Origin of the sequence: Thermoanaerobacter uzonensis DSM 18761 (assembly GCF_900129115.1) — a bacterium.
GTDB lineage: Bacteria > Bacillota > Thermoanaerobacteria > Thermoanaerobacterales > Thermoanaerobacteraceae > Thermoanaerobacter > Thermoanaerobacter uzonensis.
The window spans coordinates 1-57,671 of sequence record NZ_FQUR01000010.1 but is presented as its reverse complement, the minus strand read 5'-3'; the positions used below and the strand labels follow the sequence as shown (position 1 = coordinate 57,671).

55 protein-coding genes, 2 tRNA genes, 1 other RNA gene, 1 pseudogene and 1 riboswitch (1 of these 60 running past the window's edge) are annotated in these 57,671 nt (G+C 33.7%); of the genes and pseudogenes, 14 read left to right on the top strand and 45 right to left on the bottom strand.

All coding sequences use genetic code 11. The features are described from left to right. From BUB32_RS06020 to BUB32_RS05950, 15 genes are all read right to left on the bottom strand, one after another. Positions 1-28 (bottom strand) — tRNA-Ile (locus BUB32_RS06020); it reaches 48 nt to the left of the window's first position. A 6-nt stretch (positions 29-34) separates the two neighbouring features. Continuing rightward, positions 35-109, bottom strand: a tRNA-Asn gene (locus BUB32_RS06015). A gap of 48 nt (positions 110-157) precedes the next feature. Then, positions 158-1,231, bottom strand: coding sequence for an RNA polymerase sigma factor RpoD (gene rpoD / locus BUB32_RS06010; RefSeq protein ID WP_084726991.1), 1,074 nt, complete (start codon positions 1,229-1,231; stop codon positions 158-160). A gap of 31 nt (positions 1,232-1,262) precedes the next feature. Continuing rightward, positions 1,263-3,050 carry a DNA primase gene (gene dnaG / locus BUB32_RS06005; protein ID WP_072968330.1) on the bottom strand — a complete coding sequence of 596 codons (1,788 nt, stop codon included), beginning with the start codon at positions 3,048-3,050 and terminating at the stop codon, positions 1,263-1,265. A 146-nt stretch (positions 3,051-3,196) separates the two neighbouring features. Further along, a complete protein-coding gene (locus tag BUB32_RS06000; protein WP_072968328.1) occupies positions 3,197-4,198 on the bottom strand; it encodes a deoxyguanosinetriphosphate triphosphohydrolase in 1,002 nt (333 codons plus the stop codon). A gap of 87 nt (positions 4,199-4,285) precedes the next feature. Continuing rightward, positions 4,286-4,525 (bottom strand): preprotein translocase subunit SecG, encoded by a 240-nt coding sequence (gene secG, locus BUB32_RS05995; protein WP_072968326.1) that lies wholly within the window; start codon positions 4,523-4,525, stop codon positions 4,286-4,288. Between the two features lie 117 nt (positions 4,526-4,642). Then, entirely contained in the window at positions 4,643-5,932 is a 1,290-nt protein-coding gene (gene eno, locus BUB32_RS05990) for a phosphopyruvate hydratase (RefSeq protein ID WP_072968324.1), read from the bottom strand. 36 nt (positions 5,933-5,968) lie between these two features. Next, on the bottom strand, positions 5,969-7,513 hold the full coding sequence (gene gpmI / locus BUB32_RS05985) for a 2,3-bisphosphoglycerate-independent phosphoglycerate mutase (RefSeq protein ID WP_072968322.1): 1,545 nt from the start codon (positions 7,511-7,513) through the stop codon (positions 5,969-5,971). Positions 7,514-7,525: 12 nt separating this feature from the next. Next, positions 7,526-8,272, bottom strand: coding sequence for a triose-phosphate isomerase (gene tpiA / locus BUB32_RS05980; protein WP_072968320.1), 747 nt, complete (start codon positions 8,270-8,272; stop codon positions 7,526-7,528). 13 nt (positions 8,273-8,285) lie between these two features. Next, the gene (locus tag BUB32_RS05975; RefSeq protein ID WP_072968318.1) at positions 8,286-9,467 is read right to left on the bottom strand and encodes a phosphoglycerate kinase; all 1,182 of its coding nucleotides are present in this window, start codon (positions 9,465-9,467) and stop codon (positions 8,286-8,288) included. A 67-nt stretch (positions 9,468-9,534) separates the two neighbouring features. After that, positions 9,535-10,542, bottom strand: a complete 1,008-nt coding sequence (gene gap / locus BUB32_RS05970; RefSeq protein WP_072968316.1) for a type I glyceraldehyde-3-phosphate dehydrogenase — start codon at positions 10,540-10,542, stop codon at positions 9,535-9,537. A gap of 48 nt (positions 10,543-10,590) precedes the next feature. Continuing rightward, positions 10,591-11,613 (bottom strand): sugar-binding transcriptional regulator, encoded by a 1,023-nt coding sequence (locus tag BUB32_RS05965; protein ID WP_072968314.1) that lies wholly within the window; start codon positions 11,611-11,613, stop codon positions 10,591-10,593. Between the two features lie 137 nt (positions 11,614-11,750). Further along, positions 11,751-13,115, bottom strand: a complete 1,365-nt coding sequence (gene rpoN, locus BUB32_RS05960; RefSeq protein ID WP_072968312.1) for an RNA polymerase factor sigma-54 — start codon at positions 13,113-13,115, stop codon at positions 11,751-11,753. Positions 13,116-13,226: 111 nt separating this feature from the next. Further along, positions 13,227-13,499: an acylphosphatase gene (locus tag BUB32_RS05955; protein WP_072968310.1), complete on the bottom strand. Its 273-nt coding sequence runs from the start codon at positions 13,497-13,499 to the stop codon at positions 13,227-13,229. 15 nt (positions 13,500-13,514) lie between these two features. Further along, on the bottom strand, positions 13,515-14,339 hold the full coding sequence (locus BUB32_RS05950) for a Cof-type HAD-IIB family hydrolase (RefSeq protein ID WP_072968308.1): 825 nt from the start codon (positions 14,337-14,339) through the stop codon (positions 13,515-13,517). A gap of 172 nt (positions 14,340-14,511) precedes the next feature. Between BUB32_RS05950 and BUB32_RS05945 the strand changes: the two genes are divergently transcribed. Further along, positions 14,512-14,934: a transcriptional regulator PerR gene (locus BUB32_RS05945; protein WP_072968305.1), complete on the top strand. Its 423-nt coding sequence runs from the start codon at positions 14,512-14,514 to the stop codon at positions 14,932-14,934. A gap of 50 nt (positions 14,935-14,984) precedes the next feature. Here the strand turns inward: BUB32_RS05945 and BUB32_RS05940 are convergent, their stop codons facing one another. The 10 genes from BUB32_RS05940 to ssrS all read right to left on the bottom strand — a co-directional run bounded on the left by BUB32_RS05940 (position 14,985) and on the right by ssrS (position 25,831). Next, positions 14,985-16,457, bottom strand: coding sequence for a VanW family protein (locus tag BUB32_RS05940; protein ID WP_072968303.1), 1,473 nt, complete (start codon positions 16,455-16,457; stop codon positions 14,985-14,987). Between the two features lie 99 nt (positions 16,458-16,556). Then, positions 16,557-17,198 carry an endonuclease III gene (nth, locus tag BUB32_RS05935; protein ID WP_072968300.1) on the bottom strand — a complete coding sequence of 214 codons (642 nt, stop codon included), beginning with the start codon at positions 17,196-17,198 and terminating at the stop codon, positions 16,557-16,559. A 5-nt stretch (positions 17,199-17,203) separates the two neighbouring features. Beyond that, on the bottom strand, positions 17,204-18,328 hold the full coding sequence (queG, locus tag BUB32_RS05930; protein ID WP_072968298.1) for a tRNA epoxyqueuosine(34) reductase QueG: 1,125 nt from the start codon (positions 18,326-18,328) through the stop codon (positions 17,204-17,206). Further along, entirely contained in the window at positions 18,328-20,688 is a 2,361-nt protein-coding gene (locus BUB32_RS05925) for a Lon protease family protein (protein WP_072968296.1), read from the bottom strand. Before BUB32_RS05925 ends, queG begins: the two co-directional genes overlap by 1 nt. A 106-nt stretch (positions 20,689-20,794) precedes the next feature. Then, on the bottom strand, positions 20,795-21,022 hold the full coding sequence (locus BUB32_RS05920) for an alpha/beta-type small acid-soluble spore protein (protein WP_072968293.1): 228 nt from the start codon (positions 21,020-21,022) through the stop codon (positions 20,795-20,797). Positions 21,023-21,105: 83 nt separating this feature from the next. After that, the gene (locus tag BUB32_RS05915; protein ID WP_009052854.1) at positions 21,106-21,294 is read right to left on the bottom strand and encodes a ferredoxin; all 189 of its coding nucleotides are present in this window, start codon (positions 21,292-21,294) and stop codon (positions 21,106-21,108) included. A 122-nt stretch (positions 21,295-21,416) separates the two neighbouring features. Continuing rightward, on the bottom strand, positions 21,417-22,073 hold the full coding sequence (locus tag BUB32_RS05910) for a helix-turn-helix domain-containing protein (RefSeq protein ID WP_072968291.1): 657 nt from the start codon (positions 22,071-22,073) through the stop codon (positions 21,417-21,419). A gap of 70 nt (positions 22,074-22,143) precedes the next feature. Next, positions 22,144-23,484: a radical SAM/SPASM domain-containing protein gene (locus BUB32_RS05905; protein WP_072968289.1), complete on the bottom strand. Its 1,341-nt coding sequence runs from the start codon at positions 23,482-23,484 to the stop codon at positions 22,144-22,146. A gap of 450 nt (positions 23,485-23,934) precedes the next feature. Beyond that, a complete protein-coding gene (locus BUB32_RS05900; RefSeq protein WP_072968287.1) occupies positions 23,935-25,578 on the bottom strand; it encodes a nucleoside kinase in 1,644 nt (547 codons plus the stop codon). A 75-nt stretch (positions 25,579-25,653) separates the two neighbouring features. Continuing rightward, a non-coding RNA gene (ssrS, locus tag BUB32_RS05895) (6S RNA) lies at positions 25,654-25,831 on the bottom strand. Between the two features lie 125 nt (positions 25,832-25,956). Here ssrS and BUB32_RS05890 point away from each other — a divergent pair. Next, on the top strand, positions 25,957-26,850 hold the full coding sequence (locus tag BUB32_RS05890) for a radical SAM protein (protein ID WP_072968285.1): 894 nt from the start codon (positions 25,957-25,959) through the stop codon (positions 26,848-26,850). On the opposite strand, the gene BUB32_RS05885 is transcribed toward BUB32_RS05890, so the two are convergent. Continuing rightward, entirely contained in the window at positions 26,845-27,702 is an 858-nt protein-coding gene (locus BUB32_RS05885) for an RluA family pseudouridine synthase (protein WP_072968283.1), read from the bottom strand. The genes BUB32_RS05890 and BUB32_RS05885 overlap by 6 nt on opposite strands. Before the next feature lie 87 nt (positions 27,703-27,789). Here BUB32_RS05885 and BUB32_RS05880 point away from each other — a divergent pair, with 87 nt between their 5' ends. Beyond that, positions 27,790-28,254, top strand: coding sequence for an NUDIX hydrolase (locus tag BUB32_RS05880; protein WP_072968281.1), 465 nt, complete (start codon positions 27,790-27,792; stop codon positions 28,252-28,254). On the opposite strand, the gene BUB32_RS05875 is transcribed toward BUB32_RS05880, so the two are convergent. Continuing rightward, positions 28,243-28,440 (bottom strand): YgiT-type zinc finger protein, encoded by a 198-nt coding sequence (locus BUB32_RS05875; protein WP_072968279.1) that lies wholly within the window; start codon positions 28,438-28,440, stop codon positions 28,243-28,245. The two genes, BUB32_RS05880 and BUB32_RS05875, sit on opposite strands and share 12 nt — an antisense overlap. Positions 28,441-28,679: 239 nt before the next feature. Here BUB32_RS05875 and pckA point away from each other — a divergent pair, with 239 nt between their 5' ends. Continuing rightward, positions 28,680-30,245: a phosphoenolpyruvate carboxykinase (ATP) gene (gene pckA / locus BUB32_RS05870; protein WP_072968278.1), complete on the top strand. Its 1,566-nt coding sequence runs from the start codon at positions 28,680-28,682 to the stop codon at positions 30,243-30,245. A gap of 273 nt (positions 30,246-30,518) precedes the next feature. Here pckA and BUB32_RS05865 read toward each other — a convergent pair whose 3' ends face one another. From BUB32_RS05865 to rlmD, 9 genes are all read right to left on the bottom strand, one after another. Then, positions 30,519-31,850 (bottom strand): replication-associated recombination protein A, encoded by a 1,332-nt coding sequence (locus BUB32_RS05865; protein WP_072968276.1) that lies wholly within the window; start codon positions 31,848-31,850, stop codon positions 30,519-30,521. A gap of 13 nt (positions 31,851-31,863) precedes the next feature. Further along, positions 31,864-32,229, bottom strand: coding sequence for an HIRAN domain-containing protein (locus BUB32_RS05860; protein WP_072968273.1), 366 nt, complete (start codon positions 32,227-32,229; stop codon positions 31,864-31,866). A gap of 49 nt (positions 32,230-32,278) precedes the next feature. Next, positions 32,279-32,887: a glycerol-3-phosphate acyltransferase gene (locus BUB32_RS05855; RefSeq protein WP_072968271.1), complete on the bottom strand. Its 609-nt coding sequence runs from the start codon at positions 32,885-32,887 to the stop codon at positions 32,279-32,281. Beyond that, positions 32,884-33,984: a glycosyltransferase family 2 protein gene (locus BUB32_RS05850; RefSeq protein WP_072968269.1), complete on the bottom strand. Its 1,101-nt coding sequence runs from the start codon at positions 33,982-33,984 to the stop codon at positions 32,884-32,886. The genes BUB32_RS05855 and BUB32_RS05850 overlap by 4 nt, the downstream gene beginning before the upstream one ends. Positions 33,985-34,245: 261 nt before the next feature. Continuing rightward, the gene (locus BUB32_RS05845) at positions 34,246-35,466 is read right to left on the bottom strand and encodes a patatin-like phospholipase family protein (protein WP_072968267.1); all 1,221 of its coding nucleotides are present in this window, start codon (positions 35,464-35,466) and stop codon (positions 34,246-34,248) included. 23 nt (positions 35,467-35,489) lie between these two features. Beyond that, positions 35,490-36,077 carry a carboxymuconolactone decarboxylase family protein gene (locus BUB32_RS05840; RefSeq protein ID WP_072968264.1) on the bottom strand — a complete coding sequence of 196 codons (588 nt, stop codon included), beginning with the start codon at positions 36,075-36,077 and terminating at the stop codon, positions 35,490-35,492. Positions 36,078-36,173: 96 nt separating this feature from the next. Beyond that, positions 36,174-36,959, bottom strand: coding sequence for an alpha/beta hydrolase (locus tag BUB32_RS05835; RefSeq protein WP_072968262.1), 786 nt, complete (start codon positions 36,957-36,959; stop codon positions 36,174-36,176). Between the two features lie 217 nt (positions 36,960-37,176). Then, entirely contained in the window at positions 37,177-37,422 is a 246-nt protein-coding gene (locus BUB32_RS05830) for a hypothetical protein (protein ID WP_234949234.1), read from the bottom strand. 10 nt (positions 37,423-37,432) lie between these two features. Continuing rightward, positions 37,433-38,791, bottom strand: a complete 1,359-nt coding sequence (gene rlmD, locus BUB32_RS05825) for a 23S rRNA (uracil(1939)-C(5))-methyltransferase RlmD (RefSeq protein ID WP_407702963.1) — start codon at positions 38,789-38,791, stop codon at positions 37,433-37,435. A 158-nt stretch (positions 38,792-38,949) separates the two neighbouring features. On the opposite strand from rlmD, the gene BUB32_RS05820 reads away from it, so the two are divergent. From BUB32_RS05820 to BUB32_RS05800, 6 genes are all read left to right on the top strand, one after another. Next, positions 38,950-39,366, top strand: coding sequence for a HutP family protein (locus BUB32_RS05820; protein ID WP_072968258.1), 417 nt, complete (start codon positions 38,950-38,952; stop codon positions 39,364-39,366). A gap of 71 nt (positions 39,367-39,437) precedes the next feature. Beyond that, a complete protein-coding gene (locus BUB32_RS12955) occupies positions 39,438-39,584 on the top strand; it encodes a hypothetical protein (RefSeq protein WP_200773858.1) in 147 nt (48 codons plus the stop codon). A gap of 12 nt (positions 39,585-39,596) precedes the next feature. Beyond that, entirely contained in the window at positions 39,597-40,724 is a 1,128-nt protein-coding gene (locus BUB32_RS05815; protein WP_072968256.1) for a sodium ion-translocating decarboxylase subunit beta, read from the top strand. 371 nt (positions 40,725-41,095) lie between these two features. Next, positions 41,096-41,269, top strand: coding sequence for a spore coat associated protein CotJA (locus BUB32_RS05810; RefSeq protein WP_072968254.1), 174 nt, complete (start codon positions 41,096-41,098; stop codon positions 41,267-41,269). Positions 41,270-41,273: 4 nt separating this feature from the next. After that, complete coding sequence (locus BUB32_RS05805; protein WP_072968252.1) at positions 41,274-41,531, top strand: spore coat protein CotJB; 258 nt, start codon at positions 41,274-41,276, stop codon at positions 41,529-41,531. 13 nt (positions 41,532-41,544) lie between these two features. Next, positions 41,545-42,117 (top strand): manganese catalase family protein, encoded by a 573-nt coding sequence (locus BUB32_RS05800; protein WP_003868341.1) that lies wholly within the window; start codon positions 41,545-41,547, stop codon positions 42,115-42,117. A 16-nt stretch (positions 42,118-42,133) separates the two neighbouring features. On the opposite strand, the pseudogene BUB32_RS13275 reads toward BUB32_RS05800, so the two are convergent. The 3 genes and pseudogenes from BUB32_RS13275 to BUB32_RS05790 all read right to left on the bottom strand — a co-directional run. Beyond that, positions 42,134-42,211 (bottom strand): annotated as a pseudogene (locus tag BUB32_RS13275) (YbaK/EbsC family protein); the annotation flags it as partial. Between the two features lie 24 nt (positions 42,212-42,235). Continuing rightward, a complete protein-coding gene (locus BUB32_RS05795; protein ID WP_072968250.1) occupies positions 42,236-44,659 on the bottom strand; it encodes a homocysteine S-methyltransferase family protein in 2,424 nt (807 codons plus the stop codon). Positions 44,660-44,672: 13 nt separating this feature from the next. Beyond that, positions 44,673-45,584, bottom strand: a complete 912-nt coding sequence (locus BUB32_RS05790) for a methylenetetrahydrofolate reductase (protein WP_072968248.1) — start codon at positions 45,582-45,584, stop codon at positions 44,673-44,675. A 63-nt stretch (positions 45,585-45,647) separates the two neighbouring features. Then, positions 45,648-45,752: riboswitch (SAM riboswitch) on the bottom strand. A 499-nt stretch (positions 45,753-46,251) separates the two neighbouring features. On the opposite strand from BUB32_RS05790, the gene glgP reads away from it, so the two are divergent. After that, on the top strand, positions 46,252-47,877 hold the full coding sequence (glgP, locus tag BUB32_RS05780; RefSeq protein WP_072968246.1) for an alpha-glucan family phosphorylase: 1,626 nt from the start codon (positions 46,252-46,254) through the stop codon (positions 47,875-47,877). 45 nt (positions 47,878-47,922) lie between these two features. On the opposite strand, the gene BUB32_RS05775 is transcribed toward glgP, so the two are convergent. After that, entirely contained in the window at positions 47,923-49,278 is a 1,356-nt protein-coding gene (locus BUB32_RS05775; RefSeq protein WP_072968244.1) for a glucose-6-phosphate isomerase, read from the bottom strand. A 180-nt stretch (positions 49,279-49,458) separates the two neighbouring features. Here BUB32_RS05775 and BUB32_RS05770 point away from each other — a divergent pair, with 180 nt between their 5' ends. Continuing rightward, a complete protein-coding gene (locus BUB32_RS05770; protein ID WP_072968242.1) occupies positions 49,459-49,956 on the top strand; it encodes a nitroreductase family protein in 498 nt (165 codons plus the stop codon). A gap of 18 nt (positions 49,957-49,974) precedes the next feature. Further along, positions 49,975-51,201, top strand: a complete 1,227-nt coding sequence (gene pepT / locus BUB32_RS05765; RefSeq protein WP_072968240.1) for a peptidase T — start codon at positions 49,975-49,977, stop codon at positions 51,199-51,201. 211 nt (positions 51,202-51,412) lie between these two features. Here the strand turns inward: pepT and BUB32_RS05760 are convergent, their stop codons facing one another. Next, on the bottom strand, positions 51,413-52,351 hold the full coding sequence (locus BUB32_RS05760; protein WP_072968238.1) for a DUF1848 domain-containing protein: 939 nt from the start codon (positions 52,349-52,351) through the stop codon (positions 51,413-51,415). A gap of 91 nt (positions 52,352-52,442) precedes the next feature. Then, a complete protein-coding gene (gene cimA, locus BUB32_RS05755) occupies positions 52,443-54,005 on the bottom strand; it encodes a citramalate synthase (RefSeq protein WP_072968236.1) in 1,563 nt (520 codons plus the stop codon). 169 nt (positions 54,006-54,174) lie between these two features. Between cimA and BUB32_RS05750 the strand changes: the two genes are divergently transcribed. Next, positions 54,175-55,053, top strand: coding sequence for a nitroreductase family protein (locus BUB32_RS05750; protein WP_072968234.1), 879 nt, complete (start codon positions 54,175-54,177; stop codon positions 55,051-55,053). Positions 55,054-55,118: 65 nt separating this feature from the next. Here the strand turns inward: BUB32_RS05750 and BUB32_RS05745 are convergent, their stop codons facing one another. The 3 genes from BUB32_RS05745 to BUB32_RS05735 all read right to left on the bottom strand — a co-directional run. Then, a complete protein-coding gene (locus BUB32_RS05745) occupies positions 55,119-56,036 on the bottom strand; it encodes an AEC family transporter (RefSeq protein ID WP_072968232.1) in 918 nt (305 codons plus the stop codon). 62 nt (positions 56,037-56,098) lie between these two features. Then, positions 56,099-56,584: a hypothetical protein gene (locus tag BUB32_RS05740; RefSeq protein ID WP_072968230.1), complete on the bottom strand. Its 486-nt coding sequence runs from the start codon at positions 56,582-56,584 to the stop codon at positions 56,099-56,101. A gap of 139 nt (positions 56,585-56,723) precedes the next feature. Then, positions 56,724-57,671: IS200/IS605 family accessory protein TnpB-related protein (locus tag BUB32_RS05735; protein WP_072968228.1), on the bottom strand; the 948-nt coding region annotated here is incomplete at its 5' end.

Here is a 57,671-nt window from a genome sequence, read left to right as displayed (position 1 = left end):
ACCGCTCTGCCAGCTGAGCTAAAGGCCCAAAAAGTGGCTCCTCAGGTAGGATTCGAACCTACAACCTACCGGTTAACAGCCGGTTGCTCTACCCTTGAGCTACTGAGGAATACAATAATAATTATACAGATTTTTGTCCTCTTGTCAAGAAGCTTATTTAATCAAGGAAATCTTTTAATTTTTTGCTCCTGCTGGGATGCCTCAATTTTCTTAATGCTTTTGCCTCAATTTGTCTTATGCGTTCTCTTGTAACATTAAATTCTTTTCCTACTTCCTCTAATGTTCTTGCTCGGCCGTCATCAAGACCAAATCTAAGTCTTAGTACTTTCTCTTCCCTTGGCGTTAGAGTATCAAGAACATCCATCAACTGTTCTTTTAGCATTGTATAAGCCGCAGCTTCTGCTGGAGCTGGTGCATCTTCGTCAGGTATAAAATCTCCTAAGTGGCTGTCTTCCTCTTCTCCAATAGGGGTTTCTAAAGATACAGGCTCCTGGGCTATTTTCATTATCTCTCTTACTTTTTCTTCTGGCATACCCATCTCTTTTGCCAATTCTTCAGCGGTAGGTTCGCGACCTAATTCCTGCAGCAATTGCCTTTGAACTCTTATCAATTTATTTATAGTTTCTACCATGTGTACAGGGATTCTTATGGTTCTTGCCTGGTCTGCAATAGCTCTTGTGATAGCTTGTCTTATCCACCATGTGGCATAAGTACTGAATTTGTAACCTTTCCTATAGTCAAATTTTTCAACTGCTTTGAGTAATCCTAAATTTCCCTCTTGTATCAAATCTAAGAAAAGCATTCCTCTTCCTACATATCTCTTTGCTATGCTTACAACCAATCTTAAATTAGCTTCTATAAGTCTTTTTTTAGCTTCTTCGTCTCCTTGTTCGATTCTTTTTGCTAATTCAATCTCTTCTTCCGGAGTTAGAAGAGGAATCTTGCCTATCTCTTTCAAATACATTCTAACAGGGTCATCTATACTGATTCCTTCAGGAATAGAAAGGTCTAAGTCTAAATCTTCTTCAGTTATTTCTTCCTGACGAGGTTCTTCCCCAACAATTTCAATTCCCATATCTTCAAAAGCATCATATACTTTCTCAATTTGGTCGGGATTTAAATCAATATCTTCTAAGGAATCCATTATCTCATTGTAGGTGAGCATCCCAGTTTTTTTCCCTTTATTGATAAGTTCTGTAATTGCTTCTTTAGATAATTCTTCGTTGTTCATAGGTTTCCCCTCCCTATGGGTTTCTTTCTTTTTAGCCATTTTTTATCTTTAGCATCTCCTTTTCACAATTTTGTAATTCTATTAAAAGTTGCCTTTCTTTCTCTATATCCCCCACCATATGAGCCTCATTTATAGCTCTTTTGATGCTCTCTCTTTTAACCGCCAAGCTGTTAATGAGAATCTTGTTTATAATATCATCAATAGCTTGCTCAGTAATATTTTCACTCTCGTAAAAAGCTTTAATAATATCGTTAAAATCAGATATAAGATTTTCCTCTTGTAATAAATAAACAATATCATTTATTTGAGTTTTGTTTCCATCTTCTAACCTTGACATTATTTCTTCAAAAATTGGCCTTAATTTAACATTCTCAAGCATATCGGCGGTAATTGTTTCTTTCACTTTTTTATAAAGATTATTATCATACAAGAGCAATGCAATTAAGTATTTTTCTGGCGATATTTTACTACTACTGTATATATTATGCCTTATATTACCAGCTATATACATATTTTTTTGATTTTTTTCAATTTCCCTATTGACAAAATGACTAACCTCTGTTCTCACTGCATTCTCAGGTATTTGAGCAACTTTAGCTACTGAAGAAATATAAACTTCTCTTTTCACTTCATCAGAAAGTTTTGCAATATCTTTTGCAATTTTTTTAACATATATTATTCTATCTTGAGGATTATCAAGGTCAAGATTTTTTCTATATACTTTTGCTTTAAACTCAATTAAACTATCGGCATTTTCTATTAATTGATTAAATGCCTCTACTCCATTCTTTTTTAGAAACTCATCAGGGTCTTTCCCATGAGGTATAGTTAATACTTTTATATTTAAATTCAATTCATCAAGAATGTCAAGTCCCCTTAATGCGGCACTAATACCAGCTTCATCAGCATCATAAGCAATTACAACATTTCTTTTATACCTTTTTATGAGTCTTGCTTGGTCCTCTGTCAAAGCAGTCCCTAAAGATGCTACAGCACAATCTATTCCAGCCTGATGTAAGGAAATAGCATCCATATATCCTTCTACAATTATAAATTTATCTTGTTGTGTTTTTTTAGCAAAATTTATTGCAAATAGGTTTTTCCCTTTTTTAAAGACTTCCGTCTCCGGAGTGTTCAAATATTTAGGCAAACTATCGTCAATAGAGCGTCCTCCAAAACCTATAATATTACCCTTTACATCTATTATAGGAAACATCATTCTATTTCTAAATCTGTCATAATAGCGGTTATTTTTTTGAGACAAAAGTCCTGCCTTTACCAAAAAACTTTCTGTATAGCCTTTTTCCTTTAAAAAATTTAAAAGTCCGTTTCCTTGAGGTGGGGAATAACCTATTCCAAATTTTTTAATCGTTGCTTCTGTCAAACCTCTTTTTCTTATATAAACTAAGGCCTGTCTACCTTCTTCAGAAAAAAGCTTATTATAAAAATACATAGCTGCTAATTTATTTATTTTGTATATTTCGTCAATAAGTTTCTTTTTTTGGTACTCCTTTTCTGTCAACTCAATTTCTTCAAGAGTTATTCCCACTCTATCTGCTAAAAATTCAATTGCTTCTTTAAAAGTCAAATTTTCAATATCCATTATAAAAGTAACAACATTTCCACTAGCATTACAGCCAAAGCAGTGATAAACCTGTTTTTCTTGACTCACCATAAAAGATGGAGTTTTTTCTCTATGAAAAGGACACAGACCTTTAAATTCTTTTCCCGCTTTTTTTAGTTCTAAATACTCTGATATAACATCTATTATGTCATTTGCTTCAATCACTCTTTCAATCATTTCTTTTGAGTAAGCCATCAATATCACCTAATTATTCTATTCGACAAAAATTGTTAAATTCCTCTTTACAAATTAATTTATTAGTGACGACCAATATATATTCGACAAAAGATTCAAAAATCCTTCTGTTGTTAATTAAATTTTTATTAAAATCAAAAAATATTTTACTCAAACCAGGGACTGGGTAAAAAAATCTCTTTGTATTTTAAAATAGCATATTTGTCTGTCATACCAGCAATATAATCAGCAACAGCTCTTTCTCTTCCATAAATCTCAGCAAGTTTTATAAATTCTTGAGGCATCTTGTCAATATTGTCATAAAAGTAATAAAATAACTGTTCTACTATTCTTTTTGCTTTTTCCTCATCTTTTTTAGCTCTTGATCCTATATAAACTTTTTCGAACAAAAAATTTCTTAAACTATAAGTAGCCTCATAAATCTCTTTGCTCATTGAAACTTTCGGCTTTCCAAAGCTATTATTTATAACATCTTTTACCATTGTATTTATTCTTTTACTATGCTTATCACCTAAGATTGCTATTAAATCTTTAGGTAAATCTTCAGGATTTAAAACTTTCCCTCTTATTGCATCATCAATATCATGGTTAATATAAGCTATCTTATCAGAAATTTGTACTACTTGCCCTTCTAATGTCTGAGGCTTTCCTGAAGTAGAATGGTTACAAATGCCATCCTTAACTTCCCAAGTTAAATTAAGACCCTCTCCATCCTTTTCCAAAACCTCAACCACTCTAATGCTTTGTTCATTATGTCTAAAACCATCTTTTAAAAGTCTATTCAAAACCTCTTCACCAGAATGGCCAAAAGGAGTATGTCCTAAATCATGACCTAAAGCAATAGCTTCTGTCAAATCTTCGTTTAACCTCAAGGCTCTCGCAATCGTTCTTGCAATCTGAGATACCTCTAATGTATGAGTCAGCCTTGTTCTATAATGGTCACCTTCTGGAGAAATAAAGACCTGTGTTTTGTGGCTCAATCTTCTGAAAGCCTTGCTATGAATAATCCTATCTCTATCTCTTTGAAATTCTGTTCTTATATCGCATTTTTCCTCTTCTTTATCCCTGCCGCGAGTTTCACGGCTTTTTGTAGCATAAGGAGAAAGCAACTGATATTCTAATTCCTCTGTAATTTCTCTAATTTTCATTTGACCACCCAGCCTTTTTTATTTGTGGTGGTAAAAATAAAAACCCATAAAAGGGTTTTTCCATTTCTTTTCTTGATACCGTCGTTTTTATTTAGCCATCATTATAGTCAACACCATAGACAAAATTATAAACAATACCGCCGCTATAGTTGTGAGTCTCTCTAGTGTCCCCTCCATGGTTCGAGCTTTATTCTTTCCAAAAAATGTTTCTGCTCCTCCTGCAATTACACCCGAAATACCTGCACTTTTGCCCTTTTGTAAAAGTATAACTACTATCAAGAAAATGCTAACCAAAATTTGTATACTCATAAGTACAGTTTTTAGCATATTTACACCGCCTTATCTCTAATTTTTGAAACACAATACCACAGTCTATATTATACAAAGAATTGTTATGCTAATCAAGAGGTTTTTATATAAAAAGGGAATCCTTTTTGGATCCCCTTATTTCTTAATATTGTAAAAAGCAGTTTTGCCAAGATATTGAGCTGTGCTTCCTAAAGCTTCTTCAATTCTTAAAAGCTGATTGTATTTTACAACTCTGTCAGTTCTTGCTGGCGCTCCAGTTTTAATTTGCCCTGCATTTACTCCAACTACAAGGTCTGCAATTGTAGAATCTTCTGTTTCCCCGGAGCGGTGAGACACAACAGCTGTGTAACCTGCTCTTTTTGCCATTTCAATAGCATCAAGAGTTTCTGTCAATGTTCCTATTTGATTAAGTTTTATGAGTATTGAATTTGCAACGCCCATGCTTATACCTTTTGAAAGTCTTTGAGTATTCGTTACAAATAAGTCGTCTCCTACAAGCTGTATCTTCTTGCCTAATCTTTCAGTCAATAGTTTCCATCCATTCCAGTCTTCTTCTGCAAGACCGTCTTCAATAGAGACAATAGGATATTTGTTAACAAGTTGTTCCCAAAAATCTACCATTTCTTCGGGGGTTCTTACAATTCCTTCTCCTTCAAAATGATATTTCCCATCTTCTTTATAAAGCTCTGTTGAAGCAGGATCTAATGCTAATACTATATCTTCTCCTGGCACATATCCCGCTTTTTCTATAGCTTCCAATATAACTTGTATAGCTTCTTCATTTGAGGTAAGGTTAGGTGCAAATCCTCCTTCATCACCAACTGTTGTACTTAACCCTTTAGAATGTAACACGTTTTTCAAATTGTGATAAACTTCTGAACACATCCTTAATGCTTCGCGGAAGTTTGGAGCCCCAATAGGCATTATCATAAACTCTTGTATATCTACATTGTTATCAGCGTGTTTTCCACCGTTTAATATGTTCATCATAGGCACAGGAAGAGTTTTTGCATTTACTCCACCAATGTATTGATACAAAGGTAAACCACATTCCTCAGCTGCTGCCTTTGCCACTGCCAATGATACCCCTAAGATAGCATTTGCTCCTAATTTGCTCTTATTGGGAGTTCCATCTAGTTCAATCATCGCTTTGTCAATTGCTACTTGGTCTTGTGCTTCCATGCCAATTAGCTCAGGAGCAATAATGTCATTGACATTTTGAACAGCTTTTAGTACTCCTTTCCCCAAATATCTTGATTTATCTCCATCCCTTAATTCGACTGCTTCAAAAGCTCCTGTAGAAGCCCCTGAAGGCACAGCAGCTCTTCCTACTGCACCGCTATCTAATTCTACCTCTACTTCAACTGTAGGATTTCCACGGGAGTCAAGTATTTCTCTTGCAAAAATATCAATTATTGACGACATGACAACTTCTCCTTTCTCTTTTAAATTTTTTAAATTTTATCTTCTTCCAATGATTAAAGATTTTCCCGTCATCTCTTTAGGAACTGGTAGTTTCATTATGTCCAAAATTGTAGGAGCAATGTCAGCCAGTATCCCATCTTTCCTTAAATCAATATCTCCTTCGCCTATCAGTATGAAAGGCACTGGGTTTGTAGTATGAGCGGTTTGTGGCTCTTTTGTCACAGGGTCAATCATCTCTTCCGCATTGCCATGGTCAGCTGTTATAATTATTGTTCCTCCTACACTTTGAACAGCATTTACTATTCTTCCAAGGCACTCATCTATTGCTTCAATCGCTTTTATTGCAGCATTTAAAACTCCTGTATGCCCTACCATATCAGGATTTGCAAAGTTTAAAAGAATAAAACCATATTGATCTGACATAATCTTAGGTATTACAGTATCTGTAACCTCATAAGCGCTCATTTCTGGCTTTAGGTCGTAAGTAGCTACTTTAGGCGAAGGAACTAAAATTCTTTCTTCCCCTTCATTTGGCTCTTCTACGCCACCGTTGAAGAAGAAAGTCACATGGGCGTATTTTTCTGTTTCTGCAATTCTAAGCTGTTTAATCCCTTTTTTACTTAAGTATTCACCAAGAGTATTCTCCAGTCTTTCTGGCTTATACGCCACATGTATGTTTTTAAAGGTTTCATCATATTGAGTCATAGACACAAAGAATACAGGCAAATACCCTTTTTCTCTTTCAAAATAGTTAAATACCTCGTCAATAAAAGCTCTGGTAAGTTGCCTTGCTCTGTCAGGTCTAAAATTGAAGAATATTATAGAATCCCCCGCTTCTACCGTAGCAACTGGCTTTCCATTTTCCAAAATTACGGTAGGTTCTACGAACTCATCTGTTTGGTCTTTGGAATAAGCTATATCTATTGCTTCCATTGGTGAATTAGCGTAAACACCTTTCCCTAAAACTATTGCATCATAAGCCTTTTTAGTTCTATCCCATCTTTTGTCTCTATCCATTGCATAATATCTTCCAGAAATCGTTGCAATTTTTCCTATACCAATCCTGTTTGACTCTTCTTCAAACTGCTTTATATATTCCTTTGCACAAGCTGGTGGAACATCTCTTCCATCTAAGAAAGCATGAATATATATTTCTTTTAACCCATGTTCTTTTGCCAATTTCATTAAAGCAAATAAATGAGTTATGTGGCTGTGAACCCCTCCATCTGACAAAAGGCCAAAAAGATGTAGTTTTGAGTTGTTTTTCTTTACATTTTCTATCGCATCTAAAAATTCTTTTTTCTTAAAAAAGGTACCTTCTTTGATATCTTTACTAATTCTCGTAAGTTCTTGATATACTATTCTTCCCGCTCCAATATTTAAGTGCCCTACTTCTGAGTTTCCCATTTGTCCCTCAGGAAGTCCTACTGCAAGGCCACTGGCGGAAAGAGTCGTATGGGGATAGTTTTTAAAGTAAAAATCTAAATTTGGAGTATTAGCTTGATATACTGCATTTCCTTCTTTTTTGTCTGATAGTCCAAACCCATCCAGTATAACTAGCATGGTTAATTTTTCAGGCATATAATCCTCTCCTTAATAATTGACAATCTTTGCAAAATCTGCTGCTACAAGACTTGCTCCCCCTACTAAAGCCCCGTCTATATCGCTCTCTGCCATGAGTTCAGAGATGTTTTCAGGCTTTACACTCCCCCCATACTGTATCCTAACCAGATCTGCCTTTTCTTTTCCATAAAGGGAAGCTATAGTATCCCTTATAGCTTTTATCACTTCATTGGCATCTTTAGCTGTGGCAGTTTTGCCAGTGCCTATAGCCCAGATTGGCTCATAAGCTATTACTACGCTGACAATGTCATCTTGTGAAACGTCTTTTAATGCCTCTTTAGTTTGACTTAAAACTACTTCAAAAGTTTTTCCTTCTTCTCTTTGAGAAAGAGATTCTCCTACACACACAATAGGACTTAAGCCGTGAGATAGAGCGGATAAAACTTTTTTATTGACCATTTCATCCGTCTCACCAAAATACTGCCTTCTTTCAGAGTGGCCTATTACAACATATTTCACGCCAATCTCTTTAAGCATTAAAGGTGAAATTTCTCCCGTATATGCGCCCTTTTCTTCCCAGAACATATTTTGAGCACCGAGGAGAATATTTGTGCCTTTGATGACTTTGCTCACTTCTGTCAAATCCACAAAGGGAGGTATGACTACCACTTCTGCTTTTGCCTCTTTAACCTGAGGTATCAATTCCTCAACTAACTTCACCGCTTCAGAAGGGGTCATGTGCATTTTCCAGTTACCTGCAATTATTGGTCTTCTCAAAACAAACACCCCTTTACTTGTCGTTTAAAACATCAATTCCTGGCAATACTTTGCCTTCCAAAAACTCCAGGGAAGCTCCTCCTCCAGTAGAAATATGAGTGACTTTATCCGCATATCCTAATTGCTCTATGGCAGCTGCAGAATCACCACCGCCTACTATAGTAGTACCTTTGCATTCACTCAAAGCTTTCGCAATAGCCTCTGTACCTTTTGCAAACTCAGGAATTTCAAAAACTCCCATAGGCCCATTCCACACTACTGTCATGGCGTGTTTTATCACTTTTGAGTATTCTTCAATAGTCTTAGGTCCAATGTCTACTCCTATTTGGTCTTGAGGCATTTTGTCTATATCGACTACTTCATAAGGTACACCTGATTTCAATTCTTTAGCAATAACTGTATCAACAGGAAGCATCAAATTAACACCTTTTTGCTTAGCCTTCTCCATTAATTCTTTAGCTAACTCTATTTTATCCTCTTCTAAAAGTGACTTACCAATTTCATATCCTTTTGCTTTTATAAAGGTGTAAGCCATACCACCTCCAATTAAAAGGCTATCTACTTTTTCTAATAGGTTTGTTATAACCCCTATTTTGTCAGAAACTTTAGCTCCTCCTAATATAGCAACAAATGGTCTCTTTGGATTTTCTAAAGCTTCCCCCATAATAGTAAGTTCCTTTTCAATTAAAAAACCTGATACTGCCGGCAAATAAGCCGCGACGCCTGCTGTAGAAGCATGAGCCCTGTGAGCTGTACCAAAAGCATCATTTACATATATATCCGCTAAAGAAGCTAACTCTTTTGCAAATTGAGGGTCATTTTTCTCTTCTTCTGCGTGGAATCTCACATTTTCTAAAAGCAATACTTCTCCTTCTTTTAATGCAGCTGCTTTTGCTTTAGCATCATCTCCAATTACATCCTCTGCCATAATGACTTGTTTTCCCAAAAGCTCTGACAACCTTTTTGCAACAGGTTTTAAAGAATATTCTGGATTCACTTTGCCCTTTGGTCTTCCCAAGTGGGATACTAGTATTACTTTAGCATTGTGATTTATTAAATATTCAATAGTAGGAAGTGCTGCTTTTATACGAGTATCATCTGTTATATTTTTATTTTCATCCATAGGCACATTAAAGTCTACTCTAACTAAAACTCTTTTTCCCGCCACATCTATATCCCTCACGGTTTTTTTCATCACAAAAACCTCCTTATATTAGGATTTAAAGGTCCGGTCCATAAATGGACACGGACCTTTTACTACATTAGAGTCTGTCAGCAATATATTTTGCAAGGTCAACAACTCTGTTAGAATAACCCCATTCATTGTCATACCAAGAAACAGCTTTTACTAATGTTCCTTCAATTACCATTGTAAGAGGTGCGTCAACTATAGAAGACCTCTCGTCTCCTTTATAGTCCATTGAAACTAATGGCTCTTCAGAATAACCCAAAATTCCTTTCATATATGTTTCAGAAGCTTCTTTCAACGCTGCATTAACTTCTTCAACTGTAACAGGTACTTCAACTTCTGCAACAAGGTCAACAACAGATACATCTGGAGTTGGAACCCTCATCGCAAAACCATTCATTTTCCCTTTTAATTCAGGAATTACTAAGTGAATAGCCTTTGCTGCGCCTGTTGTAGTAGGTATTATGGACATAGCTGCAGACCTTGCTCTCCTCAAATCGCTGTGAGGTAAATCAAGTATTCTTTGGTCATTTGTGTAAGAGTGAACTGTTGTCATCATACCTCTCTTTATACGGAATTTGTCATTAATAACCTTTGCTAATGGTGCCAAACAATTAGTTGTACAAGAAGCATTTGAAATTACATGATGGTTAGCTGGGTCATACATATTTTCATTAACACCCATAACAATTGTTATGTCCTCATTCTTAGCAGGTGCAGAAATTATAACTTTTTTAGCTCCAGCATGGATGTGCTTTATAGCATCATCTTTGTTTGTAAATCTTCCTGTGGATTCAATTACAATGTCTACTCCTAGTTCTCCCCATGGAAGCTTTGCAGGGTCAGTTTCTTTGAAAATTTTAATTTCCTTGCCATTTACAATTAACGCATCATCCGTATAAGATACTTCTCCTTCAAATTTACCAAAAGTAGAATCGTATTTTAATAGATGAGCCAATGTTTTTGCATCTGTTAAATCATTGATAGCTACAAATTCAAGGTCAACATTTTTCTTAAAAGCAGCTCTGAAGACATTTCTTCCAATTCTTCCAAAACCATTGATAGCAACTTTAACACCCATTATGTATTCCTCCTTGATTTTTATTTTATAAACACCTGAAAAGGTGTTTTAAACAATTTTTAAAATCTCAAATGAAGCTCCTTCATCAGTGACAAGCACTTGTACATTGCCACTTCTGCAAGTAGAAACAATAGCTTCTGCTTTACCTTTTCCGCCAGATACTGCTATTAAATTTTTAACAAACTTCAGGTCTTCTAAAGTCAAGAAAATGCTTGGCGTTGCATATACTACTTTCCCTTCTTTATCAAAGTAATATCCTAAAGCTTCAGCTGTAGCATTATTCTTTTCTAAAAAATCTCTAATATCTTGGGGTAAATTTCTTCTCTCTGCCATCACATCTGCACGACCTATTCCAAATATTAAAATATCGGCTTTTTTTAAAGTTTCTACCACATCTTTTATATCTGGTTCTTTGATAAGGCTTTTTACCGTTTCTTTGCCCAAATTATCCGGCACGTGCAACATTTTATATGTACCACCAAGTTTTTTAGCTAAAATTGAAGCGATTGTATTCGCTTGCTTTTCTACTTCTCTCCCCAATCCACCACGAGCAGGTACAACTACTATGTTTGATTTGGAATAAAGTTGAGGCATCCCATTAGCCACTTCCAGCACAGTTGAACCACCGGTTAAAGCAATAATACTGTCATAATTTATTATAGTTTTTAGGTAATTTGCCGCTGATTTTCCTAATTCTTTTTTTATCATAGGATCTTGTTCTACGTCTCCGGGTACAACTATGACCTTCTCAATACCCAGCTTGTCCTTTAACAAGCTCTCAATATTGTTAAGCCCTTTAAGCTCATGTATAAAATCTTTCAAATTCTCAATTAATTCTTCTCCCTCTTTGGTGATAGTCATGCCCAAGGGATTTATATCTACTAAACCTTGAGCCTTCAAAAAAGATACCTCACTTCTAATTATTCGTTCCCCCATATTCAACTGGTGTGAAAGTGCCCTTCGCCCTATGGGTTGATTAAAATATATGTTTCGCATTATAGTATATCTCTTTTGAAGTAAATCTATTAATTCTGGTACTATCTTTTGTTGTAAAGCTATAATATCTTTCATGTCATTTCCCTCTTCAGGACGGTTAAAGTCCCGTTATTCTATAAATGTCCCACATTTCATAAAAAGTATTTACATTAACTATTTTATACTATTAATAAAGCTTTTTCAATAGCCTAAATGGGCATTTACATGCCCATTTAATATCTTCTTCTTTTGATAGTAGAAGGAATATTGCATTCCTCTCTATATTTTGCCACCGTCCTTCTTGAAATATTAATATTTTTTTCTTTTAAAATATCAGCTATTTTTTGGTCACTTAGAGGATTTGCGGAATCCTCTTCTTCAATCAATTTTTTTATAAGGTTTTTGATAGTTTCAGCAGAAAATTGATTACCATTTCTATTGGAAATACCAGATTGGAAAAAGAATTTTATCTCGAAAAGTCCTCGAGGAGTTGCAACATATTTGCCGTTTATAGCTCTGCTGACGGTAGACTCGTGAATACCTACAATATCAGCAATTTCTTTTTGGGTCATAGGCTTTAAGTAATTAATACCTTTGTCAAGAAAATCCCTTTGTAACTCCACTATTGCTTTAACTACTTTATACAAAGTTTCTTTTCTACTTTCTAAACTCTTTATAAGCCACATGGCTGATTGCAGTTTTGAATTTATATATTTTTTAGCTTCTTCATCATGGCTATTTAAAATAGAATGATAGTAATTATTAATCTTGAGCTTTGGAGTAACTGAATCGTTTACTATGACAAAATATTCACCCTCTCTTTTTATTACTTCCACATCTGGTACAATATATCTAACATCTGCTATAGAAGAAAAGCTATTTCCCGGTTTAGGATTGAGTTTTTTTATAAAATCTACAGCTTGTTGCACTTCTTTTGGGGAAATATTGTACAACTTTGCTAAATACGAATACTTCCCTTCTGCAATTTCCTCAAGATGATAGTCTACCAATTTTTTTATAATTCCTTTGTAACTATCTTGAGCTAAAAGTTGAAGTTTTAAACATTCTTGCAAATTGCGCGCTGCAATTCCTGGTGGGTCAAAAGATTGAACTATAGATAATCCTTCTAATACCTCTTCTTCAGTACATTCCAGAATTTCCGCAATATCTTTTATATTCTCTCTCAAATAACCACTCGGACTTAGACTAAATATTATATATTCACATATTTTTTGTATTTTAGGAGAAACAGGTGTTATGTGAAGTTGAAACAAAAGATGGTCAGTCAAAGAAGGCTTTGTGGACACAAAGTTTTCATAATTAACTTCTTCTATTTCTTCATCATCGGAATCATCATAATACATTCTCTCTTCTGTTTCTCGTATATATTTAGACAACTCATACAAGTCATATTCATATGCACTCTCATCTTCAGATGTTTCTTCTTTTTCAAGAAGAGGATTAGTCTCTAATTCTTGCTCTATAAGAGTATTAAGTTCTAAGGAATTTAACTGCAAAATCTCAATAGCCTGTTTTAGTTCAGGAGTCATTATAAGTTTTTGAGTTTGTTGAAGTTTCAGGTCGAATTCCATCCTCATATTCATGCACCCTCAATCGTTATTAATAAGTTAACTCATTAAAATAATAAAACTATTTTTTAATTATTATATCACATTTAAACGTTTTATTAAATAAAAAAAGAAGAGCAACTAATAAATACGGAAATCCCGATACTCCCCTTTGTAATCCGACCATCTTTCTTCTACATTATCTACTCTTGCCCATCTCAAACCTGTTCTAATAAAATTTATCAATTCTTCAATACTTTCCTCTTCCCCTTCTGCAACAACTTCTACACTGCCATCGTAAAGATTTTCCGCATAACCTTTAATTCCCAAAGAAACTGCCTTTTGATACACAGAATACCTCAGCCCCACCCCTTGCACATGTCCGGTTATGCGCAAATGTACCGTTTTTTTCATAGAAATACTCCTTTCTTATAATTGTAATATAAATTTATCAATAACGTACTTTACACCGTCTTCCATATTAGATTTCGTTATAAAGTCTGCCACTTTTTTGACCTCATCAATAGCATTTTCAACTGCCACACCTAAACCTGCAAATTTGATCATTTCTATATCATTTTCACTATCTCCTATTGCTATTATTTCTTCTCTTTCTATTCCCAAATAACCTCCTAGAATTTTAAGGGCTCTTCCTTTGCTGACTCCTTTATTGACAATTTCAATATTGTCCATATAAGAACTGGTTATCTGTATTGAGGCATTCTTTGACAATTCCTCCCTTATGCTTTTTAATACCTCAACATCATCGTTAAAAACTATGATTTTTAAAATACTATCTTTTAATTTGTCCAACTCTTTTAACGGTTCCTTTATTTCTTGGACATCCACTTTTAACTCCGTTTTAAATAGCTCATTCCATTCGGCATACCTTTGAAATTTATTTGTTATCTCCGGCGAAAAAACAGTTTTGTCACTTATAAGCTGAAAATATGTATTGTACTTTTGACATACTTTTATAATTTCCACCATACTGTCATAGTTTAGAAGGCTTTCATAAATAGTATTATTATCAGGGTCCCTTATCAAAGCACCATTACTTGCAATTATGTAAGTCCTAAAACCAATCATATCTGCGTAGGCATACGCGGAAGCAAAAACCCTTCCTGTAGATATCACTACATATACTCCTTTTTCCCGAGCTCTATGTAATGCTTCTATATTCTCTTTAGATATAGTTTTATCATTCCTCAGAAGAGTATCATCCATATCAATAGCAATTAATTTGTATTGCATTCCTTTCAACTCCTTAATTTATTGTGTTCAATTATATTATACATTATATCACTGTAAATTGCCATATCATCGATTTGTTCAAAAATAATTGACATTATTAATGAATAGAGATATAATTAAGACACAAAATATCAAAAGAAAAATATTATCTTTTGTGAAATGGAGTGATATAATGGAGGAAGCTGCTGCCCTCTTAAAACAAAAAGGGCTTAAAGTAACACCTCAAAGATTAGCAATACTTAATCTGCTTAGAAACACAAAAGAACATCCTACAGCAGAAACTATATACAAAAAGCTTGCCTCTGATTTTCCTACAATGAGTTTAGCTACTGTATACAAAACATTAGAAGTTTTGAAAAACATGGGATTAATACAAGAATTGAATGTAGGGGAAGGTAGTTTCAGATACGATGCTAACACCAATTCTCATCCCCATGTGGTCTGTATAAGTTGTGGTAAAGTAGAAGACCTTGATGAATCCCTTCTAAAAGACGTTTTAGATGAAATTAGTCAGCATACTGACTACAAACTTGTAGAACAAAAGCTCTATTTCTACGGTTATTGTCCGGCTTGCCAGCATAAACTTAATAATTAAATATCACCTCCCATTTTTTATTGATACAGAAAATGGGAGGTGATATTATGTTATGGTGAAAAAGCTTCTTCTGGATTACCCTGTGGTGGTTCTGGATTAATTTGAGCATTATTTTCCTTTTCTGTCTTAGGTAACTCTTGAAATTTTGAATTTTCTACTTTTTTAGTTCCTCTTTTAATTACTCCATCTACTGGCTTATATACATCTGTATATAAAAATTCCCTTTTAACTAATTTGTTATTTTCATAAATCAAACGATATGTATTGACTTTATAGCCGGCATGAGGCTCTATTTCTACAACTTCTTCTCCTTGAGGTAGTGTGGGGTCATCTATATATTTTATTTTAGGATCATATTTTTCAACAACCTCTGACTGAATATCTACCCATTTTGAAGGATTTTTCACATAGCCATATATGTTCATTATTAATTTGTTGCCTTCTATGTAGGATTCAATATATATAGGATATTGAGTAGAATTTTCAAATTTTAAATCTAAAGCATCTCCAGAAATAGTAGCATCTTGTCCTGGTGGTACATAAGCTACTGGAAAGCTGTGATGGTATCTTTCAGTAATTGCGATATCCGCCCGTAAAATTGCATTATACAAAGTTGTAGCAATTTGGCATACTCCTCCTCCTATATCCGGTACCAGTTTATTATCTATTATTACAGGAGCTTCTTTGTAACCGTTTTGTATTATTCTCGGTCCTAAAGTTTTATTAAGAGAAAATGTCTCACCCGGCATAAGCAAGGTATCATTTACGGCTCTTGCCGCCACTAGTATATTCTCTGAACGGTTTGTATCTTGAAGATTAAATACGGTAGAAAAAGAAGAAATTCGTCCATTAATCATTTCTAACATTGATTTTGAAATCTTTGCTTCAACTTTCTCCACTACAATCTCTACTTCTGTCTTTTCTGTCTTTCCTTTTACTAATTCATCTATAAGCTGCTTTAGATTTTTTAAAGTTTTCTCTTTATCAACTTTTACACCCTCTACATCTGGTGTAATTTGTCTTACTCCTCTTGTAATTTTTATTTTCGCATTAACTGGCTCTTTATCAATCTCTTGAGAAATTTTATCAACAAACTCTTTTAATTTATTTCCATCATACTTGGGATAAAAGTTAAAATATTTTCCCTCTTTTTCTGTTATATAAATTTCTCTCATTCTTGCAATAGGGTTCCCTTCTCTACCTATTTTGTAAGCTTGCTCCACCATTTCTTGATAGTTATAAGATAAATTTATATCTTTTGATGTGATAACAAAATCTTTGTCTTGATACTTAGCTGTAATGGAAAAAGAAGGAAGTTTTATCTTATTTTTAAGAAAATCTGCTGCTTCATCTTTTGCCATTCCTCCTATGCTTATGCCGTTTACAAAAATTCCCTTGGCAATAACCTTAGAATTAAGTATTAAATAAAAATATGTAAAAGAAAATGATAAAAAAACCAAAAGCAATAAAATAATTGCAATATAAAAGTAATTATTTTTTTTAGTACCACCCTTTGCTTGCATTTTCTTCTCTCCTATTCCTTTTCTTCCATTTACAATAGTATGATATTATAACTAGCTTTATAATACAATTAATAATTTCTTAAAAAAGTTACGAAAATATTAATTTTTTCTTTCTTTAAAATATAAACACAGATAATTTACAGGACACTCATCACATTTAGGCTTTCGCGCCGTACATAAATTTCTTCCGTGATGTATTAAAAGATGATGAGACAAAGACCACAAGTTTTCTGGTATTAATTCCATAAGCTGTTTCTCTGTTGTAAAAACATCTTTACTATCCGCCAGACCTATGCGATTGGACACTCTGAAAACGTGAGTATCCACTGCTATAGCCTGTTTGGAAAAAGCATTGCTTAAAACTACATTGGCAGTCTTTCTCCCCACACCCGGCAATGTCATCAATTCCTGTAAAGTTTCAGGCACTTTGCTATCGTATTTCTCCTTTAAAATTTTACATGTCTCTAATATACTTTTTGATTTATTCCTATACAAACCACATTCCCTTATTTCCTCTTGAAGCTCTTCAGGAGTAAGCTTTAAAAAATCCTCTGGCGTTTTATACTTTTTAAAAAGCCTGTCAGTAATTATATTCACTCTTTTGTCTGTACACTGCGCTGACAAAATTGTGGCAATTAAAAGCTCAAACGGATTAGTAAATTTAAGCCCTGACTTAGCATTAGGATAAGTGTTTTTTAGTATTTTTATGACTTTTAAGGCTTCTTCCTTTGTTATTTGCAATTTCCTCACCCTTTTAACCTATCTATCGCTTTTGCCATCATTTCTTTAGCAAATTCATCTTTTTCTTCAATTAAAGCTTCTTTTATTTCAACCACGACTTCTTTATTTTTGTCACACAAATGAGAAAGAGCCCAGGCACTATATCCTCTCAAAAGAGGACTTTGTGACTTTAACAAGTTTTTTATAGGCTCTATACAACTTTTTTCCTTCGTATTGACACAAGCAATTATAGCATTTCTTATTATAATACTTTTTCCCCTCCAAGAGGAAGAAGTTGGTCCAAAAATTTCTGCAAACTCCTTTTTTGACATATTTAAAATTTCTATTAAGTCATGCCTTGGCAGTAACTTATCCGGTACAAATTCTGGCCTTACTACCTTTTTTGCTCTTTTATTAAAAGGACATACATGCTGGCAAGTATCACAGCCATATATTCTTCTACCCATTTTCTTAGACATTTTTTCTTCTATTTTGCCTTTTTTGACTGTGATATAAGACAAACATTTATTAGCATTTATTATATAAGGTTCAACTATAGCATTTGTAGGACAAGCTTTTATACACAAATTACAATCCCCACATTTAGTTTTTTGCGGTGCATCTGGCTCAAAATATTTGTTTACGAGTATTTCTCCTAAAAAAATATATGAACCATATTCATCGTTTATTATAAGTCCATTTTTCCCAAACCACCCTATCCCTGCATAGTAGGCAATTTCTCTTTCTAAAAGCGGGTTATTGTCCACTAAACATACTGTTTTTACTTCTTGGCATTTTGATTTTATAAATTCAGAAAGTTTTTCCATTTTCTCTTTTAAAACTTTATGATAATCTATTCCCCAACTGCTTCTTGAAACTATACCAAAGCTTCTACTGTAATATTTAATCTCATATTCTATATTATATGACAAAGCAATGGCTATAATGGATTTCACTTCAGGCAAAATAAATTCAGGAGAGATTCTTTTTTGAATATCCCTCTCCTCAATAGAACAACTATAGCCTAAATTTTCCCTTTCTTTTAGAAAATTATCATATTCTTTCAAACAATCAGGACTTGCAAAACCTATTAAGTCGATGCCAATTTGTTTTGCAAAATTTTTTATTTCTTCCTTAGTTACACAATCCACTATTTATCCCCTTTATCTTCTTTTTTATTAGACAATAATCCATAATAGTATTTAAGCTTTCTATAAACTTTATCGTAAATTTCTTCAAAGCTTTTTCCTGTTAAAATTTCTATCCCTTCTTCAATTGTTTTTACACTGTAGATGTGGAAAAGCCCTTCTTTAACTGCTTGTATAACTTCTTCTGTCAAAACCAAATTATTGACATTTTGATGGGGAATTATTACTCCTTGTTTCCCTGTCAAACCTTTTTCTTTACAAACCTTGTAAAATCCCTCTATTTTATGGGTCACTCCTCCCACCGGTTGTATCTCCCCAAATTGATTGACTGACCCTGTTACGGCAATTCCCTGTTTTATAGGAAATTCTGCAAGGCTGGAAAGGAGTGCATACAGCTCTGTACTGGAAGCACTATCTCCCTCTACTCCTTCATAAGACTGCTCAAAAACAACTCTAGCAGAAAGAGTCAAAGGAAAATCTTTTGCAAATTTACTCCCTAAATAACCTGTCAATATCATAACTCCTTTGTCATGTATTCTACCGCTCATTTTTGACTCTCTTTCAATATTTACTACCCCTTCTTCTCCCGGATAAGTAGTAACAGTTATTTTAGAAGGTTTGCCAAATTCATAATCCCCAAGGTTTATAACCGCAAGACCATTTACCACCCCTATTTTTTCTCCTTCCACATCTATGAGGTAAATATTATTTCTAAATAGTTCTAAAAACTTTTCTTCTAATTTGTTTATCCTCTTGATTTTTTCCTCTATCGCTTTCTTCACATGCTTTTCCGTTACAACAGAACTGCCTTCTATATTTGCCCACACATCGGCCTCATATAATACCTCAACTATCTCATTAAACTTAGTAGTTAATTTCTTTTGATCTTCAGAGAGTCTGGTGCTATACTCTATAACTTTTGCTACTCCAGTTTTGTCAAAAGGTTTTAAACCATCCTCTATGCAATGAGTTTTTATAAAAGAAGCCATGTTTTTTATGTTTTCTTCATTTAGTTCCATTTCTTCATTAAAATCCACTTTCACTTTAAACAATTTGCTGAAGTCTTCATCATAATTGTAAAGCAAATAATAAATATAAGGTGTACCTATTAAGACAACTTTTACGTCTAATTTTATAGGTTCTGGCTTCAACGAAGAAATTGATAAAAAACCGTACTGTGAAGAAATATTTTCAATTATAATTTTTTCCGTCTTTAAAGACCTTTTTAAAGCATCCCAAGCATAAGGATAAGATAACAAATCTTTTGCTTGCAAAATTAAATAACCGCCATTTGCTCTATGTAATGCTCCAGCTTTTATTTTAGTAAAGTCCGTTGTAGCAACTCCAAAGTCACTTTCATATTCTATACTTCCTATTATGTTATTATAATTAGGATTATACTCAAACACAACTGGAGCACCGTCAGTATTGCTATTGTCTACAAACAAATTGACCATATACTTTTTTAAAAAGGCTTTTTCTTTCCTCATCAAAAAAGGAAATGGCATATCTTCTCCATCAGTACTCTTAAAGCTTTCAATATTTTCTAAGATGTCTTTTTTGACGCTTTCTAAATATTTAAGCACATTTTCATTGACTTTATATCTTCCCCTTAAATCCTCAATTAAATGACCTACAGCAAAAAGACCTATATTATTGTCCAAATTTTTAATTTCATCCCTCGCTTGTTTGTCAATAGATTGTATTTCCTTCCATATCTGCATGGCCTTTACTTCAAATTCTGCAGCTCTTTTTTCAATTTCTTTTCTTGTTTCTTCATCTAATTGTTGAAACTCTTCTTGACTTATTTGCCTTCCTTCTATAACAGGAATACTTATAATGCCTGTGCGAGTATCTCTTAATACAAATCCAAAACTTTTTGCAAGCGTATTTAATTCTTCTACTAATTGATTTTTCTTTTCTTGATATTTTTTTATTATTTCACTCTTTTGCAGATCATAAGAATCCGACTCAAAGGCTTTGGGTATCTCTCTCTGTAACTGTTCTACAAAATCTTCCATATCCTTTTTAAATTGCTTGCCCATTCCAGCTGGTAACTCTATCGCAATTGGTTGAGCAGGTTTTTCAAAATTATATACATAAACCCAGTCTTTTGGCCTTTCTTCCCTTTTTGCAATTTCCTTTATGTAACTAGAAGCAAAACTAGTTTTACCAGTTCCTGTTATTCCAGTTATAAATATGTTGTAGCCCTTTTGCTTTATTTTAATTCCAAATTCCATTGCTTCTTTAGCTCTGTTTTGTCCGATTATTCCTTCTAACGGGGAAATTTCTTCTGTATTCTCAAATTCAAAAATATTAGGATCAATGTACCTTTTCAATTGGTCAAAAGTTAATTTTTCCATAACAACACCACCTATCCTTTTTAATAATAATTATTCGCCAACAAATCAATTTTTCCTCTTTTTATACAAAGAATAAATTTTGGCTGAAGGATAGTCCTCCAGCCAATTAATCTTCTTTATCAATTTTTCCGTCTCTTTCATCCATCTCTTTTTCTGCAAATTTTATCATTTTCTTTACCATGTTTCCTCCTATTTTACCTACTTCCCTTGTAGTCATGTTTTCCCATTCGCGTTTTTCAATATCGTCATCTAAATTAAGGTCTTCAGCAACTTCTTGCTTCAAAGAATCTAACTCATCCTCAGCTTTAGGGTATAGCTTTTTTCTTTTCCCCATAAAGACCCTCCATACTTCGTTTTATCAATATTTTCCCCTAAAGCTTCTCTAAAAATGTATGAAAAAACCCGGAAAAATCCGGGTTATTCTTCTTTTATTGCCTCTGTCGGACAAGAGCTCATTGCATCTTGCACACAGTCTTCTAAATCAGCTGGAACTTCATCTACAATTACATGGGATTTTCCTTCATCATTCCAGTCAAAAACATCTGGGCACATGTCTATACAAACCCCACAAGCTATGCATTCGTCTTGGTCAACATAAACTTTCATACCCTTACCTCCTAATCTTTTTATGTAAAATTTTACACCTACATTATATCATTAACCTTCCCTTGCTTCAATAGTTTTTAACTTTCTTTTTGAAAATATACAAAAAAATAAGGCTTAGAGCCTTATGCAATCGCAAGAAGTTCTCTTAACAGGTTATTGAGTAAATTGACATCTTGCGAATTCAGTTTATTTAAATTGATATAAAATTTTTGAATATTTTCAGCCAATTTTTTGTCTATATCGCTCTTTATTTTAGTGTACAGCAAAACACCTAATACTGCTCCTACAAATAAAACTAAAGAAGAAGTAGGATTAACAGAGGCAAGTAAATTTTCTATACTATCTACGGAAAGACCTCCCGCCATCCTAAGTTTTAGCAAAAATGCAGTAATAGCATATGCACAAAATTCTATAGGCTTAGTAGCATGAAACATCTCATTTAATATTTCCTCAAGAGAATTAGGCTTACTATTTTTTACTTTTTTAACCAAAGTATCCCTTAGGAAATTCCATTCATCTTTATTGGCTTTTTTAAATATTTCATAAGCTTTTTCTGTTGGCAAAAATCTCAAAGTAGACCTTCCTTGGCTTTTTTCCTCTCCAAGGTAATACTCAGTCTTGACAAAATCACCTTTCTCTAATTCCTTTAAAATATCATATGCCGTCCATTTGCTAATTTTCATTGCCTGCGCCACATCCGTATAGTGAACAGCTTCACCTTTCGCATCATAAAGTTCAGTCAGTGTCTTTAAAAATTCCACTCTCCTATTTGTCAGCATTTCAACACCCCATTAAGTAGTACTATTAAGTAATACTAACTAAATTTATAGGGGATTTTTCGTATTTATGTCAAGCCTCTTTTTTCATTTCTATTTTTTCCTCCCAAATTTCATCAGCTACTTTACCCCAATTATCAGCAACTACCCTTAAATCATCATAGAGGTTCTCTATATGAGCAGCTGGACTTGCTTCTGTGTGTTTTGCACCTGATTCTCTTACTATTTCTAAAAGTTTTTCTGGATTATCAATAAGAGGACATGGTCTTAGATGATTTAGATTAAATGGCTGCCTTTTTCTATAGCTTTTCATAATAGGTGACTGTAAGGCTTCTAATAAACTTACTTCATTTATATTTACATTGGAATAATGGATAAAAGCACAAGGCTCAACTTCTCCTGCTGCATTTATGTGCAAATACCTCCTTCCTCCTGCAATACATCCTCCACTGTATTCGCCATCATTCCAGAAATCAATTGCAAAAAGTTCCTTTCTAGCCCTTATATAATTTATCCTCTCGTACATGTATTTTCTTTGCTCAGGTGTTACCATGAAACTTATATCAGGGTCTCTACCTATAGGAATATAAGTAAAATACCAAGCAAAAGCTGCTCCTTTATCTATCATCATATCTACAAATTCATCACTAGAAATTTCCTCCACATTTGTTCTCGTATATGTAGCTGAATAACCAAACAATACTCCATTTTCTCTCATCAAATCCATTGCTCTCATAATTTTATCAAAAGTACCTTCTCCCCGTATTGCATCGTTACTTTCTTTGAAACCATTAATACTTACTGCAAAAGTAATATTGCCTACTCTTTTAACTTCTTTTATCATATCTTCGTCGATTAAAGTACCATTGGTAAACAAGTGGAATACTTGATTTTTATGTCTTTCAGCAAGCTTTATAATATCCTTCATTCTGACAGTAGGCTCTCCGCCAGATAGTACTATAAAATATATGCCTAACTCTTCCGCTTCTGTGCATATTCTATCCATTACTTCAAAGGAGAGATTGTGAGGCTTGTACTGTCCTGCCCAACAACCAACGCATCTTAGATTACAAGCCTCTGTTGGATCCATTAAAATTGCCCATGGAATGTTAATATCTAATTTGTTTTCTAATTCTTTTTGTTTTGGAATTCCTTTCAAGCTAGCATTTATAAAGAAATTAACACCTAAAGTTTTTATAATGTTTTTGTCAGTTCTTTTTAAAAGTTTAATTGCATATTTGTACCAATTGCTGTCTTTGTCATCTAAAAATCTCTTCACAGTTTCTATTTGCTGTTTATGATTGGGCATTATTGCAATTTTTGACAGAAGATTAGCTATTTTGTCTAAATTTTTTTCCGGGTCTTTCTCTACATAGTTAATAACAGCACTGACAAGCGGGTCAATCACATTCATCATAACTCCTCCTCTACTTTATTTTTTATCCCAAAACATCAAACTAACCCAAAAAACCAAAATTCCATTTCAAGAACATTATACCACCTTAAAAATAATATTTCAACCATATCTACTTTATTTTATGCGTATTTATCTTCTTTTATTTATCTAATTGCATATATTATCCAAAAATCCCCATTATTTTTCAATTTTTGTGACAAACCTTCAGAAATAGGATATTTTGCAATCGGTGTGACTTGTGGCAAAACATCCCGGCACTCAAGTAAGAAAGTTTATAAACCAAAAATAGAAAAAACAAGCATACTTACTTGAGTGCCAGGAAACTTAGCAAGACCGAGGGTAAAGGCAGTGCCGAAGCCAAGGATGGCGGAGGCGGGCACTAAGACAAGTTTTAAAAATTTTTAACTTTGTCAAAAAACTGAGGGAATCCATTGAGGATTCCCAAACTTAAACATCAAGGCAGCTTCCGCCTATAAATTCTCTTATAATAGAATTAGGTGGTATTGCTAATTCATCTTCTAATGGAAGGAAATAGCTTAAAAACTCTAATATTTCTTTAGCGATAGAATAAGCAGAATCGTCTGGAGAAACTTTCTTAAGTAATGGCTCTGCATATTTTTTTAATATAGGTAACTCATAAGGCAAAAAAGAATTAAACATGACATCTGCTTGCTCTTGATAAGGGAAAATCCATTTTTCTTCTCCTCTTCTGACCATAGGCCACATGTTTATAGTCTCTGCCGCATCGCTAGAACGGAATTGGCTATCTCTCACTATACGCCTTATCAACCTTGTTTGAGTAGTAGGTATCCTGTTGTGCTCGTCAAGATTTAATTGCGTGATAGCACTTACATATATTTTGTATTTATTGTCTTTAGGTATTTGCAATGTCAATTTTTCGTTTAATCCATGTATACCTTCCATCAAAATAATTTGGTTTTTATCAAGTTTTACTTTTCTTCCTTCTGGCTCTCTTTCCCCTGTTTTAAAGTTAAAAATAGGAATTTCTACTTCTTCACCTTGTATAAGTTTTATTAAATGCTCATTGAAAAGTGGCAAATCTAAAGCATCAATTGATTCAAAGTCGTAATTTCCAAATTCATCTTTTGGAGTAAGTTCTCTTGGCACAAAATAATTGTCTAATGATATTGGAAAAGGTCTCAACCCATTTACTCTCAGTTGAACGCTTAATCTATGAATAAAAGAAGTTTTGCCTGAAGAAGAAGGACCTGCAATTAAAACTACTTTTATCATTTTGTTTGAAGCTATATAATCTGCAATTTTGGATATTTTCTTCTCATGAAAGGCTTCAGAAACCAATATTAAATCTCTACCTTTGCCTTGCTTTATCATGTCGTTCAAAGAAGAAACATAACTTATGTTTAAAATACTTGCCCAATCTTCTGCCTCTTTAAAAATTGAAGCAAGTTTTGGAACATCTACAAATACAGGTAATGAACGAGGATTATATACATCTGGAGCAATTAAAATAACACCCGGGAAATAAAATCGTATATCAAATACTTTTAAATAACCTGTAGAAGGGACACAAGGGCTGTAGAAAAAATCTACTGTGCCATCACAATAATAAACAGGAACCTTCTCTTTGTCAGTATCTTTAAACAATCTTACTTTCTCAGTCAGTCCTTCCTTTTCAAATAATTTTATTGCTTCTTCTTTAGGCAACATTTTTCTTTCTATTTTGAAATCTTTTTCTATTATTTCTTCCATCCGCTTTTTAATCATAGAAACAATTTTATTGTTGAGAGAATAACCATGGATCTCGCAATACAATCCTTTCCCTAAAGAATGTTCAATAGTAACTGTAGCTCCAGGAAGTAGCTCTTTTACAGCTTTAATAAAAACAAATGTTAAACTTCTTCTGTAAATCCTCGTACCTTCCTCAAACGTTGTATCTACAAATTCAACTGTGCTATCCTTTGAAACTGTGCAGTTTAAATCTTTTAGCTCATTATCCACTTTTGCAGCTACTATTATCCCATTGTAAAGATGCTCAAAATCTTTGGCAATATCCTCCAATTTTGTCCCTTCTGGGTATTCATAAATATTACCCGCAATAGCAATTTTCATAAATATCACCTCAACATGATTATATACTATCATAACAAAAAATTAAAAGTCCTTCCTTTCGGAAGGACTTTTAATTTTTGTCCCATGAAGCCGTAAGGCTATGTTTTCATACCCGCTCTCGCAGGTGGGTACCCTGTCATCAGCTTCTGAAGTCCTGTCTTAGCAGGCATTTCTTCCACTGATGAACCCGGATTCCCGAAAAAGGTGCGTTGGTTGAAAACAAATTAGCCTAATACAAACTTCCCAGGATTGCTTTTGTTTTTCGTTTTCAATTATAGTTTACGACAAATACTTTTTAATTTCAAGTGTAAAATGTGGAAAATACAAGTTTTATATAAAAAAATAAAGAGTGATATAATATTGAGTGGAGGGAATAGTATGGAATCAACAATAAAATGTAATATATGTCCAAGAAACTGCAAAGTAGACAGGTCGAAATCAAAGGGATTCTGTAACATACCTTGGCAGGTAAAAGTAGCAAAAGCATACTTACATCATTGGGAAGAGCCTTTTATAAGTGGAACGAGAGGCTCTGGAACAGTTTTTTTTAGTGGTTGTAACCTAAAGTGTGTCTTTTGTCAAAATTACGAAATAAGTCAATACCAATTTGGTAAGTTTATATCTGTTGAGGAGTTGGCTCAAATTTTCTTAAACTTGCAAAATCAGGGAGCTCATAACATAAACCTTGTTACTCCTACAATCCATGTATTCTCAATAAAAGAGGCGATTTTATTAGCAAAAAGGCAAGGGCTTCAAATACCTATAGTATATAATACAAATGCCTATGAAAATGCAGAAACTTTAAAAATGTTGGAAGGACTAATTGACATATATCTTCCCGACCTTAAGTATTACGATGACGCTCTTGCAAAAAAATATTCCAAAGCTCCTAATTATTTTGAGCATGCAACAAAAGCAATATTAGAAATGTACAGACAGGTAGGAATACCTCAATTTGATGAAGAAGGAATACTAAAAAAAGGCTTAGTGATAAGACATCTCATAATGCCGGGATACGTAGAAGACACTAAAAAAATTCTCTTGTGGATTAAAGAAAACCTCCCAAAAGAAATATATGTAAGCTTAATGAGTCAATACACTCCTTATTATCAAGCTCAAAAGTATCCAGAAATAAATAGAAAAGTCACTCCACAAGAATATGATGAAACTATAGATTTTTTCTTTGAGATAGGCCTTGAAAATGGCTTAATTCAAGAAATAGAAAGCGCCAGTGAAGATTTCATCCCTGATTTTGATTTGGAAGGATTATAGTAATTTTAGTAAATTTTGTATATCTTGTGGCAAAGGCGAATAAACAGAAATGCTTTTTTCTTCTAAAGGGTGTACAAAAGTAAGTCTATATGCATGCAATGCTTGCCTTTTAATATAATCATCAGAAGAGCCGTACAATGTATCTCCTACAATAGGATAGCCAATATGGCTCAAATGTACTCTTATTTGATGAGTTCTTCCTGTTTCAATTTTTACCTTTAAAAAAGAAAATCTTTCACTGCTTTTTATCACTTTGTAATTGGTTATAGCTCTATCTCCTTCCTCGGATACCATTCTTTCAATGCCACTTTGTGGTTTTCTCGATATAGGAAGGTCAATCCGACCTTCCCCTTCCATTTTTCCTTCTACTACTGCAAAATAAAGTTTACTCATAGGCTTTACAATTTGAAGATAATACTGCATAAAAGGGCGTTTGGCAAATACAACCAGGCCCGACGTACCCTTATCTAAACGATTAACAGGTCGAATCAAAGCCTTTATTCCTTTATCTTTAAAATACCACGCTACCCCATTTGCAAGAGTACCACTTTGATATCTTTTTGTTGGATGCACAACTACTCCAGCTGGTTTATCAACTATTAAAACATCCTCGTCCTCATAATATATATCCAAACTCATTTTTTCCGGGGCAATATCAGAATCTACCTCGGGAAGGATTAAATCAATCACATCCCCTGGTTGTAAAATTCTTTGTACATTTTCTTTTACTCCATTTACTAATATTTCTCCTTGCCACTTATAAATTCTAATAAGTCTTTTAGAAAAACCTTTGTTCCTCAAAAAATTCTCTAATATAACGCCTTTTTCATTTTCTCCAACGATTAATCTCATTTTCCCACCATTTTCTAATTTATTTTAATGCAAAAAATTTATGTGGTATAATCAATTTATAAATAAAATACAGCGGTTGGTGATTTTATGAAACAAATAATTGTAGGAGTAGGCGGCATAGTCATAAAAGATAACAGAGTTTTATTGGTAAGGCATACTTACGGTCAATTTAAAGGCAAATGGATAATACCCGGCGGTCATGTAGAAGCCGGTGAAAACATAGACGATGCAGTTTTAAGAGAAATAAAAGAAGAAACTTCAATAGAAACCCGTGTAAAAAATATCATTTCTATAAGAAGTATAATACTTCCCGATGGCAATTCGGAAATATACATTGTTTTTTTGTTAGATTATGTTTCGGGAACTCCTACTTCTGACGGAATAGAAAATGACGCCGCAGCTTTTTTTGACATAGATAAAGTCATAAATGATGAAAATGTAGTCTATCTTTCTCGCTATTTAATTAAAAAGGTATTGACACACACTTATAATAAATTGTCCCCTGACTTCTTTTATCCTTTTGGCAATTTTAATTATAAGCTATTTTGTTGAAAAATATTCGTACTTATCTTTATTTTTAAAAGCCTCATCAAGCACTTCTGTATCATAATAGACTGCACCACATTTTTGACAAACATATGCCGGCACATCTTTAATTATTATAGTTCTTTTTCCCCTTACCAACTTATATTCTACATTTTGTATCTCTATTTTGCCACCACAAAAGCACTTTTCCATTAGTTTCACTCCTTGTCACGTTGATTTCAGTTGATAAGGACTTTTTTCTATTATATCATAAATTTCGACATAAATCCCTTAAGTTTTAGCCAAAAATTTCGTACCACTTGAAAAAATATTTGAACCATGTTAGAATTTTATTGTAAATGTTAATTTTAAACTTTATAAGATATTTTTTGCAATTTTTAATAATACAGCTTGCAAAAACGTCTTCAGAATATCAAAAAGGAGGCCTTTTAATGTATAACCTTGAAAAAATAAATATAATCAATGTTAAAAATGTTTACCGCAATCTTTCCGTTTCTAAATTAGTTGAAGAAGCTATAAAAAGAGGAGAGGGAGTACTTACAAACAACGGCGCTTTTAATGTCTATACTGGTAAATACACAGGACGTTCTCCTAATGACAAATTTATTGTCGATGAACCAGAAGTTCATGAATATATATGGTGGGAAAACAATAAACCTATATCTATAGATAAATTTGAAAGGTTGTACAACCGTTTAACTGCCTATCTACAAAATCGTGACCTTTTTGTATTTGATGGATTTGTAGGAGCTGACCCCGAATATAGAATTCCTATAAGAGTCATAACAGAATATGCGTATCAGAGTTTACTGGCACGCCAACTATTCATTCGTCCTAATGAAGAAGAACTTAAAAATCACATTCCTGAATACACGCTAATTGCTGCACCTAAGTTTAACTCTATACCTGAATTAGACGGTGTAAATTCTGAAGCTTTTATCATATTAAGTTTAACTAAAAAACTAATTATAATCGGTGGCTCTCAGTATGGAGGAGAAATCAAAAAGTCAATCTTTACCCTCATGAACTATCTAATGCCAAAACGCGGCGTGTTATCAATGCATTGTTCTTCCAATATGGGCAAAGATGGAGATACCGCCCTCTTTTTCGGCTTGTCAGGGACGGGAAAAACTACCCTCTCTGCAGACCCTCAGAGGTTTTTAATTGGAGATGATGAACATGGATGGTCAGACAAAGGCATCTTCAATTTTGAAGGAGGATGTTATGCTAAATGCATAAATCTATCAAAAGAAAAAGAACCTCAAATTTGGAATGCTATAAAGTTTGGTACCGTACTTGAAAACGTTGTATATGATGAAAATACAAGAGAACTCGACTATAGCAGTGATAAAATTACAGAAAATACAAGAGCAGCCTACCCCATTGACTTTATACCTGGTGCCATTCCTGGGGGAATGGGAGGACATCCAAAAGCAATTATATTTTTAACAGCAGACGCTTTTGGAGTTTTACCACCGATTGCTAAACTTACAAAAGAACAAGCCATGTATTACTTTCTATCCGGTTACACTAGCAAATTGGCTGGCACAGAAAGGGGAATCACAGAACCTCAAGCTACTTTTTCTACTTGCTTTGGAGCACCATTTTTGCCTTTAAAGCCAATGGTCTATGCAAAAATGTTAGGAGAAAAAATTGAAAAACACAATGCAAAAGTCTATTTAGTAAATACTGGATGGTCTGGTGGACCTTATGGGATTGGAAGCCGCATTAATTTGACTTATACAAGAGCTATGGTGACAGCTGCATTAAATGGCTCACTGGATGGCGTAGAATTTGTAAAAGATCCTATCTTCAATTTAAACATACCTACCTCTTGTCCAGGAGTACCTTCAGAAATTTTGAATCCCAAAAATACATGGGCTGACAAAGAAGCATATGAAAAAGCAGCAAAAAATTTGGCACTTAGATTTGCAGAAAACTTTAAAAAATACAAAGATGTAACTAATGATATTAAAAAATCAGGCCCAAATGTTTAAAAGCATAAAGTCTCCTTGCAGTGGGTATTGCCAGGAGACTTTTATAATTTGTAGCCATTATTTTATGTTTTTCATATTATAAAGTAGAAGTCAATCTAAAAAGGAGGTAAGTTTATGCCTGACAAACGCAAACATGATGAAAATCAATGGATTTGGATCATAATCATCATTTTGATAATTTTGTTATTTGTACCTGGCATCATTATATGGGAAGAACCTAAAAGCTCTGTTTGATAAAAGGGGCAACTGCCCCTTTTATCAAACAGCTCAAAATTATTTTCCTTTCTTTTTTAAGTTGGTGATTTGCTCTAATCTCCTTTGTATGTCCTTCTCAAAACCGGAATCCGTAGGTACATAGTATTTCCTGTCTTTAAGATTATCCGGCAGACATTGCATATCAGTTATTTTATCTTCAAAGTCGTGTGCATACTTATATCCTTTCCCATACCCTAATTCTTTCATAAGTTTTGTAGGAGCATTTCTTAAATGCATAGGAACACTTTCAGCAATTGTCTCTTCTGCATCTTTTTTAGCTTTATTATATGCCATGTATACCGCATTAGATTTAGGAGCTAACGCTAAATATATTGCCACCTGTGCCAAATTTACACTACATTCAGGCATTCCAATATAATGGCAAGCATTATATGCTGCAACAGCCATTTCAAGAGCTTGAGGATCTGCAAGCCCAATATCTTCAGAAGCAAAGCGTATCATCCTTCTTGCGACATAGAGAGGGTCTTCTCCCGCTTCTAACATCCTTGCAAGCCAATACACTGCCGCATCCCAATCGCTATTTCTTAAAGATTTGTGAAAAGCGGATATTAAATTATAGTGCTCCTCTCCCTGTTTATCATACAGCAAAGTTTTTTTTTGCATTGCATCTGCTAATATATCATCTGTGACAATTCTTTTCCCCTCAATTACCTCTGCTGCCATAACTGCAATCTCCAATGTGTTTAAAGCAACTCTCGCATCTCCATTTGCAAAAAGTGCAATTTTTTTGAGCTGTTCTTCTGTTATACCAATTTTGTACATACCCAATCCATTTTGTTCATCTTTTAGCGCTCTTTTAAGCAGTATAAGTAAATCTTCTTCTGTAAGAGGTTTCATAACAAAAACTTTAGAACGAGACAAAAGAGCTGAGTTCACCTCAAAAGAGGGATTTTCTGTAGTTGCACCAATTAATATTATATTCCCCTTTTCCACATGAGGCAAAAAAGCATCCTGCTGAGCTTTATTAAAACGATGAATTTCATCAATAAATACAACAGTTCTAGTTCCATACATAGCATCCAGTTCAGCTTTTGCCATAATCTCCTTTATTTCTTTGATACCTGATAAAACAGCACTAAAGGTGACAAATTTAGAATTTGTCATATTGGCTATAATCATAGCAAGAGTAGTTTTACCTACCCCTGGCGGCCCCCACAAAATCATTGAAGTAATATTGTCCTTTTCAATCAATTCCCTAAGTAATTTCCCTTTACCTAAAAGATGTTCTTGACCTACAAACTCATCTAAAGTTTTGGGTCTCATCCTGTCGGCCAAAGGTTTGTTTTTCCTCACTTCATTATCAAATATAGATGATTGTTTGTATTCCATATTTTCTCACCATTTAAGTTTTATTTTTGTACTTTTTCTTTCTTTTTTCTTTTAGTCGGAACTTTATAGTAACTTTTATAAAGTCCTCTTCTAAAAATTCTGCAATGGCAAAGTCTTTTGTTACAAATTTTATCATAGCAAAAGCGTAATTTTCAAATTTATCATAAATCCGACCTGCACTATAACATCCTCTTGGAACAGTTCCAACACTATTAGCTACATATCCCACTTGCCCTAATGGCGCAAGGGTAACAGCTATTGCTTCATCATCATAGTCATTGTCTAAATCCTTTTCTAATCTTACAATCGTGCCTGGTTTCAAAACTTTTGTACCGTAATAATGTTGACATCCGGTTATTGCAATATAAATGGATTCCACTTCATACACTCCCAACTGATTTTAATTAAAGTATGCAAAATATACATCATTATTTTACCATTTTGGCCTTTAAAACAACATTCATATCCTTCTTTCTTTTATATAAAAGCACAACAAAGTTGAGCATCCATAGTAAAAGTAAGTAACTTTCAACACTACTCAAAAATAACAGCCCACCTAGAATACCAAAACCAACAAGGTCTAATACAGCATCTATTTCAGGTATAGAAGGTTTCCCTTTATTATACATTCTCTCCACTAATTTTAAAATTCCAAGGATAACAGCGTACATAAAGGAAGCTTTAAAACGGGTAATTGCACTCCACACTCCAAAAGTAGTAGCTAATGCTTTACCCCCTTTAAATTTCAAAAATGGGGAAAAAGCGTGCCCCAAAATAGGTGCTATTGCCACAATTACAATGGCATTTCCTGTAACATATTCTTTTTCAAGGAAATACACAAGTGGAAAGTAACCTTTCATGAAATCAAAAGTAGCACCGATAACCCCCATTTTAAAGCCAGCCGCATGGCCAAGATTAAAAGCTCCAGGATTTCCATCCCGTATTTCCTCTAATCTTTTACCTACCATACGACCTATCCAATAGGAAAACATAAAAGAGCCACAACCGAACTCTATAATACTAAGTAAAATAATCATACATTATTCCTTCTTCCTACACTTATTTCTCTACCCTTCCATAAAACTTTTTTCTTGAATGCTACCTGATAAAAAGAATGTAAAATTATTAGTATAAAAAAGGCTGTCGAAATAAAATGAAAAATAGGAATAAATATACCAAATCTTCCTGTATACTTTGTAAAATATAGTATTTGCAGAGTATAAAAAAGATAGCCAATTTCGTAAAAAATAGCAATAGGTGAATGAGAAAAAACCAAAAAAGGAGTTATAAATCCCACTAATACAAGTCCTAAAAGCCATAAAACTATCAAGAAAATCGTTCCAAAGCTTAAAGTATTTGCACTCAAAATTGCTCCTTTGCTAAATCCATGTATTTCACTTATAATTCCATAAGGATACATCCTAAAAGAGACAAGGTCATATCCAATAAAGTTTTTAATGTTAATTTTTGCATCTGAGAACTTTTTGCCTAAATTAAGGTCATCTAATATCTCTCCCTTTACACTGTAGTGTCCTTTAACTTTCTCATAATTTTCCCTATCCACTACTATACATGACCCATATAAGCCTTTTGGACTTTTTCTTTCAAAAGGAGAAGTAAAAGCAAATATCCCTAAAATATTAGCTATAAGAGCAAGTCTTTCATAAAATTTTTCTGTGTAATGATAAGGAATTACAGATATTGCTCCCCCAACCTTTGCCTGCTCCTTAACAAGAGACTCTATTGCAAAAGGAGATAGTCTAACATCTGCATCAAGGAAAATGAGTACATCTCCACTAGACTCTAAAAATCCGTTCCACAAAGCCCAGTTTTTCCCTGTCCATCCTTGTGGTAATTCCTTGTTTTTTATCACTTTAGCTCCAAAAACTTTGGCTATTTCGCTTGTAGAATCTTCAGAAAAATCATCAACTACAATAATTTCATAAGGCTTATAGGCTTGTTCTTTTAAACTTTTAAGGAGATGTGGAAGATTCTTTTCTTCATTTCGCGCAGGAATAATTACAGAAACTTTTCTGCCATTTTTGTAAGTCCCTTCTTTATGAATAATGATTACCTTTGAAAAAAGTATAAATCCACTCATAATTCCAATGATGGACAAAAACACAATTCCCATTGTAATCTCCTTCTTTACTCCAGATTTACAAAGATTCTATCTCATATCCGAGCTTTTTCAATAATTTTAAAGTTTCTTTCCACACTCCTTTTTGCGCATTCTCATTATATTTTGAAACGGAATAAGCTTTATAACCGTCATAGTTTTTCTCTAACCACAAATTCCTCCTTTCTTTGGTTTCATCATATCACACAAAAAAATGATTATCAACATCTCTATCTCCATTTTATCCGTCCTCTAATTAAGCACTCTTACAGTAAGTCAACTAAAAATAACTTTCCCGACTTCCTTTATAACTTCGTTTTTAGTAAATATAGAAAGCATATCTATCTTTTTAATTACCCTTTCTATTATTTCTTCTATTTCTTCTTTATCTTCCTCAACAACTTCTTTGTCACAATTAATTTTCTCCCTTACAGCACTAATCAGCTTTTCGTAGGTATAAACCCTAAATCTCTCTATTTCATAAATCTCCGCCAGATTTTCTAAAAGAGTTAAAAATATTTCATCGTAATCGACATCGACTTTCAAATCCAATAAGGAGCACAATTTAGGAATAATAACTTCAAACAAAGCTCTTTTTGCTGGAATTTCTTTATTTACTCTAAAGATATCCTTTAAATTTTCAATTCTTCTTTCCTCTAAATTCATAAGATAACGGATAAAATATTCCTTTTCCCCTTTCGGTTCGATATAATACTTATCTCCCTTTAGTCCTTTTAAAGCCTTTAAACCATCAAAGTATCCTAATTTAAGGTTATACCTTACAACATTTTTATCAAAATCTAAAATCCCTCCTAAATCTTCCTTTGGAGAAATAACTAATGTATTTAAACCTTTAAAATCAATTTTTTTGACTATGCCAAAACTGCCAGTCCTTATGATTATCAAATCTTTATAGCCTTTTTTTATGAGTAAATCAGCCGGAAGATTGTTGTATACTCCTCCATCCAGATAACTTTTTCCATCAATTTTCTCTCTTTTAAAGATGGGTAAATAAGCACTTGCCATCAAATAATCCACAAGCTTACCATAAGGTATGTCTTCAATATATAGCTCCATAGGCTTAAAATCACTTAAAGAAACAGTAACAATTGCAAAGTCTTTCCCTGAATTTCTTATCTTATTTTCGTCTATAACCTCTTTTAACAAATTCTTAAGAGGAGATATATCAAGTCCACCCTCCTCAATAATTCCCTTTAGCAACTGCGTAACCAAAAAAATATCTTCTCTTCTCCATCTTCCTTTCTTAAGCCTCTCAATTTCCTCATCATTAGCCTTAATGACTTTAGAATAAGAAATATCATGCCACAGTTCATAAGCTTTTTCAAAATTACCCTGTGCAATAATAGCACCATTTAAAGCTCCAACAGAAGTCCCTGCTACCCCTCTTACATCTATACCTTTTTCAGCCAAAGCTTTGTAAGCTCCTATCTGATATGCACCCCTTGCACCTCCACCCTCTAAAACAATTCCGTACATTTTCCCCACCCCTATTTTACAACTTAATTTTTGGAATTAGTGGTATGATTTACTTTTCTTTTAAAAAGTTGATTAATCAATGCGGCAGGTACAAATACGAAGATTCCAAAAATTATACCTAATTCATCCTTTAAATTACTATTTTTGTAAGGTTTTCCTTTTAGCCTGTTTACCAACGCGCTAAAAGCATTTCCATGGGTATTCCCTACCATTATCGCTCTTATAGCTCTCATAATACTATATGTATAATCTTCCCCATAAGTCTCTACAAGCTTTTTATATGCCTCTTCATCAAAATTTCCTGCTGTCTCCGCATAGTGCTCAGCAAAGAGTATAGCAGCTAATTGATCATCCGGCACATCGCCAAACTCGCCCTTTAATAATTTTTTTACTTCCTCATTGGACATACCAGCTCTTAAAGCTTCTTTAGCATGAAAATAACTGCAGTAAGGACATCCATTTACTTGTGTCACTGCCAGCATAATTCTTTCCATAAAGTCTTTACTCAATTTCACTCTTTTTTTAGGTTTAGGCTGTCCTTTGTTTGTTAAAAAATCCTCAACAAATCTATAAAAAGTTTTGGTATCATAAAATCTGTTTTCTTTTTCCATAGCTATTCAACCTCCAATTTAAGACCTAGTATTTTAGTATGTTTTAATTATATCAAATCTTTAAAAAATATATAAAAACTTAAAGGATAGCACTTGCTATCCCTTTAAATTTTCTTTAAAGAAATTAATAGACTCTTCTATAGCCTTTTTCTCCCATTCTAACTTATTGAAAGTGTGATCTGCACCTTCAATGGTAATTCGCTTTGCATTGCCTTTATACACTTCTTCAAGTATTTTATCTGATACCTCATATTTTACCGCTGCATCTTCTGTGCCATGAACTATCAAAACCGGTTTATCATACCCTTTGGAAAGTTCAAATATATTTAGTTTTATCAAGTCGTCTATAAATTCTTTACTCAAAGCTAAGCCGCCGATGTCAATTATTCCCTCTCTTTCAAGCATTCCTAGCATTTTTTCGTCAGCACTTTTACTTTGCTCCAAAATCAATTCCGGCATATTAAAAGCAGGTGCCCAAAGAGCCAAAGCCTTTATTTCCTCCCTTAACTCACTTGCGATAACTCCAGCCACTGCTCCTCCCATGCTAAGGCCTAAAATACCTATATTTTCTACATCAGTCATAGATTCATTTTTTACAAATTTTATTATCTGCCTTGCATCTTCCAACTCTCCACTAAAAGTCATTTCGCTAAAATCTCCATCACTTTCCCCAGAACCGTAAAAATCAAACCTAACGCTGCCTATACCCACTTTTTCCAGCTGTCGTGAAAGCTTTACAAAAATAAAGTGAGGCTCCATTTTATTGCCAGTAAAACCGTGGAAAATAGCCACCATAGGGACTTTTCCGTGAATACCGTCAGGTAAGTGCATCATACCTCTTAATGTTTTTCCATTATAAGTAAATTCAACATACTTTTGCATAATTTCACCCCTCTTTGTTTTCTAATATTTAGTATACCACACCTTTGAAATAATTACCATATACTTATGCACTGTTATTTGGACCTTCCATGCTTTTTTAATCTTTTTTGATCAGCTTTTCAATAATATCGCTTAACTTGGAGTATGGTTTTAATTTTTTTATAAAAATTGCATTAGTTTAATAAAACCTGCTTCATCAATTCTTTCACTATGACATCTATTTCAAAGTCGACAGTTTTTTAGCATATCGTTCTTCATTGTAGGCTTCACCATTTTTTAGCACATCGTATATTTCTTCTATTAATATTGCGGCGATTTTTTCTTTTGCCTGTTGTTCTGTGTATCCTGATTTTTTCAGTCTTTCCAGTGTCACTTTGGTAATTGGTGGATTATTGTCTCTAATCTGGTTATTTACAACCTCTAAAATAATCCTTTTTAAATTCTGATTGGCCAAACGGCTCACCTCCTCATTCTTACTTTCTTTCTATTAAAACTACCGTCTCAACATGATAAGTATGAGGAAACATGTCTACACATTTTACTTTTTTCACTTTATATACATCTTCACTGAGGGTTTTTAAATCTCTTACAAGAGATTCAGGATTACACGAAACATACACTATTTTTTCAGCGTTAAATTTCACAATGTCTTCAAGCGCTTTTGGATTGATTCCAGACCTTGGCGGGTCCACAATCACCACATCAGGCATTTCTTTAATTTCTTTGAGTTTCTTTGAGACATCACCAGCAATGAAAGTGCAATTTTTAAGTCCATTGAGTTCTGCGTTTTCCCTCGCCGACATAACTGCTTCTTCCACAAGTTCTATCCCAATCACCTTTTTAGCCATTGGAGCCATAATTATACCTATGGTTCCAGTACCAGAATACAAATCAAAAACTATTTTGTCAGATACATCTCCTGCAAATTCCCTCACCGTCTCATAAAGTTTTTCTGCTCCGTGTGAATTAGTTTGAAAAAAAGAAAACGCACTTATTTTAAATTTTAAATCCAAAATCTCTTCTATGAGATAATCTCTTCCATATAACACTTTCAATCTTTCGCATACTACAGCATCTGACCAGGAATCGTTTTGAGTATGTAGTACACCTACAAGCCGACTTTCAAAATTCGCATTTTTATATCTTTCAATAAGCTCTGTAAAATCATGTTGCAACTGTGTTGTTGTCACAATATTCAACAAAATTTCCCTTGATTTTGAAGCTTTCCGAACCACCAAATGTCTCAAAAAACCTTCATGAGTCTTTTTGTCATAAAAAGGAAGCCCTTTTTTTATTGCATAATCAAAAGTAAGAGTTAAAGCTTTAATAAAGTCATCATCAGCAATATTACATTTATCTGTCATGATTACCTCATAAAATCGACCTTTTCTATGAAGTCCTAACGCCCCATTGCCTTCTTTATCTTTTCCAAAAGTGTATTCCATTTTATTCCTATAACCATGCTCTTTAGGACTTTTCACAATACCTAAAAATTCATAATCTCTTATTCCTTCTTTTTCAAAAAGCTTTTTCACAATATCTTCTTTTATCTCAAGTTGATCTTGATAGCTAACATTTTGATAAGTACAGCCGCCACAGTCCCCAAAGTGAGGGCAAAGGCTTTGCTTCTCCAAAGTAGAATTCTCTATTACTTCCACTATTTCGCCTTCTACCATATCCTTTTTTACTTTTTTAACTTTTGCCTTTATTTTTTGCCCCAAAAGTGCTCCTTTTATTTTTACTTTTTTCCCCTCAAAATAGCCTATCCCAAATCCACCAAATTCCATGTCTTTTATCTCAACTGTTATCACATCATTTCTTCTCACTGTCATTCCTCCTTTGCTATCTAGATTATACCTTATTTTGCTTAATAATTCTAATATTAAAATGTTTTCATCAAAAAATAAAATAACCTTTACATAATTTTAATAACGTTGTATACTAATACTGGGTGAGAGAGTGAAAGAGTGAGAAAGGATGAAGAATTAAAGTGTTTATAAACAACTTAACAGTTGCAAAAGGAGCCATAGTATTGTCTCTTTCCTCAAATAGAGAGGAAGAAGAAGAAATCAAAAAAGTTCTCATAGAAAAAGGTTACAAATGCGCCGTAACAGAGCTGGGAGGTAAAAGCAGCGAATTCAATGAAAAAATAGTCTCTGCAGTGGTAGGAGCAGCTTTAAACAATAATGTGATTGAAAAAAATTCAACTTCTATGCACGCCCTCTTACATGCTACAATTGAAGCTGTAAAATCTTTATCCTTGACTTTGCCCTTAGATGTAAGCCTTATGATGAAAATTGCAGTTGTAGCAGATAACACATGGATTGCAGTTTCAATGTTTGGAAAATCAGCTTTACATCCTCTAACGAATCATGAGAGGTTGGGTTTTGGAATAATGCACTTATAAAGTACATAAGGGGAGACAGAGGGAAAGAGTCATAATACTATGGCTCTTTTATTTTTTCAGGAGGTGAAATAATGGTACCAGATACAGTTTTAGGAGCTATTTATTTGTCAATCATAGACATGGTTTTGTTGTCAATGCTTCTTTTATTAATTGGTGCTATATTATCAAAGATATTTCCGTTATTTAGTAAAATCGAAAAATTTATTAACAAAAAATAAGGAGTGACACAAATGGATATTCTCTTAAAGCTTTTTAAGGATATGATACAAACTACTGGGCTTGTTCATTTAACTTTGGGCAATATCTTTTTAATCTTTGTGGGAATATTTCTCATATATTTAGCTATTGTAAAAAAATATGAGCCATTTTTACTTCTTCCAATAGGTTTTGGCAGTATTGTAGCAAACATACCAGCTACTGATTTATTACAACCTGGAGGACTTATACACTTTTTTTACTTAGGGGTTGAAAAGGTTATCTATCCTCCCCTTATCTTCCTCGGCGTAGGTGCCATGACGGACTTTGGACCTATGATTGCGAATCCTAGTTTAATGATTTTAGGTGCTTTTGCCCATATAGGAATATTTATAGCGTTAATAGGAGCTAAGGTTTTAGGTTTTAGTATATTTGAAGCGGGGGCAATAGGAATAATTGGCGGGGCAGACGGTCCAATGGCAATTTATGTAACTCAAAAATTAGCTCCCCACCTTATGGCTCAAATATCTGTCGCTGCGTATTCTTATATGGCGTTAATGCCTTTAATACAACCTCCTATCATGAGGTTACTTACTACAAAAGAGGAAAGGCAAATAATGATGAAACAGATGAGACCCGTTTCAAAAACAGAAAAAATAGCCTTTCCTATTGTAATAACTGTTTTAATAAATTTACTACTTCCTCCAATTGCTCCTCTTATAACAATGTTAATGTTAGGAAATCTTCTAAAAGAATCGGGAGTTGTAGAAAGGCTTGCAAAAACAGCCAGTGGAGAATTTATGAATGTAATTACAATATTGTTAGGAGTTTCTATAGGCTCTACAATGAAAGCAGATACTTTTTTGACCATTAAGACATTAGAAATAATCGTCTTAGGGCTTATAGCTTTCATGACAGGAACAGCTGGAGGTATACTGGGAGCTAAGTTTTTAAATAAGCTCTCTGGTGGAAAGATAAATCCCCTTATAGGTTCTGCAGGTATAGCTTCTGTTCCAATAGCTGCGAGAGTATCCCACTCTGTAGCCATAAAAGAAAATCCTTACAACTTTTTAATAATGCACGCCATGGGACCGAATCTTGCCGGAGTTTTTGGAACGGCAATAGCAGGTGGAATAATGCTTGTACTATTAGGAGTTCATTAAAGCAGCCAAAATGGCCGTTCATCTTGTTGACAAAGTTCAAAATTTTTAAATAGGATATTTTGCATCGTCGCTCCGATGTTCCAAAGCGACAAAACTAAACTCGACCTTCGTGTTCCGGCAGGGTACCGGGCACATCCGACCTCCTTGTCTTAGTGCCCGCCTCCGCCATCCGTGGCTACGGCCCTGCCTCCACCCTCGGTCTTACTAAGTTTTGTTGCCGCTTTGTCACAAGTCGCACCGATTGCAAAATATCCTATTTCCGAAAGTTTGTCTACAGTCTGAACAGCCAAAATGGCTGTTTTTTTACTGTATCACAAACATATATACAAGAATATTATATTAGTAAAACTACAGATTTGGAGGTTTAAAAAATGTACGACTATAATCCTTATATACAAGATTATGCTTTTCCTTCTCTAAAGCTTGCACAAGCTTATGTGCCTTTACAGAAGTATGTATCTCTTTATCCTCCGGAAGAAGCCATTAAAAAAGGCACTGCCTTTCCTGAACTTGATATGCCTTATGTAGGCGAAAAAATGAGGTGATAAAATGGATAGCAATCAAATATCTATGCTTAAGAAAATCATGGAAATGGAGTTTACCTGCATAGATTTGAATCTATATTTAGATACTCATCCCGAGGACCAAAAAGCTCTTCAAGACTACAACTATTATTCTAATCAATTGTCTATGCTAAAACAGCAATATGAACAATTTTACGGACCTTTGATAGTTTTTGGTCATTCACAAAGTCAATATCCTTGGAAATGGATAGATGACCCATGGCCTTGGGAAATAGAATATTGAGGAGGACTTTGCTATGTGGGTTTATGAAAAGAAACTACAATATCCTGCTAAAGTATGCAAACCAGATGTAAAAATGGCAAAATACCTCATCGCCCAATATGGAGGCCCTGATGGAGAATTGGCAGCCGCCTTAAGATACCAAACTCAGCGATTCGTCATGCCTACGGGAAAAGCAAAAGCAGTTTTGACAGACATTGCTACAGAAGAATTAGCACACCTTGAAATAATAGCAACTCTTGTTTTCAAACTTTTAAAAGGAGTACCAGTAGAAATATTAAAGAGAGAAGGATTAGGGGAATACTATACAGAACATGATAGAGGCTTATTCTACGCAGATACAACTGGAATGCTGTGGACCGCCGCCTATATCCAGGCTAAAGGAGATGCAATCGCTGATCTACACGAAGATATGGCAGCCGAAGAAAAAGCAAGAGCAACTTATGAACATTTAATAAATCTTACAGATGACCCTTGTGTAAAAGATACTCTAAGGTTTTTGAGAGAAAGGGAAATTGTACACTTTCAAAGATTTGGAGAGACTTTAGTACAGGTAAGAGAATATATGGAAAGTAAAAAATTCTTTTAAAAAAGTAGATGTATGTCTATTGGCATACATCTACCCATTTTCCTTCTACTATTTTATCAAGGTCCTTAACTTTTATGGTAACAGCAGCATTTATATTATTGACACTTCAACACCACCTTTAAATACCACAAGTTTTACATAAAAGAGCATTTTTTAAGAAAAACTTATCAGCAATTTTAACTGCATCTTGAGCCGTTTTTCCGTAATAATCTGCTCCAATCTTATAGGCATATTCCTCAGTCAAAACAGCCCCGCCTACCATTATTTTCACATCAGTATTTGCTTTAAGCAGTTTGATAATTTTTTCCATGTTAAATAAAGTAGTTGTCATTAAAGCACTTAAACCTACTAATGGTGCCCCACTCCGTCTTATTTCTTCTAATATCACTTCTCCTTTGACATCTTTTCCTAAGTCAATTACATCATATCCATAGTTTTCAAGCAAAACTTTTACTATATTTTTTCCTATATCATGTACATCTCCTTCAACTGTAGCAAGTATTATTTTACCTTTAGATACTGAACCTTTTGGAAGCTTTTCTTTTATTATCTTGAAAGCACTTTGCACCACTTCTGCAGAGCTCAAAAGTTGTGGCAAGAAATATATGCCTTTTTCATATCTATCTCCCACTTCTTTTAAGGCAGGAATTATTATGTTATCAACTATAGAAAGAGGCTGAACTTCCTCCTCTAAAATATTTTTTACTATATCTTCTACTCCTGACTTTTTGCCTTCTAAAATCTGGATATAGAGTTTTGATTTTAAATCTTCTTCTTGAATTTTTTGTTGTTCTTTCTCTTTGACCTCCTCTTTTTGCTTTTTCCCATATATATTCAGATAATTCACACTGCCTTTATCTTTATTTAGTAAAACCATTGAAGCCCTCAAAGTGTCCATCATGGCTTCATCGCAGGGATTTATAATAGCAGTAGTAAGCCCATAAGATGCTGCCATTGCTAAAAAAGTAGAGTTTATCAACCTTCTTTCAGGTAAACCAAAGGAAACATTGCTAAGTCCTACAACAGTATTTGCTCCTAACTCTTCTTTAGCCAATTTTATCGCTTCTAAAGTCTCAATTGCAGCCTCCTGCTCAGAAGAAACCGTCAGCACAATACAATCTATCAATATGTCCTCTTTAGGTATGCCATACTCTTCCGCTTTTTTTATAATTTTTTCCGCATTTTCAATTCTTTCATGCCTATCTTTGGGAAGCCCTTTATCTCCTACAGTAAGTCCTACAACACAAGCTCCGTATTTTTTAACAATAGGAAGCACTTCTTTTAAACTTTCCTCTTTTGCACTTACAGAGTTGATTATGGGTCTACCTCTTAAAATTCTTATAGTTTTTTCTATCGCTTTAATATTAGTGCTATCTATTTGAAGAGGAAGGTCTACTACATTTTGTATTTCAGAAACTACCTTGGGAAGTAATTGCTCCTCATCTATTCCTGGTACCCCTACATTTACATCCAATATTTCTGCTCCACATTTTTGCTGTTTTATAGCTTCCTCTACTGCTAAACCTACATCTCCGGCCAAAAAAGCCTCACTTAACTTCTTCTTCCCAGTTGGATTAATACGCTCCCCTATAACCCTTAAAGGATAATTTTCACCTATGAAAACTGTTTTTGTATTAGAAGCTACAGCTGTAAATTTGTTTACTTTAACTTTTGGCTTTAAATCTTTTACAGCCTCTTTAACAAGTTTTATATAGTGAGGAGTAGTACCGCAGCACCCCCCAACTATAGAGGCACCTTTTTCAACAAGAGAAGGAAAGAAACTAGCAAATTCTTCTGGTTTTAAGTCATAAACTGTTTTGCCGTCTCTAATCACAGGCATACCTGCATTAGGTTGTGCAATAATAGGTATGCGAGAAACTTGAGACATTTTTTCCACTACACTTACCATTTTATCGGGACCTGTCGAGCAGTTAACGCCAATGGCATCTAATCCTAATCCTTGTAAACTAACTACTACAGTTATAGGGTCTGACCCCATGAGAGTCCTTCCATCTTCTTGAAAAGTCATTGTACATATAACTTTCATGTTTGAATTCTCTTTAGCAGCAAGAATGGCAGCTTTTGCCTCCAGCATATCTGACATTGTTTCAATTAAAACAATATCTGCTCCTGCACTTTCTGCAGCTATAACTACTTCTTTAAAAACATCATAAGCCTCATCAAAAGTCATGTCTCCATAGGGGGTCAAAAGCTCGCCAATAGGTCCTATAGAAAGTGCAACGGGTTTATCTTTGGAAGCTTCTTTAGCTATTTTAACTGCTTGAGTGACAATATTGAAAACCTCATTTTCTAGTCCATATTTTGCTAATTTTATCCTGTTAGCCCCAAATGTATTTGTTTCAATTACATCCGCTCCTGCTTCTATATAGGACTTGTGGATATCAAATACTACTTCTGGATGGGTTATATTCATATATTCGGGACACTCTCCCGTTTTTAAACCCCTCTCTTGAAGTTGTGTTCCCATTGCTCCATCAAAAACAATCACTCTATTTGAAAGTTCTTTAAAAATGTCTAACATTTTTTACCTCCATTTAATTCATTTGTACTTTATTTTCTTTAAAATCACAGGCCAAATCATCAACTCTTGAAATTATTTCCAACACAGCATCTGTACTTCCTAAAGGCATAATGTGAATTCCCCCAACTTCACTGCGTATCCGTTTTATAAACTCTACAGCTATGTTTATTCCTTCTTCTTTTCCTCCATCCTTTAGCCTTTCTAAAACTTTTTCTGGAATATCTATACCTGGCACTTTTTCATTTAAATTGACTGCCATTTTATAGCTTTTAAGAGGTAATATGCCTACCAAAAGTGGTACATTGAAATTTTTAATCTTTTCAATAAACTTAAATAAAATATCTTCATCATAAACTGGTTGTGTTTGAATAAACTCTGCCCCTGCTTCTATCTTAACTTTAAGCTTTTCTATGGCCTCTTCTCTTAAATCACTTGGATTTGCAGTAGTACCTGCACAAAATTCTGTTGGTGAATCTAATTTATTGCCATTGTAATCATAACCTCTATTAAAGGCACTGATAATCTTTAAAAGCCCAATAGAATCTACATCGTATACCCCCTTAGCTTGAGGAGTATCACCATGGGAGGGGTCGTCTCCTGTCAAAGCTAATATATTTCTTACCCCTAATGCATAAGCTCCAAGGAGTTCAGACTGAAGCCCAATTAAATTTCTGTCTCTACAGGTCAAATGAAAAATAGTTTCAATGTTTAAGTGGTCTTGCAAGAGGTGAGCTACTGCTATGGGACTCATTCGCATATTCGCCATAGGAGAATCCGTTATATTTAAGGCATCTACAATGCCTTTTAATTTTCTCGCTTCTTCAATAGTTTTCGTTATATCTACCCCTTTTGGCGTAGAAATTTCTGCTGTCACAACAAACTTCCTTTTCTTAAGTTTAGTACACAAATTTTCATTTTTCAACATCTACATCGCCTCCATTTCTAAAAATAAAAAAGTCTCTTCGCCAAAAGAAGAGACACTAATACTCTCTCATCTTTCAGCGAAACGCTGCTGGAATTGGCACCAAGACGCATATAAAATGCCGGTTGCCGGGTTTCATCGGGCCAGTCCCTCCACCACTCTCGATAAGAGATTTTAAAGTATTAAATTGTTAAACTATTTAAGCTATATGATACTATGGATTAACTCCTATGTCAATAGAAATTTTTTTGTCCCTCTCTAAAGATTTTGCAGGCTTTTAACTTTTTTAAAATAAATCTGTAAATTTTTTATATTATTTGCTATACTATAATTGTAAAGAATACAAATTTTCGAGAAAGGAATGTTTTTCATGTTCTCATCTCTTATTTTTGGTATCCTTTCTATTGGATCAATTATACTTTATGGTTTAATCTGGTGGAAAATTTTTGATAAAACTGGTTATGGAGGAGCATATGGCCTTTTGATGTTTATACCTATTGTGAATTTTATAATGCTTTTAGTATTAGCATTCACTGAGTGGCCCGTACATAGATATAAAAATTATTGAGCAATAACACTGCTTTTATTTTTAATACTTGTGCAACCACTTGCATAATGATTTTTTTAATATTATAATATACTTAACACTTGAAAAATGAGGAGGTTTAATATGAGTAATGAAAAATTGCCAAAAGTAGCCTATTTCTGCATGGAATACGGCTTACAATCAGATTTCAAACTATACGCAGGTGGTCTTGGCATTTTAGCAGGAGACCATCTAAAAGCCGCAAAAGAATTAGGTATGCCTTTAGTAGGAATAGGCATACTGTGGAAACAAGGTTATACAGAACAACATATCGGTGAAGACGGATACCCTTATGATGCTTATCGCAATTACACACGCAAATACGACTTTTTAAAGGACACAGGAGTAAAGGTAAAAGTAAAAATAAGAAACAAAGATGTATACTGCAAAGTATGGTTGGTAGACAGCTTTGACAATGCACCTTTGTATTTGCTTGACACAGATATACCAGAAAATGGAGATAGATGGATAACAGGTCAACTTTATGGATGGTTTGGCGAAGAAAGAGTCGCACAAGAAATAGTGTTAGGCATTGGCGGAGTAAGAGCTTTAAGAGCTTTGGGAATTGATGTAGATGTTTATCATTTTAACGAAGGGCATGCAGTATTAGCAGCCATTGAGCTTATAAGAGAGAAAATGGAAAATCAAAATATGAGCTTTGAAGAGGCGTGGAAAGCTACAAGAGAAGAAGTAGTATTTACAACCCATACCCCTGTTAAAGAAGGAAACGAATCTCACGATTTAGAACTTCTTATGTACATGGGCGCAAACAATGGTCTTTCAATTGAGCAAATGGCTCAAATCGGTGGTGTTCCTTTTAATATGACAGTCGCAGGTTTGAGACTTTCTCGCATTGCAAACGGTGTCTCAAAACTTCACGGGCAAACTGCAAACAAAATGTGGCAACATGTTGACAACAAAGCACCTATAATCTCCATAACCAATGGTATTGACAGAAACACTTGGGTAGATAAAAGGATAATAGAAGCCTACAACAAAGGTGAAGGACTCCTACAAACTCATAATATTTTGAAACAAGACTTAATTGATTTTGTATATCAAAGGACAGGAGTTAAATTGGACACTGACAAGCTTTTGATAGGTTTTTCAAGGAGAGCTGCTCCTTACAAAAGAAGCGACCTTATATTTACCAATGACGAAGTTATAGGTGATTATTTAAGGTCTAAAAAAATTCAAATGGTATTTTCAGGAAAAGGTCATCCATTAGATGACGTGGGTAAAAAAATTGTCGCAAAATTAATAGACATGACAAAGAAATATCCTGAAAGCGTAGTATTCCTAGAAGATTACGACATGACAATAGGAAAAATGCTTACTCGAGGCGCTGATGTGTGGTTAAACAATCCAAGAAGACCATTAGAGGCCAGTGGTACCTCCGGCATGAAAGCCGCCATGAACGGAGTGCTAAATTTAAGTATTTTAGATGGATGGTGGCCAGAAGCTTGTATAGACGGAGTAAATGGCTGGCAATTTGGAGATGGTTTTGAGTCTGACAACATAGAAGAATTAGACAAACACGACCTCGAAGCACTTTATAACGTCCTTTTAAATAAAGTAGTTCCAACCTACTACAACGATAAAGCGAAATGGGAAAATATGATGAGAGAAAGTATAAGGACGACTTATGAAGCTTTCTCAGCTAATAGAATGTTAAAAGAATACTACGATTTAATGTACACAAAAAAATAAGTTAACCCCTATTTAAAAAGGCCGCGCAATTGCCCGGCCTTTAATTTATTTTCCCAATCTTTTTTCTAACAATTCTTTTTCTTTTTCATATCCTGGTTTTCCTAAAAGTGCAAACATATTTTTCTTGTAAGCCTCTACTCCTGGTTGGTCAAATGGATTAACCCCATTTATATATCCGCTTATAGCACAAGCCATTTCAAAGAAATATACCAAATTACCAAAGTAATAAGGTGATATTTCCGGAATATTTACCACGAAGTTAGGAACATTTCCATCTGTATGAGCCAATAATGTACCTTCAAAAGCCTTTTTATTGACAAAATCTATAGTTTTTCCTGCTAAAAAGTTAAGCCCATCTATATTGTCCTTGTCTTCATTTATAACTATATCTTTAACAGGTTTTTCAACATTTAAAACTGTTTCAAAAATATTTCTGCTTCCCTCTTGTATAAACTGCCCCATTGAGTGTAAATCTGTCGTAAAATCTACTGAAGCAGGATAAATTCCCTTATTGTCTTTACCTTCACTTTCTCCAAAAAGCTGTTTCCACCATTCAGAGAAATAGTGAAGCTTTGGCTCATAATTTACAAGTATTTCTATAGCTTTGCCTTTTCTGTACAAAATATTTCTCAAAATTGCATACTGCATGCTTATATTTTCATTAAGGTTGTCTTTAGTATAGACTGTTGAAGCATCGTAAGCACCTTGCATCATATCGTCTATGCTAATGCCTGCTACTGCTATTGGTAGAAGGCCTACAGCTGTCAAAACTGAGTATCTTCCTCCAACATCATCAGGAATTACAAATGTTTCATATCCTTCTTCATCAGCTAATTTTTTTAAAGCTCCTTTCGCTCTATCTGTTGTCACATATATTCTCGATTTAGCCCCTTCTTTTCCATATTTTTTCTCAAGGAAATCTCTAAAAACCCTAAAAGCTATCGCAGGCTCTGTGGTAGTACCAGATTTAGATATTACATTTATAGAAACATCTTTGCCTTCTATAAGTTCAAGTAAATCACTTAAATATGTAGAACTTATGCTGTTTCCAGCAAAATAAATCTCCGGCGTATTCCTCTTACCTTTTGGCAATAAATTATAGAAGGAATGAGAAAGCATTTCAATTGCCGCTCTTGCCCCTAAATAAGACCCACCTATACCTATAACTACAAGCACATCAGAATCTGATTGAATCTTCTCTGCTGCTTTTTTAATGTGTTCAAACTCTGCCTTATCATAATCTTTGGGAAGACTTACCCATCCTAAAAAGTCATTCCCTTGAGCATTTTTATTAAGCACCATATCAAGAGATAACTTTGCATGCCTTTCCATATATTCAATTTCTTTTTCACTTACAAATTGCAATGCTTTTGAATAATCAAAACCTATCAATTTCCTCATATGTAAACCTCCATTCTTTATTTACATACTCATATTTTATATCATAAATCTATCTTATTCAAGTTTTTCAAAAGTATGTATAAGTTTACTTAGCTTTATTTTTATACAGTATTAAATTTTTGTCAATCTTTTTGGAATTTTTACTTTATGGGATATAATATAAAGAGGAGGTGCGAAATTATGGAGGCATTAGAGGCTTTAAAAAAGAGAAGAAGTATAAGGAAATACATAGATAAACCTATTCCAAAAGAAATACTAGAAGACATAATAGACTGCGCAAGGCTTGCTCCCAGTGGAAATAACGCACAGCCCTGGCATTTCGTCGTTATAACAGACAAAGAAAGACTTAAATTCATAGCAGAAAAAGCTACATATGGAAAATTTATTAAAGATGCAGGAGCTTGTGTCATCGTCTATTGCGATAGAAATAACAGACATCACTTAGAAGATGGTTCAGCAGCAACAGAAAATATATTACTCGCAGCTACTGCCTACGGCATAGGTTCCTGTTGGGTAGCGGGGTATAACAGAACCTACGAAAAAGAAATAAACGAATACCTCAAAATTCCTGACAGCTTAAGAATGATTTCTATTATATCATTAGGATATCCCGCAGAAGAGCCTCAACCAAAATATAAAAAATCTTTATCTGAAGTTTTACATTGGGAAAAATTTTAAATGATGGAGGTTTTCTATATGTCAAAAGTAGTGGAGAGATTTTTAAAATATATAAAATATCATACAACATCGAATGAAAGTTCCTCAAGTTATCCTAGCACTGAAGGTCAATTAATATTTTCAAAAGAATTAGCAAATGAGCTTGAAGAAATAGGCCTTAAAGAGGTAAATGTAGATGAAAACGGTTATGTTACGGCTTTACTTCCTTCAAATACTGACAAAAAACTCCCTACAGTAGGATTTATAGCTCATATGGACACAAGTCCTGACATGTGCGGCAAAGATGTAAAGCCTCAGATAATAGAAAATTATGATGGCAAAGATATAATCTTAAACAAAGAAAAAAACATAGTATTATCTCCTACTGAATTTCCAGAGCTCAAAAATTACATAGGAAAAACTTTAATCACCACAGACGGAACAACTCTTTTAGGGGCTGATGATAAAGCAGGAATTGCAGAAATAATAACAGCTATGGAATATTTAATAAATCATCCTGAAATAAAGCATGGCAATATAAAAGTAACCTTCACACCTGATGAAGAAATTGGTAGGGGTGTAGACAAATTTGATGTAAAAAAATTTAATTGTGATTTTGCTTATACTGTAGATGGTGGTGGAATTGGAGAAATAGAATACGAAAATTTCAATGCTGCCAGTGCTAAAATCAAAATTAATGGCAGAAATGTGCATCCAGGAACCGCAAAAGGAAAAATGAAAAACTCCATTTTGATTGGAATAGAACTCCAAAATATGTTACCTGAACATGAAACTCCTGCCCATACTGAAGGATATGAAGGTTTTTATCATTTGAACAATTTTGAAGGCAATGTAGAACAAACTAAAATGTATTATATTATCAGAGATTTTAATAAGCAAACTTTTTTAGATAAAAAAGAATACCTAAAAAGCATTGTAGAAACATTAAATAAAAAATACGGTGAAGGCACACTAGAGCTTGAACTTAAAGACCAGTATTACAATATGAGAGAAATAATTGAAAAGCATATGCACATAGTCGATACAGCATTAGAAGCAATGAAATTAGTAGGAGTGGAACCTAAAATAGTGCCTATAAGAGGAGGCACTGATGGAGCAAGATTAAGCTATATGGGGCTTCCAACACCTAATTTATTCACAGGAGGGCATAATTTTCACGGTAAATATGAATTTATACCGACATATGCAATGGAAAAAGCAGTCGAAGTTATAATAAAAATAATTGAGCTTTATGCACAAAAATAAAGGATGGTCAAAAACTATCTCTTCAGACTGTAGACAAACTTTCGTAAAGGAGATATTTTGTATAAGGAGTGACTTGTGACAAAGCGGCAACAAAACTTAGCAAGACCAAAGGTGGAGGCAGGGCCGAAGCCATGGATGGCGGAGGCGGTCACCTTAAGGCATGGATGCCACCTGACGGGGTACCCTGCCGGAACCTGAAGGTCGAGTATTTTCATTTATCAAAAATTGAAGTTTGGCTAATAGCGTAAGATTTAATTCCCCTTTCTTTTATTACATCATTTTCAGCCAATTTGCTACACAACAGTGGAGAATTCACATCATATTGCTTTACATTTTCTTTTATAGAACTTATATTGCTGTTTGCATAGCAATAAATACAACCATGCAAACAAGTATCATAAGCACCAACATCGACGCTTTCAGCGCAACCACAAAGCTTCCTCTGATTTTTATCTTTTCCTACATTAAGCTTTTTCCCCGAAAGTTCCGCTATTAAATCCGGATCTATACATCTTGCATGCTCTACACCATAGGAAGATAAATCCAATTCTTCTGCACAAGTCTCAAGTTTAATTGAGTGCTCTTTCGCTATTTCATAAAATCTATATGTAATTTCTAACTTCTGTTCTTTATTTATCTCATAAGCACCTATCTTTTCTAAATTCTTACGCATTTTAGGATAAAAGGTCACAAAACTAATGATACATTTTGAAGTGTAACCGTAAAGTTCAGACATTATTTCCTTAAAGCTTTTTACATGGTATTCTATATCAAATTCGGGAATTAAAATAATAGGGTCATAACGCCAAATTACCCTCTCTTTCCCTATTTTGCTAGACAGCTTTTTAAAAACTTCAATTATATGTGATTTTTCTGGCACATTCCTCTCTATTCTTTTATCATAGGGATTTAAAGTAAATAAAAAATAATAAGCATAGTCCTCTATCAAATGCAATTTCGGTATCATTTTTTCTGGATTTTTTGTCCAAAACACAATGCCATCTACTGCATCTTTCTTTAAAGAGACTTTACTGACTTGATGAAAATTAAAAGGATTCCTCACCAAAACATAGCCTTCCTCAATTCTTTTAAAAAACCAATCGCTATAAAAAGCCGGAATATCCGTTCTCCTGCTTGCACTTATTATCAAGATGTATTCTCCTTTCAAAAAAAGAGAAATTGACATGTTCATTTTTACTTTAACATCAATGACAATTCATGTCAATTTCTCCGTTTTTGAATTAACTTTCTTTGTTAAGTTTGTACTCTATTGAATCAACAAGGGCTCTCCAACTGGCCTCAATAATATCTGTAGAAACCCCAATTGTGCTCCAAGAATCTTTTCCGTCTGTCGACTCTATTATAACTCTAACTTTAGCAGCAGTTGCAGAATTAGAATCTAAAACCCTCACTTTATAATCTGTCAACCTCATCTCTTTTATCTGTGGGTAAAATCTCTCCAATACTCTTCTTACAGCATTATCAAGAGCATGCACTGGACCGTCTCCATCTGCAGCAGCTATTTCTTCCACTCCATCTACTTCCACCTTTATAATTGCAAAAGAATTAACACTATTAACAGAGGGTTCATTTACAATAACTTTGAACTCTTTTAAATTAAATGCTGGTTTATATTTTCCAAGAACCTTTCTTATCAAAAGTTCTAAAGAGCCTCCTGCATTTTCATATTGATACCCCAAATACTCCATTTCTTTTAATTTGTCGAGAATTAATTTTGTTTCAGGTGAATCTTTTGTGATTGTCGGGTCCATCTCGTTTATAGCATTTAAAACTGCCCCTCTTCCGGCAACTTCAGAAATCAAAAAGGTTCTGCTATTTCCCACTAAAGAAGGATCAATCAGTTCATAAGAGTAAGTATTTTTATTTACAGCATCAGCATGCATCCCTGCTTTATGGGCAAATGCGTTTTTCCCCACATAAGGCGCTCTTTCATCGTGAGTGATATTTGCAATTTCACTTACAAACCTCGCTAAATGAGTCAATTGTTTCAGATTTTCATCAGGCACACATTTATATCCCATAAGTAATTGCAAATTCGGTATCAAGGTACATAAATTCGCATTGCCACATCTTTCACCATAACCGTTTATTGTACCTTGTACTTGTATTGCCCCTGCTTGTACAGCCATTATAGAATCTGCGACAGCCATTCCGTTATCATTATGACAGTGTATTCCTACTTCTGTATTAAATTTATCCACAACAGTTTTTGTTATTTCATAAACTTCCATAGGAAAAGTTCCGCCTTTTGTATCACACAAGCATACACTGTCTGCACCCGCTTCTAATGCTACTTCTAATGTCTTTAAAGCATACTCTGGATTTTGTTTGTAACCATCAAAAAAATGCTCTGCATCAAATATAACTGACTTACCTTTGTCTTTGAAAAATTTTACTGTATCATAAATCATTTTTAAGTTTTCTTCTAAAGCAGTTTTCAAAATTTCTGTAACTTGAAAGTCCCATGACTTGCCAAAAATAGTTACTACCTCTGTGTCAGCATTTAAAAGGGAAATCACATTAGCATCCTCTTCGGTAGTTGTATTCGCTCTTCTTGTGCTGCCAAAAGCGATTAATTTAGCATTTTTTAACTTAATATTTTTAACTCTTTCAAAAAATTCAATATCTTTAGGATTAGACCCAGGATTACCTGCCTCAATATAGGTTACACCAAACTCATCAAGAACTTTAACTATCTTTAATTTATCTTCCACAGTAAAAGATATACCTTGTCCTTGAACTCCATCTCTTAATGTTGTGTCGTATATCCGTATACTCTTCACAATGCATCCCCCTTTATACCTTTTTTATGTATAGTACATATTTTATCAAATTGAACTGATAAAGTGAAGAGGCAAATAAAAGTTTTTCATTAAAGGTTTCATTAGCTTAATTATGTCAATATCTATGTTATAATAACATTAGCAAATCAAATGAAAAGGAGGGCTTTCAATGGATGCACTAGACAAACTTAAAAATAGAAAAAGTTGCAGAAGTTTTTTAGAAAAACCTATACCAGATGAAGATTTAGATGAAATATTAGATATTGGGCTTGCAGCCGCAAGTGGTGGGAATACTCAACCAATTACCATAATAAAAGTAAGAAATAACGAAACAAAAAAGACTTTACGTCAAATATTAGGACAAAATTTTATAGAAGCTGCAGACACCATACTATTTTTTATTTTAGATTTTTACAAGCAACGCAAATGGTGTCAATTAAGCAAATCTCCCTACGGGCGCCACAGATCATTTTTAGAATTTATAATAAGCCTTGAAGATGTTATGTGCACAGCACAAAGCATCGAAAGTGCCTGCACTTTGAAAGATATCGGATGTGTATATTTAGGTACACCAAACTTGAGATATGAAGAACTAAAAGAAATATTGTCATTACCAGAACTTACAATACCCGTATTAGCAATGTGTCTGGGCTATCCAAAAAATTCTGGAAAACCTAATAAAAAACTCAATAAGAACGCTGTAATTTTTGAAGAAAAGTATAAAATTTTAAGCGACGAGGAAATAATAAAATACTATGATAACGAAAAATATAATAATATAAAAATTAACATTAATGATAAAAATTTTAATTTGGCAGAAAAATTGTTTGAAATTTCAAAACAAGTAGAAAGCGATAGCTTTGCTAATGAAGTAAAAAATTATATAAAAGAAAAAGGTTATATTAATGCTGCTCAAAAACTCTTTGGATTACACTACAACCCTATCGAAATGATCGGAATGAATGAATGGATATGGAATTTTTTTAAAAGCCAAGGCTTTGATTTTTTGGATAATTCTTTTCATATTAATAGGTTAGATGTAAAATAAAGTTTATAAAATCTCATTTAAAGACTCTACATTTAAAAAAATAAATAGATGATATTTGATTAATTTTACCATTTTAGCATAACAATACTCATTAATATAACTCCAATAACTATTGACATCGTTATAAAAACAGAAGCTAGTTTAGGATTAAGTCCCCTTTCATTGGAATATAATACAGCCACCATTGGAGTTGGGAGTATCGAACCAATTGCAATAATTTTTACAATCAATTGGCTTGTATCAAATAAAAATGCCAATAATAAAAATAAAATGATACCAGGCAAAAATTTAACAAACATGCCTATGCCCAAAGCTTTTAACTCATCTTTATTTAAGTTAAAATCTAAAAAGTAACCTATTGTAAATAAAGCAAGAAAACTGTTAGATATAGAGAGCTGATAAATAAAATCTTTAACAATTTCTCCTAACTTAATATTTAAAAAATTCATCAAGAGAGACAATAAATATATATCAAGTGGAAAGAAAAAAATTATTTTTCTTATTACTTCTTTTAAATTAAAATTCTCCTTATCAGAACCTAAAAATGCTACAGCATAAGCAAGTCCAAAAACAATAAAAGAATTGCCTATATCAAACATTGAAATAGTCATTACTCCTTTACTTCCATACACCTGCTGTATAAAAGGCAAAGCAAATAAACCAATATTATACCCACATATAGAAACTAATAAAGTCCATTTATCTTTATCATCCAATTTAACTTTTTTTACAATAAAATAACCTAATAAAAAAGTAAGTAAACCTAAAAGAATGCTTATAATAGGCAAAATTAATAAATGCAAATTAATAGTATGCTCAGAAAAAACTATTAATATTGTAGCAGGTAGTGTAATATATAAAACTATTTTACTTAGTACATCTCCAGCGTTATCTGGTATGATTTTTAATCTTTTAAATAAATATCCCAATAAAATAATTCCAATGTTCAACAAAATCTTTTCTACTATAATAAAATGCTCCAATATAAGTCACCTCAATATTATTTTAGCATGATATGATACGTTGATAAATCATAGTTTGTATTTTAAAAAATGTTTTGAATTTTCTTTAGCATAGCATACCCGGAAGTCTTAATATTTATTTCAATCTGTCCTTTTGCATTATTACCTACAATTTTTATCCTGCTTTTACCTTTTTCAGTTTGTATAGTTTTTTCACCTTTTCCGCTTTGTTCAAAAACATTTATTACTTTATTTTCAGGTGTAATAAATACCAATTTGAATTTGCCTTTATCTACTTTTGAATCAAATTTAATCGTTACTGTCCCTTTCCCCTCAGATTCTACTTCCCAAATAGTCTCCATTCCATAAAAACCACTGTATACTATTTTTAAGTTGTTATCTTTTATATCTCCTACCCTATTTAAAAATGTATAACTATCTCCTTGATTTATTATTTTAGCATTGTCATTGTATATTTCTTTCTGATAACTACTAATATTGCTACATCTGCAAAAAATAGACATTACCAAAAACAAAAGTATGAATTGATGTAAAAATTTATTCATCATGAAATTATACCTGGTTACCTAAACTGTACAGTTCAGATAGCTGGGGTATTTGTAGTCCGCCCTTCAGACTTTCCCAGCCCCAGCAGGCGGTATTTGGGAAAGTCATAGCCCCTGCCCCAAGAAGCAGGAACTTGCGCCCTTAAGGGCCTCCCCACTTACCCTGAATTAATAATTCCCTCAGGGCAGAGAAGTCTCTTTTTACCTTCTCAGGGGAGAGTGGAGTTACCACCGCTACCTTGAGAACTCGCCAGAAATTATAGGCACTAAAACTTGTTCCCTTCAGAGGTTTTAGTACCCTTTCTGGCTTACTCTCAAGGCTTTGTAAAAATTCTATTGCTTTGTTTATTTCTTTTAAGTGTTTTTTCTTTAACTTTTTGTTTTTGACTGTTTTCTTTACATGCTCTTTTAATTCTTCTAATTCTTTTACAGTTAATGTATTGAGAAACTTTATATAATTGTCTGGTATCTTTTCTTGCAGTCCCAACCCTCTTCTTGCTATTACATAGGCCGCTGCTATATCTTTTGTTATCATGTATTGCGGTGCATATTTTAACATCCCTATTATTGAGGTGTAATAAGGATTGACTTCTATTACTTCTATCCCTTCTCTTTTTGCTAGTGTTTTTATTTTTGAAAGAAGTGATTTATAGCTGAAATTATGTCTTATCCTTCTTGATTTTCTCCCTGAAAAGTCTCCTCTTTTACCTTTTTCTTTTATTTCTAATTCTTCAATTACTATTGCTTTTCTTTTCTCTTTTGCTATTTTTACTATCTCATGAGCATAGTGCCATCTGAAATATTCTCTTTTGTCTTTATTTCCACTTGCAACCTCTGTCATTGGTATTTTATTATAGCTTATTAGATTGCCTTTTTCATCTGTTTCTGCCCATGATATGTTGTCTGGATATGCGTTTATATCTATTCCTATTGCTCCTTTTTCTTTTGTTATTTTTATTTCTGGATATTCTTCTTCAATAGCAAAATAGGCGTATATATTGCCATTTTTAAGTTTTAATTCTACAGAGTAAGGTATGCTTGATTGGGCAATTTCCTGAAGGAGTTCTTCTCTTTTTTTATTCTTTTTATA

Excerpts from the sequence above, each read along its gene's own strand:
- BUB32_RS05975 (WP_072968318.1), bottom strand. The coding sequence starts at position 9,467 with ATGAAAAAAACCGTGAGGGATATAGATGTGGCGGGAAAAAGAGTTTTA.
- BUB32_RS05950 (WP_072968308.1), bottom strand. The coding sequence starts at position 14,339 with ATGCAATACAAATTAATTGCTATTGATATGGATGATACTCTTCTGAGG.
- BUB32_RS05900 (WP_072968287.1), bottom strand. The coding sequence starts at position 25,578 with ATGAAAATTGCTATTGCGGGTAATATTTATGAATACCCAGAAGGGACA.
- BUB32_RS05945 (WP_072968305.1), top strand. The coding sequence starts at position 14,512 with ATGGAGGAAGCTGCTGCCCTCTTAAAACAAAAAGGGCTTAAAGTAACA.
- BUB32_RS05880 (WP_072968281.1), top strand. The coding sequence starts at position 27,790 with ATGAAACAAATAATTGTAGGAGTAGGCGGCATAGTCATAAAAGATAAC.
- BUB32_RS05865 (WP_072968276.1), bottom strand. The coding sequence starts at position 31,850 with ATGGAATACAAACAATCATCTATATTTGATAATGAAGTGAGGAAAAAC.
- rpoN (WP_072968312.1), bottom strand. The coding sequence starts at position 13,115 with ATGAGGATGGAATTCGACCTGAAACTTCAACAAACTCAAAAACTTATA.
- BUB32_RS05750 (WP_072968234.1), top strand. The coding sequence starts at position 54,175 with ATGGATGCACTAGACAAACTTAAAAATAGAAAAAGTTGCAGAAGTTTT.
- pepT (WP_072968240.1), top strand. The coding sequence starts at position 49,975 with ATGTCAAAAGTAGTGGAGAGATTTTTAAAATATATAAAATATCATACA.
- BUB32_RS05775 (WP_072968244.1), bottom strand. The coding sequence starts at position 49,278 with ATGAGGAAATTGATAGGTTTTGATTATTCAAAAGCATTGCAATTTGTA.
- BUB32_RS05875 (WP_072968279.1), bottom strand. The coding sequence starts at position 28,440 with ATGGAAAAGTGCTTTTGTGGTGGCAAAATAGAGATACAAAATGTAGAA.
- BUB32_RS05965 (WP_072968314.1), bottom strand. The coding sequence starts at position 11,613 with ATGAAAGATATTATAGCTTTACAACAAAAGATAGTACCAGAATTAATA.
- BUB32_RS06000 (WP_072968328.1), bottom strand. The coding sequence starts at position 4,198 with ATGAAAATTAGAGAAATTACAGAGGAATTAGAATATCAGTTGCTTTCT.
- pckA (WP_072968278.1), top strand. The coding sequence starts at position 28,680 with ATGTATAACCTTGAAAAAATAAATATAATCAATGTTAAAAATGTTTAC.
- eno (WP_072968324.1), bottom strand. The coding sequence starts at position 5,932 with ATGTCGTCAATAATTGATATTTTTGCAAGAGAAATACTTGACTCCCGT.
- BUB32_RS05940 (WP_072968303.1), bottom strand. The coding sequence starts at position 16,457 with ATGCAAGCAAAGGGTGGTACTAAAAAAAATAATTACTTTTATATTGCA.
- BUB32_RS05790 (WP_072968248.1), bottom strand. The coding sequence starts at position 45,584 with ATGTTGAAAAATGAAAATTTGTGTACTAAACTTAAGAAAAGGAAGTTT.
- BUB32_RS05850 (WP_072968269.1), bottom strand. The coding sequence starts at position 33,984 with ATGGGAATTGTGTTTTTGTCCATCATTGGAATTATGAGTGGATTTATA.
- dnaG (WP_072968330.1), bottom strand. The coding sequence starts at position 3,050 with ATGGCTTACTCAAAAGAAATGATTGAAAGAGTGATTGAAGCAAATGAC.
- secG (WP_072968326.1), bottom strand. The coding sequence starts at position 4,525 with ATGCTAAAAACTGTACTTATGAGTATACAAATTTTGGTTAGCATTTTC.
- BUB32_RS05915 (WP_009052854.1), bottom strand. The coding sequence starts at position 21,294 with ATGAAAGTTTATGTTGACCAAGACGAATGCATAGCTTGTGGGGTTTGT.
- BUB32_RS05955 (WP_072968310.1), bottom strand. The coding sequence starts at position 13,499 with ATGAAAAAAACGGTACATTTGCGCATAACCGGACATGTGCAAGGGGTG.
- BUB32_RS05845 (WP_072968267.1), bottom strand. The coding sequence starts at position 35,466 with ATGTACGGAATTGTTTTAGAGGGTGGAGGTGCAAGGGGTGCATATCAG.
- BUB32_RS05925 (WP_072968296.1), bottom strand. The coding sequence starts at position 20,688 with ATGGAAAAATTAACTTTTGACCAATTGAAAAGGTACATTGATCCTAAT.
- BUB32_RS05805 (WP_072968252.1), top strand. The coding sequence starts at position 41,274 with ATGGATAGCAATCAAATATCTATGCTTAAGAAAATCATGGAAATGGAG.
- BUB32_RS05795 (WP_072968250.1), bottom strand. The coding sequence starts at position 44,659 with ATGTTAGACATTTTTAAAGAACTTTCAAATAGAGTGATTGTTTTTGAT.
- gap (WP_072968316.1), bottom strand. The coding sequence starts at position 10,542 with ATGGGTGTTAAAGTTGCTATCAATGGTTTTGGAAGAATTGGAAGAAAT.
- BUB32_RS05905 (WP_072968289.1), bottom strand. The coding sequence starts at position 23,484 with ATGAATGTGATTGACCCGCTTGTCAGTGCTGTTATTAACTATGTAGAG.
- BUB32_RS05855 (WP_072968271.1), bottom strand. The coding sequence starts at position 32,887 with ATGATTATTTTACTTAGTATTATAGAGTTCGGTTGTGGCTCTTTTATG.
- BUB32_RS05910 (WP_072968291.1), bottom strand. The coding sequence starts at position 22,073 with ATGCTGACAAATAGGAGAGTGGAATTTTTAAAGACACTGACTGAACTT.
- BUB32_RS12955 (WP_200773858.1), top strand. The coding sequence starts at position 39,438 with ATGGTACCAGATACAGTTTTAGGAGCTATTTATTTGTCAATCATAGAC.
- BUB32_RS05840 (WP_072968264.1), bottom strand. The coding sequence starts at position 36,077 with ATGGAAAAAGAAAACAGATTTTATGATACCAAAACTTTTTATAGATTT.
- BUB32_RS05770 (WP_072968242.1), top strand. The coding sequence starts at position 49,459 with ATGGAGGCATTAGAGGCTTTAAAAAAGAGAAGAAGTATAAGGAAATAC.
- BUB32_RS05800 (WP_003868341.1), top strand. The coding sequence starts at position 41,545 with ATGTGGGTTTATGAAAAGAAACTACAATATCCTGCTAAAGTATGCAAA.
- rlmD (WP_407702963.1), bottom strand. The coding sequence starts at position 38,791 with ATGACAGTGAGAAGAAATGATGTGATAACAGTTGAGATAAAAGACATG.
- rpoD (WP_084726991.1), bottom strand. The coding sequence starts at position 1,231 with ATGAACAACGAAGAATTATCTAAAGAAGCAATTACAGAACTTATCAAT.
- BUB32_RS05810 (WP_072968254.1), top strand. The coding sequence starts at position 41,096 with ATGTACGACTATAATCCTTATATACAAGATTATGCTTTTCCTTCTCTA.
- BUB32_RS05885 (WP_072968283.1), bottom strand. The coding sequence starts at position 27,702 with ATGAGATTAATCGTTGGAGAAAATGAAAAAGGCGTTATATTAGAGAAT.
- BUB32_RS05920 (WP_072968293.1), bottom strand. The coding sequence starts at position 21,022 with ATGGGGAAAAGAAAAAAGCTATACCCTAAAGCTGAGGATGAGTTAGAT.
- glgP (WP_072968246.1), top strand. The coding sequence starts at position 46,252 with ATGAGTAATGAAAAATTGCCAAAAGTAGCCTATTTCTGCATGGAATAC.
- BUB32_RS05890 (WP_072968285.1), top strand. The coding sequence starts at position 25,957 with ATGGAATCAACAATAAAATGTAATATATGTCCAAGAAACTGCAAAGTA.
- gpmI (WP_072968322.1), bottom strand. The coding sequence starts at position 7,513 with ATGCCTGAAAAATTAACCATGCTAGTTATACTGGATGGGTTTGGACTA.
- BUB32_RS05740 (WP_072968230.1), bottom strand. The coding sequence starts at position 56,584 with ATGATGAATAAATTTTTACATCAATTCATACTTTTGTTTTTGGTAATG.
- BUB32_RS05815 (WP_072968256.1), top strand. The coding sequence starts at position 39,597 with ATGGATATTCTCTTAAAGCTTTTTAAGGATATGATACAAACTACTGGG.
- BUB32_RS05835 (WP_072968262.1), bottom strand. The coding sequence starts at position 36,959 with ATGCAAAAGTATGTTGAATTTACTTATAATGGAAAAACATTAAGAGGT.